The sequence below is a fragment of the Pontibacter sp. MBLB2868 genome (assembly GCF_051904785.1).
Lineage (GTDB): Bacteria > Bacteroidota > Bacteroidia > Cytophagales > Hymenobacteraceae > Pontibacter.
Genome location: NZ_CP196710.1, coordinates 4,608,857 through 4,666,527 on the forward strand (window position 1 = coordinate 4,608,857; position 57,671 = coordinate 4,666,527).

A 57,671-nucleotide genomic window follows, 5' to 3' on the forward strand; every position below is an offset into this window, starting at 1 on the left:
ATTGTTAATGACAGGGGCGTCGTTATTGCCTGTTGTTCTCGCTTCCTTTTCTTCCTCTGTAAACAGAGATATCAGAATAATGAATTCTTTATCGCCAATTTGATTACCAAACTGCTTTACTAGCTCGGCATGTTTCTCCTCAGATACCCCTTTGTTCATGGATTTGACATAGCCCTGTTTTGCATATGCCTCCAGTTTTTCCATGGAGGCAAGTTCATTGTTTATGAGGATAACATAAGACGGTTTGGGAGCCACATGCGTTTGCCCATACAGGAGATGCACAGAAAACAGTAAAATGAGTAGGAGGTAATTTTTCATGAAGAGTTTATGTTGAGAACTACAGATTTAAATGTCAGTAGAACAAGTTGTTCGTCAATATGAGGAGAGATTTTAGGAATGATTCTATAACTATAGTTTAATTCTGGAAGCTTCTTACTGGCGGTGGTGGAGGTGGTAACTGGGGTAATTGCCCATACTTAGCCTCAGCAGCCGGAATTACTGGATTTTTGCCATAATCGTATACATCTGTTTTGTCAGACTTCAGGTAAATCACGATCGACTCCAAATTCCAGTCTATTCTATCGCTGATCCAGCCAACTTTTTCAACGTTAGGATTACGTTTCAGGAAGTCTTTGTAATCAGCAGGCCAGTTAGCTTGATTCTTATAATAGTCTACTTCGTCAAGTATAAAGATAAATGGCTCGCTCTTGTCTTGTGGTTTTGGTGGAGGCGGTGTTGGCAGCTCGTCTTGCTGGTTAACTTTCACCTGTACCCGAGGTTGAACCGGAAGCTCAGCAGAAATCTTCTTGTTAAATGTTATCACTTCCGGAGAATTTTGTTTTTCCCTGGTTGTAATAGAGATAATGTCTTTGGCTTGAGAGGCATCGCCGAGCAATTTTTTCACGCCTTCCCCTTTAAGCACATTCACGCTATGAATATCGTTTGGATTTAGCTGTTTGGAAGCATTTTCAGTAGATTTTACCCCATCAATATAGTATACAACTGCGCTTGGTACTGGCGGCGGCGGAGCTGGCAAATTCTCAGCGTCATGTGCAACTGGTGCAGGTGGCGGAGGCAGTTCAGGTAATTTACCATACTTGCTTTCAAGGGCGGCTATGCTGTTAGCATCATCCAGGTAATAGACTTCTGTACCGCCTTTTCTTAAATGTACAACAAGTGAGTTTCTGTTATCAATAACTTTCATCCTTGCATTTTTGATGGCAGGATGGCGCTCCAGGTACTCCTTTAGTTCTTTTGGAATATCTTTTCCTCCATCTTGCAGCGTTGTTTGCGTGGCAGCTTGTTCTGCGTTGGCTACAAGCTCAGAACTGCTTGAGGCACTCCTGAAAGCAAACAACAGCACAGTTACAAGTGGCAGCACAATCAGCAGCTTTAGCTGATTCGCTTTAGTACTTGGCATTTTGTTCATCATGGCTATTCTTGTTTTAAGCGGTGAGAAGTTAAATTGATTGGCGATCTGAGGCTCTGAAATACCGGTTACTTTCAGCAGCAGGTACTGGTAATCTTTCCGGTCCACGCCGGCAGTAAGTACATTTTGATCAGCAATAAACTCCAGGTTCTCTTTTATGGCTTTTTTCATAAGCCACCCACCTGGGTTAAACCAACTCAATAGCGTGCAAAACTCAGCTAAAAGCACATCCAATGTATGCCAGCCTTTTACATGCACCAGCTCGTGGTTTAGTATGGCGTCAAGTTCCTGCTGCCTGTGCTGTTCAGGGTTAAGGTAGATTGACTGCCAGAACGAAAAAGCATGTTTTATACTTTGCACCTTTCTGTACCCAATGCTTTTATAAGCTGCAGGTTCAGAACGAATGTGAATTTTATAGAGTGAGATAAACTGCATTAACAAGCGTATGGCTACCACAAATGCCCCAGCCAATACCAAACCTATTGGTATCAGCCAGTAATCGAATGCCTGAGTTTCCGGAGTTGTTGTTGGAGCTGCTTGCCAAGTGGCAGGCATGGCTATAGCATAGCTATGCACAATTGCCAAGGGCTCGTGTTGCTCAAAAAATACAGACAGGTCCAGGAAAGGGTACAGGAAAGAAAATAGCAAACCAAACAGCAGGAACACCCGGTTTAAAGTATAAAAGGTGATCCGCCGCAGCACGAAATGGTAAGCCAGGTAAAACAGGGCCAGGGCTACGTTCGCTTTCAGGAGGTATAAGAGTAAGGCCGGCATATTATTCTGCTTTTTTGTTCTCGATCATGTTAATAATCTCTTTCAGTTCTTCAGCACTGATCTTCTGGTCTTTGGCAAAAAATGCTACCAATTCTTTGTAAGAGTTCTTGAAGTAATCTCCTACAAACCCATTCATAAATCGCTTCTTATAATCCTCAGCCTTTATCTGGGGCAGATAACGGTAGGTGTTTCCGAGCTTTTCGCTTTTCAGGAAGCCTTTTTTCTCAAGGTTCTTAACCGTGGATGCCAGGGTAGTATAAGGAGGTTTCGGCTCAGGGAACTTCTCCAGGAATTCCTTTATAAAACCGCCATCGGTTTCCCAGATCACCTGCATGGCTTCTTCTTCTTGTTGGGTTAACTTTTCCATAGTACTACGATGTTTTCGTATAGTTACGAATGTTTCGTAATAAAAGCTACGAAAGTTTCGTAAATATTTTTGATCTGGTTAATTGTTCCTCACAGTGATTTTTTTCAGGTTAAATGGGTAGATAATAGTAGTTGTGTTTGAGACTGTCATCCTTCTCACCCTACAAGATTAGTTCACAGGTAGGGCAGTTTCATCCTGTGTTTTGAATCAAAAATACACGCTCATTCTATAGGATCTAAATCCCGTATCAAGCCCAGGAAATACCACTTTCAGGCGCACTTTCATAACAGTAGAATTGCTGAAGTATAAATCCTATATTTATACCTGTGCTTCTTAAATTATACTATGCTAAAGAAACTATTCATATCCTTTTCGCTGGCGCAGCAGAACATCCGTTCCAGGCTCTTCCATACTTTGTTATCTATACTTGGTATTGTTATAGGGGTGGCGGCACTGGTTACAGTATTGTCGTTAATTGATGGTTTGGAAGAATTTGCGCAGGAGCAGATCACAAAAACTACCGACCTTAAAGCTGTCGTGATTACCAGCAGCACCTACAAGCGGGTTGATGATGTGATGTTGCGCAAAAACAAGTATAGTTACCTTGACTACAAAACATTTAAGGACCTGGAGGCATCGTCGCCGAAACCTTCGCGGGGTTTTATTCAGGCAAAAGGTGAAAGCGAAGTTTGGGTAGCAGGCAGGCAGAAGTCATTGGGTACTTCCCTGATGGCCACTAATATTTATTATCCCACAGATGCCGAAATTGAGTATGGCCGTTTTTTTAGCGAAGCCGATGTGGAGCAGCAAAAGCCAGTTGCCATAGTAAACCATAGCTTCGCGGTAAATGCGTTCGGTAAAGACTCTGCTGCATATCTCCTGGGGAAAATAGTTGCCTTTGATAGTTTACAGGTAAAGGTAGTGGGTGTATTGCCTGCAGACGATGATAAATCTGCACGCCTTTATTTCCCGGTTACTTTGCTCACAGAAGAGCAGATCAAGGCAGATCCTCCGGTAGCAGTACTCGAGGCAAATAAAATAGAGGATGTGCCCGCCATTAAAAGTTATGCAGAGGGCTGGCTTAAAACCAGGTTTCCGGCAGATACGACAGACTTTAACGTAGCGACAAACGAAGGTAGAGTAGAGCAGGCGGCCAAAGGCTTTCTGCTGTTCAGGGTAGTAATGGGCCTGATCGTGGGTATATCAGTAATTGTTGGTGGTATCGGGGTGATGAATGTGCTGCTGATATCAGTAACTGAACGCACCGTAGAGATAGGTGTACGCAAAGCGATGGGTGCCAAAAAGCGCGATATCCTGATGCAGTTCCTGGCAGAGTCGGTTTCTGTGTCGTTGTTCGGGAGTATGCTTGGCTTGCTTTTAGGTATACTTGCCACCCTTGCCATTGTACCCATAGTTAAGGCTTTTGTTGATGTGCCGTTCAGGGCAGTATATACAATGGATACCTTTATGGTTATTGCGGTCGTGGCAGTAATTGTGGGTATTGTTTTTGGCACTTACCCCGCCACGCGTGCCGCCAAACTCGATCCGGTTGATGCAATCCGGAGAGAGTAGCGGCAAATATTTTGCTACAGCCCGGTTTTAGAAATACCCCTGTGCTTCAGCAGCTTTTCTGAAATCGATATTGCCGTCTGTAAATCCTTCTGATGTAAACTTCCGTCTATTAAAACAGCCAAATAAAGAACTATGAAAGCCATACTTGTAAAAGAACCGGGAGGACCTGAGCAACTGACGCTTGGGGAATACGAACAGCCATTGCCTATGCCTTACGAGCTACTGGTGAAGGTGCATGCCACTGCACTGAATCGTGCTGATACGCTGCAAAGGCAGGGCAAGTATCCGCCACCAAAGGGGGCAAGTCCTTTGCTGGGTTTAGAGATAGCCGGAGAAGTAGTTGAAGCGGGCGTTAACTGCAAGCGTTTCAAGAAAGGTGATAAAGTTTTCGGACTACTGCCAGGCGGTGGCTACGCAGCGTATGCTGTTATCGACGAGGACATGGCTATGCCTGTGCCGGATAACTTATCCATGGAAGAGGCTGCAGCTATACCTGAAGTGTTTATGACAGCCTACCAGGCCCTTGCCTGGCTGGGGAAGTTAAAGTCCGGTGAGCGGGCGCTAATACATGCAGGGGCAAGTGGTGTTGGTACGGCTGCCATACAGTTGGCCCGGAAAATGGATGCAGAAGTTATCGTGACCGCATCAGAATTTAAGCTGCATGCCTGCAAAGAGCTGGGCGCTCATAAAACAATTAATTATCAGCAGGTAGCTTTTGAGGATGAAGTGCTGGCTTACACCAATGGAGAGGGAGTGGACGTGATCGTGGATTTTATCTCCGGCCCCTATTTTAAGCAGAACATTGAATGCCTGCGCCTCGATGGCCGGCTTGTTATACTTGCCAGCCTTGGCGGCGGAATAGTGAACGAGTTCGACCTGCGTAAAATTTTAGTGAAGCGTCTGCAGGTGATGGGTTCCACGTTACGCACCAGGCCAAAGGATTACCAGGTTAAATTAACTCAGGATATGATCTCTTTTGCCATGCCGCATTTTAAATCCGGTGCGATCAAACCTGTTGTTGATTCTGTATATGACTGGCAGGATGTAGCAGAGGCGCACCGGTATATGGAGCAAAACAAGAATATCGGCAAGATCGTGCTTCGGGTGAGCTAAGTATTAAAATACCTCCCTATATAGGATACAAACAAGTCCTGTATAGGGAGGTATTTTGTTTATTTTTAATGAGCGCGCAGCTGCTTTACCAATACTGCGAAGTCTTTAGGATATGGAGCTTCGATCTTAACTGGTTCACCGTTCAGTAAGGTAAAGCCAATATTGAAGGAATGCAGTGCAAAGCGCTTGATCAGCGGAAGTTCTTCCGTATGCTGCTTTAAATTATACCCGCGTTTTAGGTTGCTCAGGTACAGGTTCTCTCCACCATAAAGCTCATCGCCTACAATGTTTGCTCCTAAATATGCTAAATGTACCCTAATCTGGTGCAACCGGCCAGTTACAGGCATACACTCAATTAAGGTATGGCGGCTATAACTCTCCAGGGTGGTAAAATATGTATCAGCTGGCTTGCCTTTTGGGCTTAGATGCGCTACTCCTTTTGCATTGGGCTGAATTGCCCTGCTCACCAATTCATCCTCAAACTTATGCACGCCCCAGGCTACCGCATGGTATACCTTGTAAACCTGCCGGTGTTCAAACTGCATTGACAGGTGGCGGTAAGCCTCCGGGTTCTTTGCAAAAACCAAACATCCTGACGTATCCTTATCCAGGCGGTGGCATGCCTGAAGCTCGGGATTATATTGCCGGGCTATCTTTAACAGGTTTGTGGTGTTAGGGGTGCGGTCTTCGAGTGTTGAGAGAAAAGGAGGCTTATTTACAACAATGTAATCCTCGTTCTCAAATATGATAAGGTCTTTAAAAACCGGGTACTTCATCTGCTTTTAAACTTTAAGACACAGGTCTTTCTAATACTGTGTGTCCTGCAAAGATACGCAATATTAATTGTTGGTGGATGCTTGTAGGTTGGCAGAAGATAAATTGTTGAGGTAAAGCTGCAAGCAGTAAAGCATCTGTGGGTGCCTGTCAGATGATTTTGGAGTGTTAAATGGTGCCTACGCTGCTTTTGCTTTCTGTAGTTTAAAGCGCAGGGTAGTACCCTTGCCAACTTCGCTCTTAACGGCAATGAAAGAACGGTGGGCTTCTACGATATGCTTACAGATCGCAAGTCCGAGGCCAGTGCTGCTTGTATCGCGGGCCCTGCTTTTATCGATGCGGTAGAAGCGCTCAAAGATTCTGTTGATATGCTCAAGGGCAATTCCTTTACCGTCGTCTTTTACTGTAACTGTAAACTTCTTTTTGCCTTCTTCAAACATTACCCAAATATTTCCACCCTTACGTCCATACTTAATGGCGTTATCGATCAGGTTAATAAAAACCTGACGCATACGGTTAGGGTCGGCAAAAAGTATGATCTGTTCCTTTGGATCAACAGCCAGGTGTAGGTTGATCTTGTTCTTCTCTGCTTTTTGCTCCAGCTGTTCAAATACCTCGCGCACCAGTTGGGCCGCATCGAAGTTACGCTTGGCCATCTTTACCACGCCTTTCTCAAACTGCGATATGCTGATCAGATCCTGTACCAGTGCATCTAACCCATCCAGACTTTTAGCAGCTTTTTCAAGGAAACGCTCCCGCACGTTTGGGTCATCCATGGCGCCATCCAATAAAGTATGGATAAAGCCCTGGGCCGCAAAAATGGGGGTCTTAAGTTCATGCGACACATCCGCTAAAAACTCGCGCCGCATAGCTTGCAGGCTTTTCAACTCATCAATTTCCTGCTGCTTGCGCTCGGCGATCAGGTAGATCTCATCCTTTATTTTAGTAAGCGGGTCAGTGTTGAAAGTAGATTTACTTTCTATTTTCTTAAAATCCTGCTTCTTTACTTTCTCCAGACTTGAGTACACATTCTTAATCTCGCGGAGTACCAGTGCCTCATAGGAAAAGTATACCAGTAAAAAGCAGCTGATGAACACTATTACCAGTGCCACCTTGAAACCTTCTGAAGAGAAGTAGCTGGCTAAAGCAAGAAAGGCGGTAAGCACTAATGCCACCGCCAATGATATTATAAGAGTAAGCGTACGGGAGTTGAAGTTCATGTATTAGTCGGTGTTAAACTTGTAACCGACACCTTTTATAGTTTTGATATTCTCTTCGCCAATCTTTTCGCGCACCTTCCGGATGTGCACATCCACGGTGCGGGCAATTACATACACATCGTTGCCCCACACGTTGTTTAACAGCTCCTCGCGGGTAAATACTTTGTTTGGTGTTGCTGCCAAAAAAGCCAGCAGTTCAAACTCTTTCTTTGGGAGCGTAATTTTCTGGTCTCCTTTATACACAGCAAAACTGGTGCGGTCTATCCGCAAGTTGCCGATCTCAATTACCGCATCCTGTTCTTCCTGCTGCGATTCGCGGCGGGCAAAAGCTGCAAGCCTGCTAAGCAAAGCACGTGGCTTAATAGGCTTAGTTATAAAGTCGTCGGCTCCGGCCTCAAAAGCCGCTACTTCTGAGAACTCCTCTGAGCGTGCCGTCAGGAAAATAATATGTGTGTGCTTGAATTCGCTCATCTCGCGAAGCTGGCGACATGCAGCTATTCCATCAAGTATGGGCATCATCACATCCATCAGGATAACATCCGGCTTTACCGCCTGCGCCACCTCAATTGCCTTTTTGCCATTATCGGCTACAGAAACGTCATAACCTTCCTTAGTCAGGTTGTATTGTAGCAGTTCCACGATATCCTGATCGTCGTCTACTACTAGGACTTTATAGCTTGATGCAGTTTGCAAAATGTATGGATTAGTGTTCTTAAGAATTATAATTCCATAACAAAGATACAATTCGTTACCTAATATAAACCTTTGAACTTAAATCATAACGTTTTCTTAACATTCTGATGAGGTACAGTGTTCAGGGGAGGTGCAAAAAAAAAGGCCGGAGCAATACCGGCCTTTTTTACTTAATTCTTAGCTAATGTTATTTTATGTTTCAAGTTCTTGTATTCATAGAGGTTTACTTTTACCGAACCTACAAACATTTCGGCCTGGATCATTACCGGAATTTTGTTTTTGTCATCGGACAAGTAAACCACAATCGAGTTTTCTCCTTTGAACATGTCATTGTTCGGCATTTTAGGAGTTAACTTAATGGCTTTTATGTCGCCGGCTTTGGTACTCACTACTTCTTTGCCTTTATAAGTTACTTCCATGTTAAAGGTTTCTTCATCAAAAAAGCCTTGCACATTTACCTTTTCGCCTATGCGCATGTTGTCATAGTTAATGGTGCGGAGGTAGTAAAACCCACTCACAACATCCTGCACGTTATCCGGAATTTTATAATTGCTGGTCTCTTTATCTTTGTGCTTTTTCTTTTTCTCTACGAGGGCCGTATTTTTGAAATGGTTAAAGTCCACGGTTTCGCGTTTACGGTAATCACCCTCTTCAATATTCCTGAATGATCGGTGAGGTACTATGGCCGCGGTATCAATATAGGACTGCCAGGTGTCACGGATCCTTATAAAAAGATCGAAAGAGCTGGTTGTTTTGCCATACACGGTTGCGCTGTAGCAGGGTCTTCCATTAACATATTGTATGGTAGGAGCCACGTTTATCACGGCTTCTGCTGCTGTTATAGGTCCATAGTGAACTTTATACTTCAAAATTTCTCCGGAGGAGAAGCTTTCGTTGGGTATAGTGCGTAATCGATCTTTAGTGACAAAGCCAAATGTAGCGGCTAGTACTATAAGTATAATTGGCAAAGTTTTTTTCATATGCTCTCTTAGCTCAGTTGTGTTCATCTATTAATCAAGTTTTATACCAACTGCGGCGTTTGTGCTAAGTTAAACAGATATTTATAGCTAATCAATTCATTATGAAGTAAAAAAGGAGCTATAATATATAGCTCCTTTATATTTACTTATAGTTTGGGAAAAGAGTTCATTCGCTTGCAGCGGCTGCATCATCAAGTGCGGCAGCCACTTTTTCAGGCTCTCCTTTTACAATAGCCCTGATCTTTCCTTCTATTTCTTCCATCAGTTCCGGGTTGTCCAGCAGGATCTGCTTCACGCCATCACGACCCTGACCAAGTTTATCTCCATTGTAAGAGAACCATGAGCCAGACTTCTGTACGATGTTCAGTTCAACGCCAAGGTCAAGTATTTCGCCTACCTTAGAGATGCCTTCACCATACATAATATCAAACTCAACTACTTTAAACGGAGGAGCTACCTTATTCTTCACTACCTTCACACGGGTACGGTTACCGGTAATGTTATCTGCACTCTCTTTGATCTGGCCGATACGACGGATATCCAAGCGTACTGAAGCATAGAATTTAAGGGCGTTACCACCGGTAGTTGTCTCAGGGTTACCGAACATCACACCGATCTTCTCGCGCAGCTGGTTGATAAAGATACAGGTACAGCCGGTTTTGTTGATCGTACCGGTTAGCTTACGAAGTGCCTGTGACATCAAACGAGCCTGCAGACCCATTTTGCTGTCACCCATGTCGCCTTCCAGTTCACCTTTAGGCACCAGGGCAGCAACAGAGTCAATTACAATAATGTCAATAGCGCCTGAACGGATCAGGTGATCAGCGATCTCAAGTGCCTGCTCACCGTTGTCAGGCTGCGATATTAATAAGTTTTCAGTATCAATGCCAAGCTTCTGGGCGTACACTCTGTCAAATGCGTGTTCTGCATCTATAAATGCTGCCAAGCCTCCTTTTTTCTGTGCTTCAGCAATGCAATGCAGGGTAAGCGTGGTTTTACCTGAAGATTCCGGTCCGTAGATCTCTACGACACGGCCACGTGGTAGGCCGCCTATACCCAAAGCAATATCCAGCCCCAGCGAGCCAGTAGAAATAGCAGGTATGTCTTCTACCTTGTTATCACTCAACTTCATTACGGTGCCTTTACCGTATGTTTTGTCGAGCTTATCCATGGTTAGCTGCAAGGCTTTAAGTTTTTCGTTGCTTACGCTCATGTGTGTTTAATTATTTGAATTATATTGAAGGTGAAATTACTACATTCGATAGCTATTTGCAAGAAAGCAAAAAACTATTTTACTAAAAATTTTAGTTGTTTACTGCCGACTGATTACAACACAGGATGCACCTGTTTTGTCCCATTTTTGAAATAAATTTATGCGTATTTTTTCGCTTTTTGCATTAATTATAGCCTTGTTTTGTAGTAGATTAGCTTCGGCACAATTGCACAACGATGCATTGCTGCAAACGATGCCTGTTAAACCCGAAAATGCTAATGAAATTAGATTTGGGCTGTATGCATTAGGCTTCTCCAAGAACAATGAGTATTTCAACAAAATTGCCGATGGCTATACCCTATTTGGTTATCAGCTCAACCCGAAACTGATCTACCAACCTGCTCCATTTGTGCGCATCGATGCAGGTGTTTTCCTTTGGAAGGACTTTGGTAGCTCGGGGTATCAGGACATTGCGCCCACTTTCTCGGCCATCATCGCAAAAGAGAACTGGAAGCTGATATTTGGAACACTGGAAGGTAGCCTGAGCCATGGGTACATTGAACCGCTCTATGACTTTGAGCGGGTAATAAACAACAGGCTCGAAAACGGACTTCAATACAGGTTGCAAACTCACGCTGTAAACCTTGACACCTGGCTTGACTGGGCACACATGCTGTACCGGGGAGAGGATGACCAGGAGCGAATTAACGGAGGTGCCGTAGTGGCAATTAAACTGCTGGAGCAGGAGGGACGCGGCAACTTAAACGATAGCCTGCGCCTGACACTGCCAGTGCAGTTTACGGCACAACACCGTGGGGGGCAGATTGATGCTTCAGAGTTGCCTTTACTGACAGTGGTTAACATGGCTGTTGGCCTTGAACTTGAGAAGAAGTATGACCGGAAGGTGCTGCACCGCCTGTATACCAAAAATTATCTTGTCGGTTTTAAAGACTTCTCAAATGAGTATTTGCTGCCTTTTCAGCAAGGGCACGGCATCTACCTTAACGCGGGTATTGATACAAAGTACCAGGATGTGATGCTAAGTTACTGGCAGGGGGATGGCTATATAGCAGAACTTGGCGGTAAGCTTTATCAGTCGGCTTCCACCACATTCAAAAATCCGGATTTCCTCCAGGAGGACCGACGTATACTTATACTCAGGTTCATGAAAGACATTGAGATACTGGATAACCTATACCTGTCAATCAGGCTGGAACCAGTTGTAGACCTTAATGACCCGAAGCTGGAGTTCTCAAATGCCTTCTACCTCACCTTCGATACAGATTTCTTTGTAGCTAAACCACGTAGGTAGTCAACAGTTTCTTTTAAGACAAGCCTACACCACCGCTGTAGCGCTGTTCTGTTCCTCCTGCAGGGTTGTTTCGTAGTCTTCCCGCGTCATGCCGTAAAAGCTCAGGTCTAGCAGCTCTTGAGATTCGTCATTCTTGTAGTCGCTTCTGTGTACACCTTCTTTTAAGAAACCACAGCGCTCGGCCAGTTCGCCAAAGTCTGCGTTAAAAGCCGTACATCGCAGGTATAGCCTGTTCAGTTCAAGGGTTTCAAAAGCGAAACGGATAACGGCTTTCATGCCTTCAATGGCAAGGTCACGTGTTTCAGGCCAGCTGGTGAAATACAACCCCAGTTCCGCCTTTGGTATGCGCCTGTCAATGTTCTTTAATGCAATGTCTCCGATGTAAACATTATCCTCTTTCAGCCATACTCCAAAATCAAAGATCTTACGATTGTCCCACTCAGTACGCAGCTGCTTCACTTGCGTACGGGCATCATCCAGGGCACGTACCCGCGCCAGTCGCCCTCCAAAGGCAGGGTTAAGTATGGAAGGGTTTTCTTGCAACAGGCGCATAAAATCACTCGCATCGCCTTCCTGGTAGGGCCTTAACAGTAAGTGCTCTGTTTCTAATTGTTCTTTAAAAGAATCGGAGAGGGTTTGGTATAAAATACTCATGTTGGTTGTAACTAAGTTTGGGTGTTTAAGCACAGGGTGCCTAAATTATGTCTTACGCTAACCATTGAAAAACGTGCGCTCTCAGCGAATAATATTAGCCTGCTTTAACTGCTAAACTGTTTCTCCGTTAAACTGGAATAATAGTTTAACATTTAAAGTACAATATAACCTAATGGGAAACAGACTTAAAGACAAAGTAGCCATCATAACTGGTGGCGGAACAGGTATTGGTGAAGCAATATGTAAAAAGTTTGCGGCGGAAGGCGCAAGTGTAGTGGTTGCAGGGTTTCCTGAAGACCCTGTAGAAGACGTAGCAAAATCCATACAGGATAATGGCGGCAATGCCATTGCTTTCACCGGAGATCTTTCGGTAATGGCTAATGCAAAAAGTTGCGTAGAACTTGCCGTTAAGCAGTTTGGTAAACTGAATGTCCTGGTAAACAATGCAGGGGTGTTTCCGGAGGTAAACCTGTTGCAGGATTATTCAGAAGAGGCCTTCGATTATATGATACGCAATAACCTGCGCTCTGCCTTTTGCATGAGTAGATCGGCCCTGCCGGAGCTGCACAAAACCAAAGGGAATATCGTTTCTGCAGGATCTGAGGCAGGAATGATAGGTATTGCACAGAATACTCCATACGGAGGTACAAAAGGCTTTATGCATGCCTTTATGCGGGGACTGGCCGTGGAGCAGGCACAGTTCGGGGTTCGCTGCAACTTAGTTGGGCCAGGGCCTATTGATACTGCCTGGACGCATGATGATACGGGCCCAATGGATAGCAAGATGGTAAAAACCATGAAAGAAGCTACGCCAATGGGGCGCCGTGGCACGCCGGAAGAAGTGGCCAATGTGTATCTCTTCCTTGCCTCAGATGAAGCATCTTATGTAACAGGTGCACTTTATATGGTTGATGGTGGCATAACGGTTGCCAAAGGTGGGGTGGGAGACCAGGCCGATGCCAGTATGAAAAAACAACCGGAAGGTGAGCTGAAGTTAAATCATTCCAAGGACGGGCATACTTCCATAAGAAAGTAAAGCATTCAAGGAGGCCCCAAAAATAAAGCCGCCGCTCTGATCTTAGAGCGGCGGCTTTATTATATCTATGGCTATTTTAAGCGTTCAGGTATGGGTAGTTGAAATGCTTAGGGCTATGTAACTGCTGCTGAATCATCATTACATCCAGCGTATGCGCTGATTCTTTAAAGAATTCCAGGCGGCGGTACAGCATTTCTTTTTGCAGCACGGTGCCTGTTGCAGTTTTTATATAAGCTCTTTTATCTTCTAAAATATGGTGCATTACCTCATTTACCTTCTCTTCGTTTAGTGCATACCACTGCTGAAAATCAAAAAGGCGGGCAGCTCCGGGAGTGTCAGAAGAAAACTCCAGACCGTGCAGGCGGAGCAGGTCAGCAAGCAGGTTTATCTCCAGCGGAATAGAAGTATTGTAGGGCAATGTGCCTACTTCCAGTTTGCTGTTGAGGGCGCCGGCTATAGTTGCCAGGTTATCTTTAAAGCGAAAGTATAAAGCAGCCGCTTCCATAAGCTTATAGGTAATGTTGAAAAAAGATTAGATGCAAAATTACACCAATTTGGTTTACATCCAACGGGTGCTGATCCTGATTGCGAGAATGAGTGGCTTATAGTGCAGCTTTTGAATCCTGCACAGAGTTAGAATTTTACAGTAACTCCTTGATGATACGCTCTACAGTAACGCCTTCTGCTTCCGCTTTAAAGTTGCGTACGATCCGGTGACGAAGTATCGGGAGGGCTACAACCTGTACATCTTCAATATCGGGGCTATACTTGCCGTTTAGAATGGCATTGCATTTAGCACCTACAATTAAATGCTGGGAGGCTCTTGGGCCTGCGCCCCACTCCAGGTACTGGTTTGCCTGTTGCGAAGCCATGGGCATGTTAGGGCGGGTTTTATGCACTAATTGCACGGCATACTCCACTACATTATCTACAACCGGCACGCGACGCACCAATTGCTGGAAAGCAAGGATGTCGTCAGAGTGAAGAATCTTGTTCAGCTGTGTCATAACTGCTCCGGTCGTGTTTTTAACGATCTGCAATTCTGACTCATAGCTGGGATAGCCTAGCGTGATGTTGAACATGAACCGGTCCAGCTGGGCTTCAGGCAGGGGGTAGGTTCCTTCTTGTTCAATGGGGTTCTGAGTGGCCAGTACAAAGAATGGCTTTGGCAGATCGTACCGGCGGCCGGCAACAGTAACGGAATGTTCCTGCATGGCTTCCAGCAAGGCTGCCTGTGTTTTAGGAGGGGTTCTGTTTATCTCATCGGCCAGTACGATGTTGGCAAACACCGGGCCTGTTACAAACTTAAAATTGCGGTCTTTGTCCAGGGTTTCTGCGCCAACAATATCGGAGGGCATCAGGTCTGGGGTGAACTGCACCCTGCTAAACGACATGTCCAGGGATGAGGCAATGGTTTGGATCAGGAGGGTTTTGGCTAAGCCTGGCACGCCCACCAAAAGGCAGTGACCCTGACAAAAAACAGCTGTGAGTACTAATTTTACGACTTCTTCCTGGCCTACAATTACTTTCGATATTTCTGAAGTTAATGTCCGGTAGGCATCGTATAGTGCGTCGGCTGCTTCTTTGTCAGAGGAGTACTGCGTCATAGTTTCTTATTGCGTTAGCTCGAGCACCTTACAATCCTGGTACTCTGGATCAATTTCAATGAAAACAGTTTCTATGTTCTTGCGGAACCAACTGTCAATGGCTTTCCCTTTTTTCTCGTTCAACGCTGCGGTGGCTATCTTCTGATAGTCATCCTGCAAATTAGCCAGGTGCGGCTTAGACTTAGACTTCAGGTAAAGTATACGCACTGCTTCCTGGCCATCATCAGTACGGAAGGGAACTGGTTTTGATATTTCGCCTACCTGCATGGTGTCAATCACAAAGAACATAGCCGGGTCAACCTGGTCCATTGGGATGTACATGCTGCCTGTGGAACGGCTCGTGATCATACCACCTGTATCTTTTGTATTCTTATCGTCAGAGAATTCCTTGGCCGCTTTGGCAAAAGTAAGGCTGTCGTTTAATATCAGCGTACGAATGCTGTCTAATGCAACGGATGCCTCTTTCACATCTACAGTGGCCGTTGCCGGCTTGATAAGAATGTGACGTGTGTTAAACTCCTGGCCTTTACGCTCAATCAACTGGATCAGGTGAAACCCGAATTGTGATTCGATCACATTGGATATCTGACCTGGTTCAAGGCGTAAAGCAGCTGCCTCATACTCCGGCACCAGCTCCTTCTTTTTAAAGAAGCCCAACTCGCCACCTGCCTGTGCTGACCCCGGATCCTGGGAGTATTTCTTTGCGAGTGTAGCAAAGTCTTCGCCGGCAAGTATACGCTGTCTGATAGCTTCCAGTTGCTCGCGCGCAGCCTGTTTCTGTTGCTTGCTTACCTGGGCGTATTTCACGATCTGGCCTAACTCCACTTCACTTGAGAAATAGGGCAAGCTGTCTGTTGGAATCGTGTTAAAATATTTTTTGATCTCTTTAGGAGTCACTTTTACCTTACCGGCAATCTGCTGCTGCATCCGCTCCATGATCATCTGCTCTCTGACAGTAGTGCGCAGTTCTTCTTTTAACTGGCGAATGCTTTTGTTGTAATACTGTTCCAGGCGCTCCACACCACCCACCTGAGCAGTAAGATACTCTACGCGGCGGTTAAGCTGATCTGTTACCATAGCATCTTCTACCGTTACAGAGTCAATTTCGGCACGGGCAAGTAAAAGCTTATCCTGTACCAGAGAACGGAAAATATCACATTTGATCGCCTCGTTTGGCTGTTGCTTTGACTGGGCCAGGTATTGCAGGTAGTTAAACTCCAGCTCAGACTTAAGGATAACGTGGTTGTCTATTTTGGCGATAATGCCATCCACCTTACGCTGAACCGGTACCTGTGCAAATGCCGTAACGGAAGTAACGATGAAGCAAATTGCAACAAAGGTAAGCCTGGCAAATTTGATTGTCTTTCTCAATGTTATTCTTCTTTTTAAAACACGCTGCTTAATCAACGTGCAAGATACTGCTTTATTCTTAGTTTCGAATTCTGCCTGGTTGTACAGCAAAAAAAGGACCAGCCTCAGGTGAAACTACTGTTTAATGATTTTCTCTACTTCTGTTGCGTTCACGCTTACCGGATACTTGCCACGCAGTTGTTCTACCCACTGTTTCTCGAGGTAATTCTGGTAATCTGAAATGGCAAGTCCGCGTGTTTCATTCAACTGCTTGTATGCAGGTTCCAACACCTCTGAAATGATGATCAGGTACTCACGTCCATTTTGTTGAACGGTATAAGTGCCTTTCTCCCACTTAACAGTATCCAGTACTTTGTTATCTCCCTTCTGAAATTTCTTATCTGTTATCTGAACACCAAGCGGGTTGTTTTCATTTAGATTATCCGCAAGCGCACTAAGTTCGGATGTGTAAAGGGTAAAGGAAACGCGGCGGTTGCGGCGGCGGCCAGTCTCAGTATTGTCCGGACCTGCCTGCTTTGCTTTGCCAAGTACATTCATCGATAGCTGTGAAGCCGGAACACCTTCTTCCTGCAGGTATTTAACGATACGTTGTGCCCGTGCGGCGGCAACATTGTCTTTAGAAGCTGCTTCGCGGGCATCGGCATGGCCATTCACATCCAGGGAGAGGGAAGGGTTGTTCTTCAGAATCTCCGCAAACTCATTTAACCTGATGGTCGCTTCTTTGCTAAGATCAGCTTTGTTCTGCTCAAACATCACATCTGTCAGGTTTGCAGATTTTACCGGGTAATGACGGTTGTTTAGCTGAGCTGCTGCTTTGTTCAGCAGGTCTTTGTTAGCGGCACTAATGATGGTGGCCTGCACACGCGGTCCCCATTTATATTTCTCCTTGTTCTGCTCGTAATATGCTTTCAGGCCAACGGAGTCTTCCACAGCTTTAGACCATACTTTTTCGTCCATTAACTGGAAAAGCAGGATGCCATCATGGTACTCCTGCACCAGCATGCGGTAATCCTGGTACTTATTGGCCAAATTAGCTTTCTCGTATTCCATCAGGCTCTTATCAGCAAAGGCATCATATAACTGGCCCATAGCATACGCTGGCGTGCCAGAGGTGCGGGGGCGCTGCTGCTCTTTTACATAAGTATAAAAGTCGCCAATAGTATAAGGCTTGCCCTGAATAGTAAAGAGTGTCTGCCCCAGGGTTTTGTCGTTGGCGTCAAAATCCCAGGCTGCCTTCAGTAATTCATCAGATGCTTTGGCAAGGGCGGCAGTTTTAGCTGTGGCATTCTCAGTGAAGTTGTTCTCTGCTTTAATGCGCTTCAGGAAAGCTGTTTTGTTTAGTTCTGATCGTGAATCCTTGGCTATTTTGTTGCGCAGGTTTTGCTCCATGTCTTCAAACGGAGGCAAGCCTCGCTTGTCGATCAACTTAATAATGTGCCAGCCATATGGGGTTAGTACCGGCTTGGCTATGGCGCCTTCTTTTTGCAGGTCGAAAGCGGCATCTTCAAAATTAGGGATCATGCGGCCCGTGCCAAACCATGGCAGTTCGCCACCGTTGCTGGCAGAGTTAGCATCTTCCGAAAACTCAGCGGCCAGCTTATCCCAGCTCTCATTTCGTTGCAAGCGCTTGTAAATAGCGTCAATGCGCTGCTTGGCTACCAACGAGTCTGCTTTAGGCATGCCAGGCGTTGCGCGAACCATAATATGCGCTACCTTAACCTCACCTCGTGCCGGGCGTTTGTTGTGCACTTTAATCAGGTGATAACCAAAACGGGTGCGAACAGGGGCAGAGACCTCTCCTTCCGGAGTTTTATAAGCGGCATCTTCAAAAGGGTAAACCATTTGCATGGCTGTAAAGTAGCCCAGGTTTCCTTTGTTCTCAGCCGCCGAAGGATCTTGAGAGAACTCCTGTGCTAATTTACCAAAGTCTTCCCCGTTTTGTACGCGCTGGCGTATAGCCAACACTTTATTGTAAGCGGCCAGGGTATCCTCAGGTGCTGCATCCGGTAGTAGCGTGATCAGGATATGAGAGGCGTTAACCTCCTGCTGCAGGCGATCATAAGCCTGTTTTACCAGCTGATCTGTTACGCTCTTTTCGGTCAGGTAAGGCTGTGCAAGCTGCTCCTTATAGCCTTCCAACTCACGCTTAAAAGCCATTGTTGTATCCAGACCACGGTTCTCAGCCTCCTTAACTTTTAATTTAAAGTTAGTATAAAGGTTAAGGTAGTCGGTTATACTCTCGCGTGTATAAGCATCGTCGTTGCCAGCGTTGTTTTTTTCGTAAACGTAGCGAAACTCTGATGTAGAAATTGGCTCGAAGCCGAGTGTCGCGATGGCTGGTTCTTTGGAATCGTTCTTCTTGGTTGCAGTACATCCGGCCACAAACAGGGCGGCTGCAACAAGTAAGTGGTTGCTGCGCATAGGTTGATTATAAACAAGAATTTGTTTAGCTGATCGGGATCAGATCATGCAATTTTAATTAAATTTTCTGACAGATTAGTCAAAAATTACCACTATAATACTATTGCATTCGGTTTTGTTCCGAATAACGGGAAAAGGTGTATAAAAGTGTGCTTGAGTGGCTTATTTAATTTTTTTGTAGAGGATACAAACATTTTTGCTGCCATTGGAGGTAAACTCCACTTTATCCATGATCCGGTTAACGAGCGCTATGCCTACCCCGCCTTTTTTTCCGATACGGATATGCTCTTCAATATTGGGCTCCTGGTATTCTGAGCGGCTGAAAGGTACTCCCTGGTCAGCTATCTCAAAACTTATCATTTCCTGCTTTTTCTGAATAGTCAGGGAAATAAATTTATTCGGGTCTTCCTGGTTGGCGTGGATGATGAGGTTTGCACATATCTCATCCACAGCTAATACGATCTGGTTCATCAGGATATCTGAAAGCGTAAGGGCATGCAGATATTCCGTGACAAAGTCCCGTATCAGCTTTAAATTCTTTTTAGTACAATTTACCCGAATGGAATTATTCATCTGCAATGGTCATGGCTTCGTCGTAATCCGACACAATGGTCATCAGTAGATCCAAGCCCAGGATTTCGAAAACATTACGAACCTTATCCTGCATGTTAAAGAAAATTAACTTTATCTGCGCATCTTCAAAACGCTGCAAGTGTGAGATAAACACACCAAGGCCGGCAGAGGATATGTAGTTCAGGTTTTCACAGTCTACCAGGATCTTGTGGTATTTCATGATCTCCGGGTCAGATAGTTCCTCATCCAGTATTACAGAAGAGCTGGCGTCCAGTTCACCATCAAGGGTTATGATGATGGTGTTGTCTTTGATTTCGTGTGTAATTTTCATCGGCATATGTACGGCTCTTTTAGTCGTTTGTTTGTAGAGGTTTAAATTTTATAACAAGCAACGTTTGGTCATCATATAAGTTACCTGGTCCGGTAAAATCTTCCAGGTCATTTATTATCGCGCATTTTATGTCTTCTGCTTCCAGGTGATACGTTTGAGTCAGCATGTATTTTAAGCGGTCTTCACCATATTCTTCATTTTCCGGACTACGTGCCTCTACAATACCGTCGGTGTAAATAACCATTACATCGCTAGGGTTATAGTCGTAGTACATCTCACGCACGTGGTTGTTGTAGCTTTTGTCGCGGATAATACCTAACCCTAACCCATCCGTCTGAAAGTAAAACACGTCTTCCATCATAGAGTTATAATACAAGGTATGGCAGTGGCCCGCCCTTGCAAACATAAAGCCTTTCATTCTATAATCTATGATATATAGCGCGGAAGTAATGAAAGAAGTTTTCTCGAGGCAACGGCTAAGGGCACTGTTAGCCTGTTTCATAAATTCGCTTGGAGGCATATCCTGTTGCATCAGGCCATGAAAAATCCCTTTCATCTGGGCCATGTGGAACGCAGCGGAAATACCTTTGCCTGATACGTCGCCTATTATAATGGCAATACGCGACTCGCTAAGCTGCAGGAAATCATAAAAATCGCCTCCTACTTCCTTGGCTGCTACAGCATGTGTGGCCACTTCAAACCAGCTGTCGGTAGGAAAGGTTTTAGGTATAAGGCTTTCCTGTACCTGTGTTGCAATCTTAAGTTCCTCCTTGTAACGCTCATTTTGCAACGACTCGTTTACGAGGCGCAGGTTCTCGATAGTTAGTATCGTTTGGCTGGTGAAGGTACGGAGCACATTAACTGTTTCGCGGTCAAAGCCCTGTTCAATATCCTTTAAAAGGTATAGCACACCGAACAAGTGTTTTTTGGATTTGATTGGAAGTATGATCAGTGATTTCCAGGGCAGCGTAAGGTCTCTGAAGCCGGGGTTACGATCCAGGTTATTGTTAATGTAATCGATGTTCTGGATGTTGTATGCCAGTAACAAATGGCGGATGCGGGTAATTTGCTCTGCATTAATATTAAGTATCTGTGATACCTGTGGCTCACTGTTCCGGATCAGTTCAAACCAAGCGGCGCTGGCATCAGAAGCTTTAATGGTGCTCCCGAAGAGCATTTCGTATACCTGAACATCACTTTGGCCCTGCTGTATGGATTGGCTGAGACGTTGGAAGTTAAGGAGATCTTCGCTTTTTTGCTCAAACACACTGGATGTGGGCAGGCTAAACAAAGACACTAAGAAAGCTGCGCAAGTGTACAAGCCAACAAACAGCATTGCCAACAGCAGGAAACCAACATTAGTATAATCTATAACCAACTCCTCACTATCTGCTAACTGATAGAAAAAGCGTGTGAAAATGTAGCAGCTGAGCAGAATGGCTCCCAATAGTACAAGCGATCTGCTTTTGTTGTTGAAAGTCAGATATGCCACCCACTTCAGGTTGGTGCACAAAAAAAGGATGTAAAAGCTGAGCAGCGCCAGCAGTGGTAAAAATATGTAGCTTGTATAATTAAAATTGAGCAGTGTGAGCAGCAACGTTCCGAATACGAGCAGCTCAAACCAGTCCCAAGCTATCTGCAGGAACTTGTTTTTGTGGTAGAGCAGCAACTGTCGCCAGATATAAAACGCCTTTGCCAGGAATACAACCAGCAATGCGAAGTTTATCTGGTACACGAAATGCAGCAGCAAAGGAGAGCTAACATTGTAATAGCTGGTAACAATCCTGTAACCCAGGAACAAGGCAACACTGACATAGGCGGCCACGCCAGCCTTTGAAAAGAGATTCCAGAGGTAGCCAATAAAGTCGATGCCTTTCAGGCTTTCGGAACTAATGCGCTGGAAAAGGAAAACCGACACAATGAATACAACAATCAGCAGGTTGTTGACAAGCGGTATCGCCAGCTTGGCAGAGCCAGGCTGCTTGATTGCTTCTGCGCTAAGCAAAACATTCAGCAACAGCAAAGCCCAGCTAATAATAGCTGTCGTAACAAACAAAGATTTTGCGTTCGTTTTGTATAGCATAAAACGGAAAACCGAGTGTAACTTTTGCTGCGTTAGAATTTGTATATCCTGAAAGATTTTATTAGTGAAAGGTAAGAAATTTTTTGCTCTTAGGTCAAAGTGCATGAATTTGTTTGTAAAACAACCTGCATAACGTAAAAAGATAGTGTTTGGTTAATATTAAATGAGCTAGGGCTATAAAAGAGCACCCCTGCATTCCGGTAGCCGAAATGCAGGGGTGCAAATAATTTTATTAAACGAGGTTTATTAGCGACTGTAGTTTGGTGCTTCGCGCATGATCTGTACATCGTGCGGATGGCTCTCACGCAGGCCGGCTCCAGTGATCTTCACCATTTTGGCTCCCTGCAGATCTTCTATGCCAGGGGTGCCGCAGTAGCCCATACCTGCTCTGATACCACCAACCAGCTGGTAGATCACTTCATTTACAAAACCTTTGTAAGGTACACGACCTACAATACCTTCCGGAACCAGTTTTTTGGAGTCTTTTTCGTTGCCCTGGAAATAACGGTCCTTCGATCCTTCTTCCATTGCTTCTACAGAACCCATGCCCCGGTACGTTTTAAACTTGCGGCCTTCGTAAATGATCATCTCGCCGGGAGCCTCTTCGGTGCCAGCCAGAATAGAGCCAACCATTACGGTACTGGCTCCGCCTGCCAGAGCTTTTACTATATCACCTGAAAATTTAATACCACCATCGGCAATCACCGGTACGCCTGTACCTTTCAGGCCTCTGGCAGCTTCCATAACTGCAGACAGCTGCGGTACGCCTATACCTGCTATCACACGTGTTGTGCAAATACTACCCGGGCCTACCCCTACTTTTACAGCATCAGCTCCAGCATCGGCAAGTGCCTTGGCACCTTCAGCGGTGGCAATATTGCCTGCTATAAGTTCCAGCTCCGGGAATTTGTCCTTTATCATTCTAACAGCATCCAGTACGCCTCTGGAATGGCCGTGGGCTGTGTCTACGCTGATCACGTCTACGCCAGCATCTACCAACGCTTTTACGCGGTCCAGTACATCGGGCGTAACCCCAACGGCAGCGCCAACGCGTAAGCGCCCAAATTCATCTTTACAGGCAAACGGGCGGTCTTTCTTCTTCAGAATATCTTTATATGTGATCAGTCCGGCCAGTTTGCCGTCTTCATCCACAACAGGTAATTTTTCAATCTTAAACTCCTGCAGGATATCTTCCGCTTTAGCCAGATCAGTGCCTTTTTTGGCAGTTATCAGGTTTTCACTGGTCATTACTTCAGCGATGTTAAGGGTAAGATCCTTCTGGAAGCGAAGATCACGGTTGGTGATGATGCCTGTTAACTTGCCTTCATCGTTTACTATAGGTATGCCGCCTATCTTGTTCTCCGTCATGATCTGAACAGCATCCCCTAAGGTAGCATTCTGATTCAGCGTGATAGGGTCCAGGATCATTCCGCTTTCCGAACGCTTCACCTTTCGCACTTGTTGCGCCTGTTTTTTAATCGACATGTTCTTGTGGATAATACCAAGACCGCCTTCCTGTGCCATTGCAATAGCAAGGTCAGCTTCTGTAACGGTATCCATAGCGGCCGAAACAAGCGGAATATTTATGCGAATGTTGCGCGTTAGCTGTGACGAAGTATCGGTTTGATGGGGTAATACCTCGGAGTAAGCCGGGAGAAGAAGCACATCGTCGTATGTGAGTGCCTCAAATAAAATGCTTGACTGTTCAGAGAGCATGGCAAATAAATTAGGGGTCCTTATTTGCCGCGTAAAACTACAGAAAATAGTTGAGATTATAACGCTAGCAATGGTAGAATTTTTTTTATAAGCCTGTCTGGGTCAGTATCTACACTTTTCAGGGAAGCTAAAATTTTAATATTTTGCCATCTCCGGATCTACTTGTGTGGCCCAGGCATGGATGCCCCCCTTTAAGTTAAGCAGGTTGTCGAAGCCCAGGCGCTGCGTAAGGTAATTAATGGCCTGTGCGCTTCTGAAGCCGTGGTGGCAGATAACTACCACGGGTATGTCGCGGCGAATCCGGTTAGCCTGCTTTGGGAGGTCGCCTAACGGGATTAATTCACCACCTAAGTTGCAGATCTCGAATTCGGATGGCTCCCGCACATCCACCAATTGTATTCTATTGTTATGTGCCAATCGCTCTTTTAGCTCAACAGCTGTGATCTCGTCCATACTTCTCGTTGCCAAATTGCCTTGATTATAGCGTATCTTTGGCAGTTATGTTTTGATTTACAAACTTAGCAACGATTATCCATTTTCGATATCTTTACCCTGTAGTTTTGCCCTATGGAAATTTCTAATATCGTAAATAATGTACTGGAGGCATGGCATGCCATGAGCCTGATCGAACTGATCGGGGTACTAACCGGTGTTGCAGGTGTATGGCTTGCAGCCCGTCAGAACATCTGGACCTGGCCTGTAAGCCTGGTTAGCGTTGCAATGTATGTTGTGGTATTTTATGAAGCGCGCCTTTACGCCGACATGGGGCTGAATGCTTTTTATGTGATCACTAGTTTCTATGGCTGGTACATCTGGTTGTATGGGGGCAAAGGGCATGCGGAACGTAAAGTAAGCCGCATTAGCAGAAAAGAGCTGGCGGTGCTGCTTGTACTAGGGCTGATGTTTACCTTGGGGCTTGGATACTTTTTAGAGAACTATACCGATGCGGACCTATCTTATACAGATTCGGCAACTACTGCGATTAGCCTGATCGGCTATTGGATGATGGCTAAAAAACAACTTGAGAACTGGCTTGTATGGCTTGTGGTGGATGTATTGTATGTTGGTGTTTACTTATATAAAGAGTTATACCTGACCAGCGGTCTATTCTTTGTTTTCTTTATACTGTCAGTAAAAGGCTACCTTGATTGGAAGAAGGACCTGGAAAAGATACCTGCTTTAAATGCCGTTTAATAATTTAGTTTATTAAGTCCAATTTATACTACTGATAGGTATAATCCGGGTAAAGAGCGACTACGTACATGTAGGTAAGCTTAAAAAATTTAAGCACCCTGATTTTGAGGGAAGTATGTGTAACGCTTAACCTGAAGGAAATGAAGCAAAAGAAGTTACTATTACCCGAAGAATTGAAGTATTCCAATCGTTTAAGATGGGGCTATGAGTCGCCAGATGAGCATCCTAAAAAAATGTACCTCAAGCAGTATGGCGATAAAGTGGAGAAGGAGTTAGAGGTGTACAACTTTTATGACTACAGCTTCTCCGGAAACTAAACTTAATCCGGTCTGGTGTTGGTCTGGACTTTTCTTTTCAGAACGATAACATCCGTATTCCCTGTCTTTTTTACACCGTTTACTTTAAAAATTTATTTACCTTATCTAAGGTCAGATAGCTTTCGTTAGAAAAATGTAAAGCTGTCTGACCTTAATTTTTAACCTGACATTGCAAGGTAACAGGTTAGTATGTAGTATGTTGTAAATGTTAGTATTGATTTTAAACGGTTTATGCTAAACGATAATAATTTGTGATGCTCTCACAGTAAGTAATATGATACAAATAAGATTAAAGTCACTTAAGAAATAAGCAGTAAGGAGGCTGTTTAGAAAGGCGGGGTGCCGGGAGCTTGCTCTCAGGCACCCCGTTGTTTTTTAGGGTAACTGAACCCGGAGGGTCAGCTATTTTTGTTTAAGCTGTTTTTAATCTCTGGCGTAAATTCCTGTCTTCTTTTTTGCGCTTTATAAAAGTAAAATATTATACATAAATAATACTTTACTACTTTCTTAACCACATTTACCACGTAAATATTTACGCTCACATAAGAATGGTTAGATCAGTATACTTTATGATTAAATATGAAAATATTATTATTTAATATTACGTAAGCAGTTTGTGGTTGCGCATGAACCCATATGGGCTTTATATTAAATCCGCGGTGGTACAGGTGTAGACCTGAACAAAATTTATTAGTGTATAAGATATACCACTAGCAAAGCTGGTGCACAATTTACTACAGCTCTATAACCCTTAATAGAGTTTAGCCTCCTTTAAATAACATAACTGCTTATGAAAAAAATCTGCCTTACAAAAAAGGTAGGCTATGAGAGTATTGCCTCCGGTTTTGCTCAGCCTCCCTAAAGCAATCATGTAAAATAGCACTGGTTCCTGACCAGGTGCATGCCTCCTTAATCCTTAGCCGTGAGATGTTTCTCTTTCCCGGGCAGGAACAGCTATGCCTCAAATTTGGGGCACATGCATAATCAGAATGCAATTTAACACAAACCAATATGATAAACATTTATGAAAAGTTTGCAAAATCGAAAAGGTAGAATGGATCGCCCTTTGGTTAAGAAGTTTTGGTATTTAGGGCTTCTCGTTTGTTGCTTTATGCTGCTTAGTAATTGGGGATATTCACAAGTCCCAACAAAATGTGGAACAGTTAATTGTACATCAAACGATGTGCAGGTTGTAAGAGCTAAAATCGCAGATGTTAACGGTGAATTATTTAAATGTTCTGGCTCTGAAGTGGTGAGCGAAGCTTATTTATTCTTAACCCTATCAACAAAGACCTCAAGAGTTGGAGTATATCTGGCCGCAACTCTTTCAGTTGATAATGTAAATTACTCAATTTCAAACTGTTTTAGTGATGTATTAAATGGTAACAATAATGTTCTGAAAGTTAAGTTACCTACGGGGGCCTTTAATTGCGGAGGTAAGGCCACATTAAAAGACATCTTTACTGCCTGGGGTACTGGTAATACGAGCTTTTGTCTGAGTGAAACAGATGTAAATTGTCCAGAGACTAAATCAAAATGTAGCTTTATAAGCGGAGATGCAATCATAGTACAAACGACACCTTGTGAAGCACCTTCTATACGCCAAAGTCCTATAGCAGATACTAAATGTATAAATGGTGCAGCCTCATTTACTGCAAAATATGTAGTGAGCAATGTGGCTAAAATTACTACAAACCATGTTTGGCAAGTTTGTACAGATGGAAGTTGTACAACTGAGTCTTCCTGGAGTAACTTGACTGTCGCTGCACCTTATACAGAATCAATATCTTTATTGGATGGTATTAGAACAACTACATTAGGGATTAGTCCTGTTGTAGCCAGTTTAAATGGGAATAAGTACCGAGTTCTGGTTACGAATACAACAAACGATAGCAACATCCCGGTTGAGGAGAGAGTATGTCCGGCTAGTACGAGTGCAGCTTTATTAACCATTAGTCCGAATCTTCCTGCTAGTGTTAGTATTAGTTCTAACGCGACTGCTAACACTATCTGTCCGGGCACAAGTGTAACCTTTACAGCTACGCCTACTAACGGCGGCGGCTCTCCAACTTATCAGTGGAAAGTCAATAGTACCAACGCAGGTACCAACAGCGCTATCTTCACCAGTTCTACGCTTGTCAATGGAGACAAGGTGAGTGTGGTAATGACCTCCAATGCCACGCCTTGCCTGACCGGGTCCCCGGCTACGTCAAGCGAAGTGACAATGACTGTGAACGCTTTGACGGGAGCAACCTCCTTCACCTCTGGCCCGACAACAGTTTGCCAAGATGCAGCTAACTCCACCTTCGCGGCCACGGCAGCGAATGCGACCAGCATAAGCTACAGCGTCCTTCCTGCTACGGCCGGCACGATCAACGCCTCGTCAGGGGTGATGGACTGGGCAGCAGACTTCAGCGGCAAGGCCACCATCAAGGCGACGGCCACCGGGCTCTGCGGTAGCACGTACGCCGAGCGGGAGGTGACGGTGAGCCCCACTACTGTAGGTGGTAGCTTGGGCTCTGCTCAGACAATATGTAGTGGAAGTCAACCTACCAATGACCTTACCCTTAGCAACTATGTAGGTAACGTGGTTAAATGGCAGAGATCAACAACTGAAGGTTTTGAAGTGAATACAGTTGCAGATATTACTAATACAACAAACACGTTGACAGCTGCAGCTATAGGGGCTCTAAGCCAGGACACATGGTTTAGAGCGGTAGTAAAGAGTGGCGTTTGTAACGAAGTAACGTCTGGCATATTAAAAATAACGGTAAATCAACCTCCAACCACGGCTACTGTAGGTAACATGCAAAATCTTTGCGGTACTTTAACCTCTAATGCGTTAGGAGGCAATACGCCAAGTACAGGCACTGGTTCCTGGAGCAAAGTAAGTGGGCCAGGTAATGTTGTTTTTAGCGCTGTGAATAGTGGAAGCTCAACAGCAACGGTTACTGTTGCAGGTGCCTATGAACTAAAATGGACTATTGTAAATGGAGTGTGTAGTTCAAGTTCAGCTACCATTACAGTGAATTTCTATACGACACCACTAACTCCGTCCGTGAGTGCAGTTCCTCCGACCTGTACAAGCGCAAATGGCACAGTTACAGTTACAGCGCCACTAGATGGAGGTGGTATTGATTATGAATACAGCAATAATGGTGGTACATATCAGGATGGTGTAAACTTTACTGTAGCTGCAGGTGCAAGCTACAGTATTACGGCAAGAAGAAAGGTAAATGAAGCTTTTGGGTGTGTGTCTGTCGCAAAGACTGGCACCATGGCTGCACAGCCACCAACACCAGCAGCGCCAACTGCCAGTGCAACGCAACAACCTACATGCGCTGCACCTACTGGAACAATAACAGTTAGCAATCCAAACTCAAACTATACCTATACCTTAAGTCCTAACCCGTTAAATATAGCCTACAATAGTGGCAGTTTTAGTGGCTTAAGCGCTGGCAATTATACAGTCACAGCTACGCTTAACGGCTGTTCGTCAGCATCTAGTTCAACTGTTACTATAAATGCAAACCCATCAGCACCGGCTAGCCCTGTAGTAAGTATAACTTCACAGCCAGGCATTTGCGGACCAACTACCGGCTCGGTAACAGTTACTTGTCCAAGTAATCCGGTAACTGGGGATCCTGTTTATCAGTATCAGAATGGAAATGGAAATTGGCAAACAAGTCCTGTATTCTCGAACATTGCTGCAGGTGCAGGTTTTAGTATCAGAGTTAGGAGAATAAGCGATATTAGCTGTGTGTCTGAGGCAACAACCTGTACAAGTCCAGGTGCTGCTACATGTGAGGCTGGGATAACGTCACTAACTTCCCAATCCACCAGCTCTCTCCAAGCTACAGAAGCCAAGACAGCCAAAGATCAATTAACTGCTTATCCGGTTCCATTCTCGGAAAACGTGACGCTGGAGTTTAAAGCAGAGCGTGATGGGAACTATGTGATAAACCTCTACGACATGAAAGGCTCACTTCTGAAGCAGCTCAAATCAGGTACTGCTAAAGCAGGAGAAGTGACCCAAATACAAGTAGACGGCAGAATGATGGCTGAAGGAATGTACCTGGCCCGTATGGTAAGCAGCTCAGGGGCAAAAACTATTAAACTATTGAAGAAAAACAAATAAGCAGTAAGGAGGCTGTTTAGAAAGACGGGGTGCCGGGAGCTTGCTCTCAGGCACCCCGTTGTTTTTATGCTACCCTGGCTGCGGTGTTTTTATGAAGCTATGGCCCCTTTAATATGCTGCGACTGCATGTTAACCTTTGATATTTACAATCCATTTATATTAAAAATACACGATATTTTATATAAGTAAATTTTTAAAAAATTATACTTTATGTATATCAAAAATAAATTTATGACGTACCAATGCTGGTAAAGCTATATAGAAGTACACGAGTATGAAAATATAGCTATTCCATCATAACTCCGGCAGTGGAGGTGTAGCTATTGGGAAAGTGCAGAAGATGGTTTACTACTGCGAACGGATAAAAGATTGAATTTATTTCTTATGGTGCAAATATAAAACATGGGGAAATTATACATGCGAAACTTTTCAAAAACTACCTGCTTGCCAGAGTGCCTGCTGCTCAGGCCTACTTAAGACCCTGCTGCTTCTTATAAGCCGCAAAAACTAAAAAGCCTCCTTAATTGCGCAAATCACTTCTGCAGATGAGAAATCAAATTTCATCAGCACGGAATCGCTTTGCCAGTTTCCTGGGACATAATTAAAGAAATCATAACCAGAAAATTTAAATAAATGATGAACATCGACAAAAGTACGGCATGTTCGTCTGGTGTAATGGCAAAAGTGCTCTCCCTCTGGCGAAGCCTCTCCATGTACCTGGCGACAATCATGCTATGTAGTACGGCCTCACTTGCACAGACAGGGCAAGTGCCGGTAAACCCGCCTGCCGTGGGCTTTAATATTGATGGCGGCCTTAAAGTGAATTCAGCCTTAGGCGACTGGGTGGCTGGCTCTACAGGTACGGGGGGGCATATTTTCGAATCCAACGGAACAGTAGTGCCAGGATTAAATGCCAGGTTAATCAAAGAACCTTATAGCAGCAATTCAGATATCATATTTACAGAAGGAAGCAAGTTTAGCAGTAGTCCTACAGAATGGGCCTGGACTACAGGGAGTGCACTGGATAAAAATGATATAAATAACGCCATGTACCTGGTTACAAGAGACCCAAACACCGGGGACATGTGGATCATAGTCGGTGGTGACAGGCTTTCTACTAACGGAACCAGCTACATTGATTTTGAATTGCTTCAGAAGTCTGTTACCCGCAATACCAAAAGCAACAATTTTACATCGTTGGGTACGGATGGTGGCAGAACTGTGAATGACATCACAATTTCTGTAGGATATAGTGGGGGAGGCACTACGCCAACTGTAACAGCTTATATATGGCAGCCAAAAGCAGGAGGAGGATTTGAATATAGCACTATTCCGGCTGCGTCGTTACAGGGGAAAGTTTTTGCCGCTACCAATGCAGAGGTTACAGATGTGCCCTTCATGGCGTTTGGTAGTTCACAATATCAGCCTTCCGCCTTTGTAGAAGCAGCTATCAATATCACAGCCTTGATCGGGACAGTTAATCCTTGTATGGGGCTGAATGTTGACAATATCATTATAAAGACGAAAGCATCTGATGTACAGACTGCAGCCCTGAAAGATTTTGTGGAGCCGATTCCGGTTGAACTGAGTTTCGGTACAGCTGAATTTAGTTATGTAGAACCTTTATGTAAAAGAGGTACTGCGGACGTGAAATTTACAACAGGAAGTGTGCAGGGGGGTACGTTTAGTGCCTCGCCATCAGGCTTAAGTATCGACTCAAGAACAGGTCAGATCAACCTTGATGCCAGCACATCGGGTGTCTACACAGTAAAATACGACTTTTTAACCAACGGTTGCCCAAGGTCGGTTACAGCCACTGTTACAGTGGCAGACGTGCCGGCCGTTCCGGAAGCCACCGTAAAGCAGCCTACTTGTGGCGTGAGTACAGGAACGATTGAGGTAACTGCTCCAATAGGGCAGGGGCTGATGTATAGTATAGATGGTGTACAATTTCAGACGGGCACAACTTTTAGCAGCCTGGAAGCAAAAACTTATACGCTTACAGTGCGGAATAGTGCTGGTTGCACAGCTTCCGTAACAAAGGTTATTAACCCTCAGCCTGCCACCCCCGCCTTGCCCACTGCAAGCGGAGAACGTTGCGGACCTGGGGCTGTAACATTGACAGGCGGTGACGCCGGTGCAGGAAATATTTACCGCTGGTGGGCAACTGCTACTGCAGAAGAACCTCTGTCTACAGGTGCTACTTATACAACACCTGCACTCGAGGCAACTACATCCTACTGGGTATCTAACTATAACAGTACTACAACCTGCGAGAGCGCGAGAGTGGAGGTGCAAGCAGTACTTAACCCACAACCATCGGTTTCTGTGAGTATTCCTGCTGTTTGTGCCGGAACTTCAGCCATGGTTACGGCCAATGTTACAAGCGGTACCGGTCCTTTTACCTACACTTGGTCAGTGCCAGACGGCGTAACCAAGCCGGCAAATAATGTGGCCAGCTTCACGACAACCGTGCCAGGCAATTACAGTGTAATAGTGAAGGATAGTAAGGGCTGTTCGGCTGAGAGTGAGGTTGCTTCCCCAACCTTCAACCCGAACCCTGTAGCCAACGCAGGAGCAGACCAGGCCAAGTGTTCAGCCGGTGAAACAACTTCCTTTACAATGTCAGGGGCAGCCGGTAACGGTACTTACCGCTGGGCGATTGTGAGCGGAAATGCGGTTATCGCTGATCCTGCTGATCTGAATACTGGTGTAACAGTAACGGGTACTGGTGATGTAGTGCTAAAGCTAACCACTACCAGCAATGCGGATCCGGCTTGCGAAACAAAAGCGGATGAAGTGAAGCTATCTGTGAATCCTCCTGCCGCATTAACAGCTCCAACTGCACTTATAAAATGTGCAGGAGAAGAAGCCGTGTTCATGACCACAGTATCAGGCACTGGCGCTTCCGCTGGTAATGTAAAATGGTATAAAGGCACAACCTTACTTTCAGATGACGCTAAATGCAAGATCACCGTTGACGGTGATAAATGCATCATGACTATAACAGGTGTGGCAGTGTCGGATGCGGGTATGTATAAAGCCATACTGACAGAAGCAACATGTGACTCTCCTGTACAGACAGTTAGCTTAACGGTAAACGAAGGAGCGCAACTTTCGGCCCTGACACCTGTTTCAGTCTGCGTAAATGAAGTGGATAAGGTGCAGTTTTCAACTACCGTAGCAGGCACTGGCGCATCTGCCGCCAATGTGAAATGGTACAAAGGTGCGGTCATGCTATCAGACGATGCTAAGTGCAAGATCACGGTAGACGGACTAAAGAGTACAATGACACTTACGGGAGTAGAAATGACAGATGCGGATACGTATAAGGCTGTTTTAGCAGATGCAAGTTGTGGTTCGCCTGAAACGTCTGCTTTGTTAACCGTTTATGCCGCCCCAGCTACTCCAGCGTTAAGTGAGCAGGTATTCTGCAGCTCGGCTAACGCCACTGTAAATAGCCTGCCTCAGAACGGAGGCGTTTATACGTATTATATGGCTGCGGAAGGTGGTGAAGCCCTTGCACTTACAACACCATTAACTACTGGTACATACTATGTGATGGCAACTGGGGTGAACTGCTCAAGTGCAAAGAGTGCGGTAAAAGTAACCATCGTTGATAAACCTGATGCGGATGCCGGGGAAGGCAAAGTACTTACTTGTGCTGTGAAGCAAGTGCAGCTTTCTGGTAGCAGCTCTGCTACTGCGGGCATAGCGTATGCCTGGGAAGCTACCAATGGCGGGCACATTGTATCTGGTGCCGACACACCTACTCCAACCGTTGATGCCGCAGGCACTTATACCTTAACTATAACCACTTTGAAAGGTGGCTGCGTTGCCACCGACAAAGTGATCGTTACCCAGGATGAGTCTGTGCCTGTTGTGACAATAAGTGCTGCAGCCGATCCAGTGCTTACCTGTAATGTCAGCGCCATAGAGCTTACTGGATCTACCAACATTAGGAACGCCATGTTCAGCTGGACCGGGCCAAATGAATTTACTTCTGATAAAGAGATAATTACTGCTACAGTGGCAGGAACATACAAACTGATAGTTACAAACAAGGACAACGGATGCGCTGCTAGTAAAGAATTTAGTGTGCGTGAAAACAAAGGAGTGGATGCAGAAGCCGGTGAGGCCAAACTGTTAAACTGTTCTGTAACTACTGTTACTTTGAAGGGTTCTACATCGGTTCCAGAGCAGTACGCGAGTATTGTATGGACGGCTACCAATGGCGGACACATTGTATCCGATGCCAACACCCTTACTCCTACAGTAGATGCGGCAGGTACTTATACGTTATCGGTTAAAAACTTAAGTAATGGCTGTGTGAAAACAGATGCGGTAATGGTGGTGGAAGATATCCGTACACCTGACGTGCAGGCACAGGGCGGTACATTAAGCTGTTCAACGGGAACTGTACAGTTGATGGGGTCTTCCTCTAAAGGTGGAGTTTCATATCGTTGGGTTGGCCCGGGTAACTTCTCATCAGATGTTCAGAATCCGGTTGTGTCAATGGCAGGTGATTATACCTTATTCGTAACACACCCGCTAAGCGGCTGCTCAGCCAGTGCGGTTGCAACAGTAAACCCTGCGCCAGTAGTAAATATCGCTAACCCGGTTCAGGTGTGCCATAGTATGGGCTTTGACCTGGAGCAGAAAGGTTTGATCACTACCTTTAAAACAGGAGCTGGGCCTGTAGCTATCATGGGCAGAAAACGCAATGCCGATGGTACGTGGGAAACAGCAAATTACGCAGCCATGTTCGATTCGCAGGCACCAACCGGAAATGACCACGACCTTTACACCACGAACTGGGGCAAGGTGCTGATCATCAACCAGGACCTGAGTAGCGTGCCGAACGACAACCAGTGGGGTGGCGAGCTTATCCTCGACTTCTCCGCTTTCGGCCCCGTAACGATGAACTCCCTGAAGGCACTGGATATTGACAGCTACGAAGGCAACTCGTGGGTGTACCTGTACGACAAAGATGGCAATGAGCTCAACAAAGTACAGCTGCAGAACTTAGGCGATAATTCGAAGCAGGATGTAGCTCTTGGCAATACAAAGGGTGTCATGAAGATGAAGGTGGTACTTGATGGGCGGGATGCTTCCGGCGGGTTTGCCGGTTCAGGTGCCATTGACGAGATCCAATTCTGTGTGGAGGCCGATGCAAAGCCAGCCTGCGATGAGATGAGCTTCAACTACGAACCGAACGGACTGATCACTACCTTTAAAACAGGTGCAGGCACCGTAGGTATCTTTGGTAAGAAACGTAATCCGGATGGCTCGTATGCCATAGAAAATCATGCAGCCATGTTCGATTCGCAGGCGCCAACCGGCGATGATGCTGACCTGTATACTGTGGATTGGGGCAAGGTGCTGATCATCAACCAGGACCTGAGTAGCGTGCCGAACGACAACCAGTGGGGTGGCGAGCTTATCCTCGACTTCTCCGCTTTCGGCCCTGTGACGATGAACTCCCTGAGGGCACTGGATATTGATAGCTACGAAGGCGACTCGTGGGTGTATCTGTACGACAAAGAAGACCAGGAGCTTTACAAGGTGCAGCTGCAGAACCTGGGCAATAACAGCAGGCAGGTAGTGGACCTTGGCAATACTAAGGGTGTCATGAAGGTGCGCATTGTACTTGATGGCCGCAACGAGATGAATAGCCTGGCTGGCTCAGGGGCCTTCGACGATATACGTTTCTGCCTGGAGCCGGTGGTAGTGGAAGAGTGCAAGGATGAGGTACCGCCACAGCAGGAAGAGCCAGTCCTGACCGAGACAGAGAAACCGACTGTATTCCCGATGCCTTTTGCCGATAGAACGACCATCGAGTTTAAGACGCAGAGAGCAGAGAACTACGAGGTGAACCTGTATGCTGCAAACGGAGCACTGGTCAGACATCTGACAAAAGGCACTTCCAGAGCTAAGGAGGTAAACAGCGTGGAAGTAGATGGCCGAGGTCTTCCTAACGGTTTATACTTTGCCCGCATCCTGAGCGGTTCTGAGGTTAAAACAGTTAAGCTCATTCTCAAGAGATAATTAAGAGATAATAGTTTTTTGAGCTTTTTGAGATTGCCTCGGTACTAACGTGCCGGGGCAATCTTGTTTTATGTGTAATTGCCTTCTTTTTTCACGACATTTGCCTTATGCTTAAAATTGCGATTACAGGGCCGGAATCAACGGGCAAATCAACTTTATCTGAACAGCTGGCACAGCACTACAATACGGTATGGGTGCCAGAGTACGCCCGGAGCTATGTTGGCAACCTGAATGACGCTTATACCCTGCAGGACATTGAGGCAATTGCGTCAGGGCAGTTGGAGCTGGAGCAAAAACTTTTAAAACAGGCCGACACCCTCCTTTTTTCTGATACCGATATGCTGGTACTGAAGATATGGAGCGAGCATACCTTTGGTTATTGCCCGGATTGGATTCTTGATAAACTAAAGCAGCAGGATTACAACCTTTGCCTGCTTATGGGCGTTGATTTGCCCTGGGAGCCTGATCCTTTGCGGGAGCATCCTCACCTGCGCCAGTTTTTCTACGAGTGGTATAAACGTGAACTACAGGCGCTGAATGTTCCTTTTGTGGAAATATTCGGACTGCAGGATGAGCGATTGAAGCTGGCAAAAAAACATGTGGATGAGCTCCTTCAACAACATCAAAAACTGAAATAAAGGATATGCTACACTTCCTCGAAAATGAAACGCATAAAATAGGTGTTGAAAGCCACGGTGCCGAACTGCAGCACTTTATTAAAAAGGATGAAAACCTGGAGTTTATCTGGTTGGCCGACCCTGCTGTCTGGAATAAACATGCGCCCAATCTTTTCCCGATTGTGGGTGAACTGCCTAACCAGCACTATAAGTATAACGACGAAACGTATCAGATGAAGCGCCACGGGTTTGCCCGTGATAAAGAGTTTGACCTGGTAGAGGAGCATCATAATAAGTTAGTCTTCGAACTTAAGTACGACGAGGAGACGCTAGAGCAGTACCCTTTTAAATTCAGGCTTCTAATTGCCTACAAGCTGGAATATAACAAATTAGAAGTAACCTACCTGGTCCGGAACGAAGGCGATGAACTGATGTGGTTTTCTGTTGGTGGCCATCCGGGTTTTAACGTGCCACTTTATCAGAACGAGCAGTACACGGATTATTTTATAGAGTTTGAGGAAGAAGAAACGCTGAGCCGTTATTTGTTGAATGATGATGGCTTACTCAACGGCGATACAGAACGTGTGCTGCAAAACAGCAGGTTATTACCATTAAATCATCAGTATTTTCACAAAGATGCCTTGGTTTTCAAAGATCTGAACTCTACAAAACTAGTGCTTGCCAATCATGTAAACCCACGTCGGGTAGAGCTAAACTTTGAAGGCTTTCCGTTTCTGGGTATCTGGTCTAAGCCAGGGCCGTCTCCATACATTTGTATTGAGCCCTGGTGCGGTATTGCCAGCAGAGTTGGGGAGTCAGGAGAGTTGCAGGATAAGGAGGGGATCAATGAGCTGGGGCCTGAGCAAGCTTTTGAACGAACATTTACAATTGCAGTTTATTAACCATTAGAAGATACTTTTTTAAAGCAGAAGCCCCGGCCATACAAGTATGGCCGGGGCTTCTGCTTTAAAACATTTTTTACTGCAAAGAAGGCTCAGGAAACTTGGGCACTTTAATGTTCCTGAAATCATATTTCGGTTCAAAATCATTGATCGGTAAAGAAATACCGGGAGGGAGGTCCAGGTCTGGCAGGTCGTCTCCTAACGGTTCGCCTCCGTCATCGTCGCTGTCAGTGGATGGCGGACGATTGAAATTCTTTCGAGGGGCGAACGCATAATATGCCAGTATCGTCAGGAGTGCCATGGTATACAAAATGCTGATCATCATCACAATTCTACTTTATCATTAAAATCTTCAGCTAGCTGCTGTACCTAGAACAGTATCTTCAGGTGGTGCAGAAGAAAGATGCCATTTACTGTTTTCAACGTACATTTTGCCTATGTGGTTTTTGCATTTCATGAAAAATAACATCCTACTAACCAGCATGTAGTATACGTTTACCAATCACGCAACGGCTAACATTTGATATAACAGAAAAGGGCTTTACCTTTGCAATAGTTTAGGGGGTGCCTTATTATAACGGGCTGAGATCATACCCATTGAACCTGATCCGGGTAATGCCGGCGAAGGGAATAACGCGGGAAACAAAAAGTAACGGGATGCTACCCCTGGCATATCCGTATGTTTCACCTATTTTATATTTACACTTTAAATGAAAAAGTTGTTAGTAGCGCTGGCAGTGTTTGTATTGCCATTGCAGTTACTTGCCCAGTATAAACTGAGCGGGCAAGTGTCTGATGCTGCCACAGGTAACGCATTGGCGGGTGCCAATGTAGTGCTGGAGAGCACCAGTACAGGAGTATCTACCACACAGAATGGTAGTTTTGAGTTTGACAGTTTGCCAGCCGGCAGTTATACTTTAAAAGTAAGCTACCTGGGCTTCGAGCAGAAAAAAGTAACTATAAACCTGCAGCAGGATGAGTATGTGCAGCTTGCATTGCGCCCACAGGCATTGCAGGCAAGCGAGGTAGTGGTACAGGCCACACGTGCCGATGCGCGCACAGGTACTACGTTTACCAACGTTAGCCGCGAGCAGATCGAAGAGCGCAACTTTGGGCAGGATATGCCTTACCTGCTGGAGCAAGTGCCATCAGTGGTAGTTAACTCAGACGCAGGCGCAGGTGTAGGCTATACTGGCATCCGCATTCGTGGCTCCGACATCACCCGGATCAATGTAACGGTAAATGGTATCCCGATAAATGACTCGGAAAGCCACGGTACGTTCTTCGTGAATATGCCTGACTTTGCCACTTCGGTGCAGGATATACAGGTGCAGCGCGGGGTAGGTACTTCTACAAACGGAGCAGGAGCCTTTGGAGCAAGTATAAATATCCAGACGCAGCAAGTGCGGCGCGACGCTTACGCTGAAACCGACAACAGCTACGGCTCCTTTGATACCTGGAAGAACAACGTGCGCTTCGGCACAGGACTTATTAATGGTAAGTTTGCCTTTGACGGACGCTTGTCACGAATCAAATCTGATGGCTACATTGACCGGGCTTCTTCTGATCTGAAGTCATTCTACTTTTCGGGAGGCTACTACGGAGATAAAACGACGCTGAAGTTTGTGACCTTCTCCGGTAAAGAGAAGACCTACCAGGCATGGTATGGCACACCGGAAGCTTTGGTATATGGTAATGCCGCCGATCTTCAGGATTACATAGACCGTAACTGGATTGAAGGCTCAGACAAGGAAAACCTGCTCGCATCAGGGCGAAAGTATAACTATTATACCTACGATAACGAAACTGATAATTATCAGCAGGATCATTACCAGTTACACCTGTCGCATGATATTTTGCCGGGCCTAACTTTTTCAGGTGCCCTGCACTATACGTATGGCCGTGGCTATTACGAGCAGTTTAAAACGGATGATGACCTGGCGGATTATGGCTTGCCAAACGTAGAAATTGGAGGAGAAACGATCATTACCTCAGACATTATCCGTCGTCGCTGGCTCGATAATGATTTTTACGGTGCTACCTATGCGCTACAATTCCGCCCCAATACGCGCCTTAACGCTACTTTAGGGGGAGCCTGGAACAAGTATGAAGGCCGCCACTTCGGAGAAGTGATCTGGGCACGCTTTGCTTCTACTTCAAATATCCGGGATAAATATTATGATAATAATGCCGGGAAAACCGATTTCAACATTTTTGCAAAAGCCACTTATGGCTTAACTGATAAACTGAGTGTGTTCGGGGATTTACAAATGCGGACCATAAATTATTCATTTGTAGGTTTTGATAACGACCTTACCAGTTTAGCGCAGGATGTAGATTATACGTTTTTTAACCCTAAAGCAGGAATCACCTATCAATTACAGCCCGAGCACCAGCTTTATGCTTCCTATGCTGTAGGTAACCGGGAACCGGTAAGAGATGATTTTACAGATTCTACCCCAAGCAGCCGTCCGAAGCATGAGACCTTGCGCAACGTAGAAGCCGGTTACCGCGGCATGTTTGGCCTGACCGAGATAGCAGGTAAGGCACTTACTGCTAACGTGGAGACGAACTTCTATTACATGAATTATAAGAACCAGTTGGTGTTAACCGGGCAGATAAATGATGTGGGGGCTTATACAAGAACTAATATCGACGATAGCTACCGCCAGGGTATAGAATTAGTTGCTGCTTTAAATTTAGGTTCTGTTGCCAGGTTGAGTTCAAACGTAAGCTACAGCCAGAACAAGATCGCTGATTTCAGTGAATTCATTGATAATTATGACAATGATGATCAGGCTGTGAACCAGTACAAAGAAACCACCATTGCATTCTCTCCGGATTTTGTCTCGGCAAGCCAGCTGGAAATAGAGGTGCTGAAAGGTTTAAAAGCGGCTTTCATTTACAAAACAGTGAGCAAGCAATACCTGGATAATACCGAGAACGAGAGCCGCATTATTCCTGCTTACCAGGTTGGCGATCTGCGTTTGCGCTACAACATCGGTTTCAAAAATATGCTGAAGGAGCTGGAACTGGGACTTTTGGTAAACAACGTGTTTAGCGAGAAGTATGCAGCCAACGGGTATACTTTCAGCTATATCTACGGAGGTACGCAAACTACTGAAAATTTCTACTACCCGCAGGCTACACGCAACTTCCTGTTATCTGTCGGGCTTAAATTTTAAAATTTTACTAACTATTAACTAACTTTTAAGAGCCCTGCCATCTGGTAGGGCTCTTTTTGTCAGAATGTCACGTCCTAAAAAAAGTTGACTAAAAAACAGTCAACAGCATGAGTTACAAAGTAATCAAAGTAAAAGGCGAAGCCCCGCAGTTTAAGTACAGTGAGGCCTTCAGGCGATCTGTAGTGGCCGAGTATGAGCAAGGGCTTTTGAACAAAGACCAAATCCAGGCCAAGTATGGCATCAAAGGCAACTCGCGGGTATTGGAATGGTGCCGCAGGTATGGTAAATTGCACTACCCAAAAGCAGGTGCCTTGGGCCGCCCGATGAAAGACCCGCAAAAGCAACGAATCAAAGACCTGGAGAAACAGCTGGCAGACGCCAAGCTGAAGCTGGTTGCCTATGAAAAGCTGATCGAGATTGCCGAACAAGAAGAAGGGATCAGTATCTTAAAAAAAGACGGAGCCAAACAATCCGGGAGCTTGCCAGAACCTACCCAAGAAAAGTAAACACGTTCTGTGCGTTGTTTGGCTATAGCAAACAAGCTTATTATAAAGTGCAAGCCCAGCATTCTTCAGTAATGAACAAGCAGCAACGAGCCAGGGAGCTAGTGCTTGGCCTGCGCCGGCAGATGCCACGGCTGGGAACCCGAAAGCTGCATTTTCTGCTGAAAAATGAGATTGGCATCGGTAGAGATAAGTTGTTTGACCTGCTCAGGGTGGAAGGACTGCTCGTCTGCCAAAGAAGGCGCTATACGGTCACCACCAACTCAAAGCATTGGATGCGCAAGTACCCCAATCTCATCAAAGACATTGAGCTTGTCCGGCCTGAACAGGTATGGGTCGCTGACATAACTTATATCGACACTAGTGAAGACGGCCATGGGTATCTGCACCTGATAACAGATGCATATTCCAAGCAGATCATGGGGTATGAACTATGCGGAAACATGGAGGCTGCCTCTACGTTGAAAGCGCTACAAATGGCCATTATGAACAGGAGATACAATGACCAGGCACTTATACATCATTCCGACAGAGGGCTACAGTACTGCAGTAAGCTGTACACGGACCACCTGAAGGATAACCACATCACCATTAGCATGACCGAGAACGGCGATCCGTACGAGAACGCGATTGCAGAACGCGTAAATGGCATCCTCAAAGATGAGTTCGGCTTATCACAGCAACTTAACAACATCAGCGAAGCAATGCAGCAAGCTGCTCAAAGCATTAGTGTCTATAACAATAGCAGACCTCACCTGAGCTGCCACATGCTAACACCGGTCCAAATGCATCAGCAAAAGGAAATCAAACTTAAGTCCTACAACAAAAAAGCTCAAACACCTTTGGTGGATGTTTGAGCTTTTTTAACAATGTTTGTGCAATCAATAAATAGTCAACCTATTTCAGGACTACTCAGAATCAGGATTTGCAGGATATACTAGGATGTATACTTTAAACTAACCTATGGATGAGTTGCAAACTCGAGGCAGCAAAAGAAATGTCTCCCTTTGAAGAGTAGGGGGATGATAAGCTGACGAATTTTAACTATAAAACTATGGCAACCCAATTATGCCGCAAGTTTAGCGATAGCGTAACTTGTGGCTGCACATATTGCCAGTTTGTAACTGGCGCAAGTTGTAACTTGTTATAATCTTTACCACAAGTTACTGCTAGTCTCAAACCTGCGGTATTAAGACGCTCGTAGGAGCTGCACACGCTACGACTTCTTATAAAATCCTGCTGATCATTATTAATCCTCAGAATCCTGGTTTGGATTATACTTAAAATTTTAACTTTGTGTATTACCCTTCTCAAAACCTTAAAACAAAACTATGGCTTACGAATCATCAGGAGCTCCTGACTACTATAACATAGATGACCTTTTAACCGAGGAGCACATTCTTATTCGCCAGACCATGCGCGATTTTGTAAAGCGTGAAATATCGCCTTATATCGAGCAATGGGCACAGGATGCGCATTTTCCATCAGAAATTGTGAAGAAATTCGGAGACGTGGGTGCTTTTGGTCCTACCATCCCGACAGAGTATGGCGGTGGCGGCCTCGACTACATCAGCTACGGCATTATTATGCAGGAGATTGAGCGTGGTGATTCCGGTATGCGTTCCACGGCTTCTGTGCAGGGTTCGCTGGTGATGTACCCGATCTACAAGTATGGTTCTGAAGAGCAGCGCAAAAAATACCTTCCTAAGCTGGCAAGCGGCGAATGGCTAGGGTGCTTTGGTCTAACAGAACCAGACTATGGCTCAAACCCGGGAGGTATGGTAACCAACATCAAAGATATGGGGGACCATTACCTGCTGAATGGTTCTAAAATGTGGATATCAAACTCGCCTGAATGCCAGGTAGCAGTGGTTTGGGCAAAGAATGAAGAAGGCCGTATCAAAGGTTTGATCGTGGAGCGTGGCATGGAAGGATTCTCTACACCTGAAATCCACAACAAATGGAGCCTGCGTGCCAGCTGCACCGGTGAGTTGGTTTTTGATAATGTTAAAATTCCGAAGGAGAATATATTGCCTAACGTTGATGGATTAAAAGGGCCGCTTGGCTGCCTGGATTCTGCCCGCTATGGTATATCCTGGGGAGCGATTGGGGCAGCCATTGACTGCTACGAGTCTGCCAAAAAGTATAGTATGGAGCGTATTCAGTTCGATAAGCCCATCGGAGGTTTTCAGCTGACGCAGAAAAAGCTTGCCGAAATGCTGACCGAGATCACTAAAGCGCAGCTGCTTGCCTGGAGGTTAGGTACGCTGATGAACGAAGGCAAAGCTACAACGCAGCAGATATCCATGGCAAAGCGCAATAACGTGGACATGGCGCTGCATATAGCCCGCGAAGCACGTCAGATACATGGCGGCATGGGTATTACAGGCGAATACCCGATCATGCGCCACATGATGAACCTGGAGTCTGTGATCACCTACGAGGGTACGCATGATATACACCTGCTCATTACAGGTATGGACATTACGGGTATTCAAGCATTTAAATAAACCTTTTATCAATTGAGAGGAGGTCATTTTAAGAAAGGCAGCTACTTTTACAGCTGCCTTTTTTATATTACAAACTATCCGGATTGAGTTGAAATAGTTTGCTGTTTGCTAATTATGTTAGATTTATGGGTAGAAACTATAAAATAATTAGCAAAATTCAGTAAATTCGTAAGCTGAAATGGAGCGATTTAACAGCCCTTACTGTTACTTATTGGAACAGCAAAAGCAGAGATTTTAGAAGAAAGATTATAGCATGAGAGAAGATTATCTCACTGGCGATAGTGACTATATGACGCCAGCCGAACGCGACATAGACAAAGCCCTCCGCCCCTTAAGCTTCCGCGACTTTACAGGTCAGGCAAAGGTGGTGGAAAACCTTAAAATTTTTGTGCAGGCAGCTAAACGTAGGGGAGAGGCACTGGACCATGTGCTGTTGCACGGGCCTCCGGGTCTTGGTAAAACTACGCTGTCGCATATTATTGCTTCTGAACTGGACGCAGGTATCAAGATGACATCAGGGCCGGTGCTCGATAAACCAAGTGATCTGGCTGGCCTTCTCACAAACCTTGACCCGAATGATGTCTTGTTTATTGATGAGATCCACCGCTTAAATCCGATCGTGGAAGAGTACTTGTATTCTGCTATGGAGGATTACAAGATCGACATTATGCTGGATTCTGGTCCTAATGCCCGCTCTGTGCAGATCAGTCTGAATCCCTTTACATTGATAGGGGCTACTACCCGTTCCGGACTTTTGACTTCGCCATTGCGTGCCCGTTTTAGCATTAATTCGCGGCTGGAGTATTACGATGCAGGGTTGCTTACTTCCATTGTAAAGCGTTCTTCGGCTTTATTAGGTGCGCCAATTCATGAAGATGCCGCCTTTGAAATTGCCCGCAGGAGCCGTGGTACGCCACGTATTGCTAACAACCTGCTGCGCCGCACCCGCGATTTTGCCCAGGTAAAAGGTGATGGCACCATTACCGTTGATATTGCCAAATTTGCCCTGAATGCGCTGGATGTTGATCATAATGGCCTGGATGATATGGACAACCGTATCTTGTTAACCATTATTGATAAATTTAAAGGTGGCCCGGTTGGCCTGACCACCATTGCAACAGCATGTGGAGAGGAGTCTGAGACAATAGAAGAAGTATATGAGCCATTCCTGATTCAGGAAGGATATATAAAACGCACTGCCCGTGGCCGGGAAGCTACAGAGCTGGCTTACAGGCATCTGGGTAAAATACCGCCCCAGGAGGTTATCTCTACAGGCCTGTTTAATCAGCCAGGTTAATTTATAAGTTTGTGTAATAAAAAGAGAAGCAACCCGGCAGGGTTGCTTTTTTTGTGGCTTGGTAAAGGCAAACGATGTGAAGTAATTACTAAGACGATCCACCTTCACTGCATAACAGTTGCTCATAAAGCTGCACATGGATTTATTTTAACCTAATTTTGTTGAAGCAAAGTAAAGCAGCCAAAGTATAGGCGGCAGAAAACATCGATTTGAGCAAAGAAAAAAACACATACCTCATCAAGCAGAAGGCGCAGGAGCTGGGCTTCATGTACTGTGGCGTGTCGAAGGCAGACTTTTTAGAGGAAGAGGCCCCTCGGCTGGAGCGTTGGCTAAACCAGAACATGCACGGGCAAATGCGCTACATGGAAAATCACTTTGATAAGCGCCTGGACCCGCGCCTGCTGGTTGACGGGGCAAAGTCTGTAGTGTCTTTGCTGCTCAACTATTTCCCGGAAGAGAAGCAGCCGGAAGAGGGCACGTATAAGATATCAAAGTATGCCTATGGCACAGATTATCATTTTGTGATAAAGGATAAGCTGAAGGAGCTGCTGGCTTATGTGAATGAAGAAATAGGGGAAGTAGGTGGCCGCTGCTTTGTAGACTCGGCACCGGTATTGGATAAGGCCTGGGCCAAGAAAAGTGGTTTAGGGTGGGTTGGTAAAAACAGCAATCTCATTACTCCACAAGTGGGGAGCTTCTATTTTATTGCCGAGCTCATAGTTGATCTGGAACTGGAGTTTGACGGGCCGATAAAGGATTACTGTGGCTCCTGTACCCGTTGCATTGACGCATGCCCTACAAATGCTATTGTAGAGCCATACGTGGTGGATGGCAGCAAATGTATTTCCTACTTTACCATTGAGCTGAAGGACCAGCTTCCGGATGAGATGAATGGAAAGTTTGGCAATTGGGTATTTGGCTGCGATATCTGTCAGGATGTGTGCCCCTGGAACCGCTTCAGTAAACCGCATAAGGAGCCTGCCTTTGCACCACACCCCCAATTAATGGGGCTAAATCAAAGTGACTGGGCAGAGCTAACGCACGAAGTATTTTCGCAGTTGTTTAAAAAGTCTGCCGTTAAACGCACAGGCTATAATGGGTTAATGCGAAATATCCATTTCGTGCAAAAAGGGACTTCAGAAGAAGGAAATAAAGACTAGTTATACCTGGGCTTTTGAGAAGACGCTATTCAAAATCCGAAGGTAAACCCCCGAAAATTGATCATAGCACCATTGTTTTAGTTGCTGAAGTTCTTCTTTTACTAGAACCTTAAAAGCTTTTCGAAGCTCTTTTTCAAACAACATTTTGTCGAAGCTAACCTTCAACAGAATCGTCTTAATGTATTCCAACATTTTGGTAAGCAGAAAAATTGGTTAATCTGCTCTAAAGTACGTGAGTACTTGAAAAAGGTGATTCAATAGAATAATAATGCAATTATATATGCTAATTTGCATAATATTTATTGATAAAGTATAAAAAGGAAAGAGCCACATCGCTGCGGCTCTTTATCACTCTTAAACAAACAAGTTCTTTTGTTACGCTAAAAAAAGACCTGCAATATCAAGTACAGCTTGCTTAGAAAGCGGTTCATCAAATGCCTCGCTAACGTTTTCTGCTGAGATACTGGAAACTGAAGGCACGTTTACTCCTAACTGCATAGTTTCAGCTTCGCCGTTATATACTGCCTGTGTCGCAGCAGGCATGCCAGCACCGCGTTCGTCCAGCGTTATCCACCCTTTCAGGCCTCTAATTCGGCGTACAACAGCTGCGTGTCTGGCTTCTACAGCATGTATTTTAAGTGCTGCCGTTAATACATCGCTATTACTCACTAAATTACCTGCCTGCCCTTTGTATGCTCTTACACCAGTGTCTTCAAAGGCTTGTGATAGTGCCAGAAACGTCTGAAAGTTTGTATTCCAGTCCGGGAAGTTTCCACCTGCAGTAAAGTCAAAGTTTGGTTTGGATACGGGAGTTGCACCAAGGCTTTGAAGAGCTGTTTTCAGGAAGTTGACGTGAGCCACCTCATTATCGCGTACTTGTGTGAAAAAAGTTCTGGTGTCGCCAAAGTTAAGGCCACTGGCATTTAAGCCTTGCATGTAAAACTCTGATTCCAGGTACTCCAGTGTGAGTGCGAAATTTAGTACATCGGCAATGCTGCCACTGGACTGGCCATAGGCCTTTTTAAACATAGTACCCATGGCAATAGGCACAGCAGCCATGGCTACTTTTTTACCAAACTTACCAAAGTCACCAAATGCCTTACGTCGGCTAGACAATCGATCATATACTTCGTTGTCTACCTTTTCTATATCTTGTATTATTCTGAAAATATTCATGTGTGTTTCTCCTCTTGCTTATTTTGGTAAATTGCTGAAGTCAATCTCTGTTTCGATAAATGGTGCGGCAGCTGCCAGCACATCAGCAGGCATCATTGCTCTGTCCAGGCCATTACTGTCGATCAACTCTTCCCCAAACTCTCTGGCATTGTTGCTGATCATGTCGTGAATAGCAGCGGCATGGCGTGCTTCAACAGAAACAATTTTTCCTGCGGCTAACAAATAATCAAGTCCAGCACCGGAATCAGTCAAAAGTTTTCCGGCTCCGTTATAAGCGGCTACACCTAAATCTTCAAAGGTCTTGGCAGTTTGCAGTACACTGCTCTTATCATTAAAATTGATGGAGCTGAAGTCTACCTCCAGAGCAGGTATTGCGTTAGTTCCTAAGGCAGTTTTGAAGAATTCGCGGTGTGCAATCTCATGTGCTTTGATGTCCATCATCACCTGCATCTCATTAGCAGATAGTGCGCTGCCGGATTTGGCTACTACTTCTGTGTAAAAAGCAGCTTCAAGTTGTTCCAGGGCATAGGCATAGTTTAGAATACCGACATCTCCTGATCCGAGGTTTACAGCTCCAACCGGAGGGTTTACATCATTGTCATCATCATCACAGGATGTGGTTAAAATTAATGTGGTGACGGCAGCTGTTGCACCAGCGTACCGAAAGAAGTTGCGTCGCTGCATTGGGACTGTTAGTGCCTTCAATAGCCCACCCTCATTCTCTTCAGGCTTCGTAAGTTTTGTCATAATTTTACTTTTAAAAGGATTACATACTTATAATACTACACCTGCAGTTTGCTTCAGCGGGTACAGGATTTATATTAATATGACTATCTACGGGGCAGGAGAAAGATCGGATTTGTACTGTTTTTTCTGATTTTAAAGCTTCGAAGGGGAATTGCAATGGAAGCCATTAAATTCTCTAAGGGCATAAAGTAGTAATTACTTCGTTCTTTTATCAGAATAGCCTGTTTTATGGGGCTGCAGCAATACAGAGGTAAATATGATTGAAGCTATATAGTAGCGCCTGTTAAACAAAAATATAACAAAAGATACTTATGATATTTATACGTTATTTGTATTGTATCTGCAGATAATGTACTGTGTGTGAGCTTAAATCCATGCAGGATAAGCACAGGTTAATGTTGGAATTTAGTTAAATTTGTAAAGTTATAACCAACCTGCCACTTCAGGTGTGATCAGATGATGCGCTTACCATTACTTTTTATACTTCTTTTCATCATGCTTACTGTACCTGGTTTGGCGCAGCAGGTGAGCATTGAATTAGGGAAGAGTCCGTTGCCCATTAATCAGTATTTTACAGTTTCCATAAAGCTGCAAGATCAGCAACTGAAAGATTATACCGCTTTCCCGGAAATAGATGGTTTTAAAAAAAGCACCAAGTTCTCGTCGGAGAAAACCATTACTGCTGGCGGTAACACGAACGTTATACGCACCTATACCCAAAACTATGCTGCCCTGGAAGAAGGAGAGTATGTCCTGAAGCCTTTCACAATGAAAGTTAACGGGCAGACAGTTCAGTCGCAGGGTATAACGATCCGGGTAACTCCGATGCAGGCAAACGTGGCACAAAGCCCTGCCTTGCCTGATCTGTTAGCACCTGAAGAGGACAAGACTGCAGCGGAAGAACAGCCTGAGTTTGTGGATGAGGATGATAATGCTTTTCTTACCCTCTATACAAACAAGAAGAAAGTATTTGTAGGTGAGGGGGTAACAGTTGCCCTGTATTTCTACCTCGCCGAAGAAGACCAGCGGCTACTGGAGTTTTACGATTTTGCCAACCAGATGACAACCATACTTCGCCAGGTAAAGCAGCCGAACGCCTGGGAAGAGACTTTTGACTTTTCAGAGATCGCCTCTGAAAATGTAACGGTACAGGGTAAGCCTTACCTGCGTTTCAGACTTTACGAAACTGTTTTATACCCGATAAATTTGCAGCCGCTTAAGTTTCCGCAGCTACAGCTTAAAATGCTGAAGTATAAAGTGGCCAAAAACCCGAACCTGTTAACCGAAGACCGGCAGGAGGGTTATAAAGTATTTTACTCACGCGAAAGAACAGTGGAGGTGGAGGAATTGCCGCCTCACCCATTGCGTAACATAGTGCCTGTTGGCGACTACAGGTTACACGAAAGTCTATCGAGAAAGCGGGTGCCTGTGAACAAGAGTTTCAACTACCTGTTTGAGGTGGAGGGTGAGGGAAACTTATCAGCAATCATGCCGCCATCACCAACGCCTCCTCCTGGTCTGGAGTTTTATCCGCCTGATGTGAGGCAGGATGTGGTAAGGCGAGCCGGAAGGGTAACCGGTGCTAAAACGTTCGCATTTACAGTACTTCCCCGTGAGCCCGGCACTTATGATTTAAGAAATGCGCTTGAGTGGATTTATTTTAACCCGGTAACGGCCACTTACGATACCCTCCGGCCAACGCTACAGGTGCAGGTAACCGGTAACCGGGATAGCGATGCGCTTGTGCTGTCAAGAGATCTGGGTTCGTTCTACAATATCATTACAAACGAAAATAATACATTAGTAAGCCTGCACCTTTTCGAGAGAATAAAGCGCTATACAAATATCATATTGCTGCTGCTGCTTGCCGTGTCAGCATTTGTATTTTTAAAAAAATAAGACATGAGTAATTCTTACGGAAAGCTTTTCCGGATTACCACATTTGGTGAGTCACATGGCCCTGCAGTGGGTGTGATACTGGATGGCTGCCCGGCCGGCCTGGAGATCGGTGTAGAGGAGATACAGCATGCCCTTGACCGCAGGCGGCCCGGGCAATCTGATATCACCACACCACGCAAGGAAGAAGACAAGGTTAATATCCTATCCGGTATTTTCGAAGGAAAAACGACAGGTACTCCTATTGCGCTGGTGGTTAACAACAAAGATCAACACAGTACCGATTACAGCCATATAGAGCATGCATACCGCCCCTCGCACGCAGATTATACTTATACTGCAAAATATGGTACCCGCGATTACCGTGGCGGTGGCCGCAGCTCTGCCCGCGAAACAGTGGCGCGCGTGGCTGCAGGCGCAGTGGCAGCCAAGTTGCTGCACAAATATGGCATCAGTGTAAATGCTTATGTGTCGCAGGTGGGCAAGGTGAAGCTGCGTAAAGATTACAGTAAACTTGACCTGAATAAGATCGATTCTAACAAAGTGCGCTGCCCCGATGGCAAGACCGCTGCCCGCATGATAGGTGTGATAGAGGAAGCCCGGGACACGCTGGATACAATTGGCGGCGTGGTAAGTTGTGTGATAAAGGGCGTACCCGCTGGCCTGGGAGAGCCAGTGTTCGATAAGTTACACGCTGAGTTAGGTAAAGCCATGCTAAGTATAAATGCTGTGAAAGGTTTTGAGTACGGCAGCGGTTTTGAGGGGGTAAAAATGCATGGCTCAGAGCATAACGACCAGTTTTACACAGATGATGACGGTAATATCAGAACCCGGACCAACAATTCAGGTGGCATACAGGGCGGCATAAGCAATGGTCAGGATATTTATTTTAATGTTGCTTTCAAGCCTGTGGCTACTATTCTGCAGCCACAGCAAACTATAAACGATGCCGGTGAAGAGATTACCTTAAAAGGAAAAGGCCGGCATGACCCCTGCGTGCTGCCTCGTGCTGTACCCATTGTTGATGCCATGGCCGCACTGGTACTAGCTGATTTCCTGATGCGGCAGCAGGCAAGTAAAGTATAGCCTCCTTACTGAGGTATAATTTACTTCTTCTTCTTCCGCCGCCTGATCGGGATAGACAAAAACTTTACATCGCTGGGTACAAAATAGCGGCCCTGCTGCTGGCGCATCTGTTGCTGTATACCATATCCAGCGTTCTTTGTGCCATCCATGGGGTATGCTGGTGTGCCGTATTTTTTAATGAGCATCTCTATGTCGTTCTCCTCCGCGTCTTGTTGCGTAGGGAGCTTTACGTTTTTGATCGCTTCCCTCAGGTCCCGCTCCGTAGCCCAGGGCATAACATCTACTGTAGGGAGTTCATGAAGACTCTCTGCCAAGCTTATATTTACTGAATAGCTGTTTTTGCTGTAGCCTTTGGGGATAATGATAGCCTGTTTCTGATAACCCAACGCGGCAATAACGATGCTGTCTGCGGCCAGCACGGGCAGTGAAAAGAATCCTTGTTGGTTTGAAACGGTGCCTCTTTGAGAGTCAGGTACATAAACCACAACCCCGGCTAAGGCTGTGGCGCTGTCAGTGGCTGTTATCAGTCCGGAAAATTGTATAACCTGTTGGTGCTGCTGCGCCTCTGCCGAATACAAAAGGATCAGGCAACGCAATAGAGTTATCCCAAAGGTTGTGGTCCTTAGGAGGTGTCTTTTCATAGTATAGAGGTAGGTAGGGGGAGAGGAGCTAATAGCTCGTTACTTATAGCAAAATTTTAATATGTAAATGTTGCTATAAGTAACGAGCTGGTGAATTGCTTATTTTATTGGCTGATAAATAATTAGGGCTACCTCTAAATCTTATGGAGGAGAAAAAGCAATTAAATGTACTTAGTCTTATATTCCTTCGGGAATATAACCCCAAGTCATTAGATCTTCCTGATTCCTTATATGCTTACAGGAACCATTGATCAGGAGTACAATTCTGTTGCTGGCCCGAAGAACAGTTCTATAGTCGTGGTCGGTTAGAATAAAGCCTTTGTCGGGAAGGTGCATCTGAAGCAGTTCTTCGATGTGCTCTATATAAAGTGGCTCCACACCAGAGAAAGGCTCATCTAAAAGGAGGAATTTTACATCAAGGTGTAGTAAAATCATCAACTCAAAATAACGTCGCTCGCCCTTAGATAATTCATCGGCAAATTTGTTTAAGTGCTGCCGTATCCTCTTATCCTGCTTTATTAGTTTTTGCTTTAATGGGGCATGATGGTAAAAGTTGATGATCTGTTTTAGCTTGATATTTTTTGGCAGAAAATCATGCTGGGGCAGGTAAGCTAGAAGTCCTTTTTGACGGAATGGCTCCTGGTATACTTCCCCATCTAGCCGGATGTGTTTGTGATCAGGAGCTTTAGTACCAAATATGATTTTCAGCAGAGTTGTTTTCCCACACCCGTTTCTGCCAAGCAAGCCAACTATTTCCCCTGTTTGGCAAGACAGGTAAACATCGGTCAGGAGTTGATTATCGCCAATGTTAAACAAGATACTATCCGCCTCGAGTATATGCTTAGCCATACAAGTATAGTTTTAGGAAGAACAGAAGTATAACTACGGCCAGATTCATCAACAAAGAGCCTATGATTAACCTGATTTTACTAAGTCCGAAGTTATGATAGAAATAGTACTGTCCACTGTATCGCTGCTCGAAGAAGTATAGGGAAAGCAGAAAACCACCGGTCATTAGACAGAGACTGAAGTTGTTGATCACCCGGATCAGAACATGCTGGCTGAAAAAGAAGCCGGTTAAGCTTGCTGCTAATGAGAAGGGCAGGTTAAAGCTCATCAGGGTTCTGTGGTACAGGAAATATAGCCTTAACTTACTCATCAATTTGCTTTGGAATAATGAATATAGCTTTTTACCAGTAAAAACAAAAGAGCCGCTTCTAAAGTTAGAAGCGGCTCTTTTTATATAGGTTCTGCTAAATTAGAATAAATGCAGGTGCACTACCAGGTACCATACCAGTATCAGAACCGGCAGCAGGAAAGGAATAGAGAAACGCACGATGTATGCGAAGAAAGAAGGCATTTTAATTCCTGCGCTTTCTGCTATCGCTTTTACCATAAAGTTAGGTCCGTTACCAATGTATGTGAAGGCGCCAAATAACACGGCTGCCAATGAGATGGCTTCCAGAAGTACAAGTGTGATCGGATCTGCACCGGTTCCGGTAGCAAACTGCCTGACTTCTACCACGCTGTTTTGAGCCATGTCATACTTGGCCATACCCAACGACAGGAAGTTGGCGTATGTAGGTGCATTATCCAGGAAACCAGACAATGAACCGGTTGCCCAATACAGGAAGTTAGGGGTTATGTATTTTGAGAACTGTGGTGAAGAAGCAATTTCAGCAGACAGCTGCAAAGCTGGCATCATGGTAAAAAAGATACCGAAGAACAGGAATACCACTTCCAGGATAGGGTGGAAGTTAAATTGGTTACCTGCCAATGCTGTTTTGCTTGAAAAACGGTAACAGGCAAATGCAGCCCCTAATTGTATGATTTCGCGTAGGAAAGAGAACTTGCTGCCATCATACGAAATATGCGGTAGGCCCTCCACCACGTTAGGATCCAGGAAAATAGCCCCAATGATAATAGCCAACCAAAACAGGTTACGCTTGCCACTGATATAGAACTCTGTTTTTTCTTTGTTCTTTTCAACCACTTCAGGTCGTGGTGTATATTCCACTTCCTTATTTCTTCTGTCAATCAGGAAGAAAACAAGGCATAGCAACGCAATAGACAGGACCCATGGCGTGAAAAGATGCTTCAGCGTCCAGAAGAATGGCACCCCTTTCAGGAAACCTATGAACAAAGGCGGATCACCAAGAGGTGTTAACAAACCACCTGCATTACTTACTATAAAGATGAAGAATATGATCTGGTAAGGCTTTATCCGGTGCACGTTCAGGCGGATGAACGGACGAATCAAAAGCAAAGATGCCCCTGTTGTACCCACAAAATTAGCTAACACCGCTCCAAGAGCAACCATAGCCACGTTCATGGCTGGCGTGGCATTTGCATTTATATTAATGTATATACCTCCTGCAGCAATGTATAAAGAGCTTAAGAGTATAGCAAAAGAGGCATATTCGAAGAAGGTGTGAACAGGCATGTGATAATCGCCTAGGGCAAAAATATAATAGCCCAGTACAGCCAAGCCAAGGGTAACAGCTATTGTTTTATAGTTGTGCTCCCAAAAGTGACCAAAGAAAATAGGGCCAGCTGCAATCATTCCTATCAGAAGCAGAAAAGGAATAATCAGGAATCCTGGTGCTGTATGCTGCGCTTGCACCAGTAAGATGTAATTGTTTAGCATGATCAGATAAGTGCGGTGTGTTCCGGTCGAAATTAACTTGCAGCACAAAGATACATTTTCTGACCAAATTAGCTAACTGAGCATGGCTGGGAGAGGTGTTTAATGTACGTACCTCAAGCTGTTGAACGGACTGGGTTTACTTCGTCGGAAATAATGACTAATTTTGGAAACTTTAAGACAAGCGTACTAGTTTTAAATTTAAACATTGAATTTACATGACAGAAAATAAAGAAAAAATGGTTTCGGTATATGCTGAGGCAAACCCGAACCCTGAATCAATGAAGTTTGTGATGAACGTGCAATTACTGCCTGAAGGGCAGAGTGTTGACTATCCAAACTTAGAAAGTGCAGTAGAGTCACCGCTGGCGCAGGAGTTGTTCAACTTCGATTACGTTTCACGTGTGTTCATTGCCAGCAATTTTGTAACTGTAACTAAAAGCGCTGATCTGGACTGGGTAAAGCTTATTCCTGAACTGCGTACTTTCCTAAAGTCTTATGTAGAAGCGGGAGGCCCGATATTTAACGAAGGTTTTTCTGCAAAGAGAGTAGAGACTGCCGCAACAAATGGCGATGCATCTGCAGAAGACACTGAAATTGCCAAGAAAGTAATTGATTTGCTCGATAATTACGTACGTCCGGCCGTAGAGCAGGATGGTGGTAACATTACTTTTAAATCTTATAATGATGGTGTTGTAACTGTACACTTGCAGGGTTCTTGCAGTGGCTGCCCATCTGCAACGGTTACTCTTAAAGCCGGAATTGAAAACCTGCTGAAGCGTATGGTGCCCGAAGTGAAGGAAGTGGTAGCAGACGGCATAACGGTTTAAAAAATCATAGCTGTACATAAAAAGCAGAGGCCGGTTTCGAAAGAAACCGGCCTCTGCTTTTTTGCTTCTACTGCAATATAGAAAAGGATAACTGATACAAACAAAAAGCCCGGTGCTAAGACAGCACCGGGCTTTTTGTTTGTATCAGTTAGTTGAGTTTAGCGAGCTTTTTGTGCTACCGGAGCAGCTGTCGCTTTTTTGTCATCTTTAACTGTGTCTACTACAATTGGTGTAGCGATAAACAGGGATGAGTATGTACCAAATACAACACCGATAATCATAGCCAGTGAGAAGCCGCGTAGCACTTCACCACCAAAGATGAAGAGAATCACAACTACCAGGAACAATGTCAGGGAAGTGATGATAGTACGGCTAAACGTGCTGATCAAAGCAGGATTAACTACCTCTCTGATAGTCAGACGCGGGTTATCGTTGATGTACTCACGTACACGGTCAAAAATTACCACTGTGTCATTGATAGAGAAACCGATAATGGTCAGAACCGCTGCGATAAACACCTGGTCCATCTCATAAGAAATTCCGAACAGATCCAGGATAGAGAATATGGCGATGATCATCAGGGCATCGTGCAGCAAGGCGATAACACCACCAAGGCTAAACTGCCACTTGTTGAAACGAATCATTACATACAGGAAGATACCCACTAGAGCCAATACCATGGCGATCAGGGCGGTGTTCTGGATGTCGTCGGCCATTGTAGCACCAACCTTAGAAGAACTCAGCACTTCTGGGTTCAGGTTATTGTATTGCTGCAAACCTGTCATCAATGCTGTTTTTACCTGCTCATCAGCTTCGATGCTTTCATCGTCTGCCAACCAGCTGGTAATTACTTTAACACGGTTTGATGCGCCAAAAGTTTTAACTTCAGTACCCTGGTTCTGGAAGTCGTCTACAAGCGCAGTACGCACATCGGAAGCAGGAACAGCCTGATCAAACTCTACAACATAAGAACGTCCACCTCTGAAGTCTACACCCAGGTTAGGACCGCCGTTGATGTACATGGCAACAAAACCGAATACGATCAGGCCAAGTGAGAAAATATAAGCAGCCTTTCTATACTTCATTACATCAAAAGTGATGTTTCTGAACATCTTACCTGCAAGCAATGTAGAGAACGAAAGTTTTCCACCTTTCTTAAAGGCATTCTCAACAAATAGCCTTGAGATAAATACAGAGGAGAAGAATGAAGTAACGATACCGATCATCAGTGTAATGGCAAAGCCTTTTACCGGACCAGAACCGAAGAAATAAAGAATGAAACCTACCAGGAAGGTAGTAACGTTCGCATCCAAAATAGTGCTGAATGCTTTCTCATAACCTTTGTTGATCACTTCACGCATCGAAAGCCCTTTCATGGACTCTTCCCGCATACGCTCAAAGATAAGTACGTTCGCATCTACGGCCATACCTAGTGTAAGTACGATACCGGCAATACCAGGAAGTGTAAGGGCAGCATTAAACTGTGCCAGTACACCAAGTATGAAGAACACGTTGAAAAGCAGGGCTAAGTCAGCGATGAATCCACCACGGCTATAGTAGGCGATCATGAAAATTACCACGATCACGAAACCAGCCAAAGTAGATATCAGACCTTGCTGAATTGCTTCCTGACCAAGTGACGGTCCTACAACAGCTTCTTCTACGATACGCGTTGGAGCTGGCATCTTACCTGCTTTCAGGATGTTTGCTAAGTCTTGCGCTTCTTCTACAGTAAAGTTACCAGAGATAGAAGAGCTACCACCAGTGATCTCGCCCTGAACTACCGGAGCAGAGTATACATAGTTGTCAAGTACAATTGCAACCTGGCGACCTACGTTATCACCTGTCAGGCGAGCCCATTTCTTAGCGCCAGTTGGGTTCATGGTCATGTTGATCTCCGGACGACCAGTCTGGTCAAAGTCCTGGCGGGCATCGTTGATAGCATCACCTGCCAGAGGGGCCTTTCCATCACGACCTTTTTTGATAGCATAAAACTCTACAAATTCCTGGCGGTTATCGCCGGCAATTGGCTTAACACCCCAAAGGAACTTCATATTAGAAGGGAATATTGCACGTACTTCAGGACGGCTGAAGATGTCGTTGATCTTAGCAGTGTCGCGTACGTTTGCACCCAGGCCACCTGGCATTTGAGTGAAAAGGCTAGCCAGAACACCTGCCTGAGAGTCGTTAGCTAAAGAGTCAAGCTGAGAAGCTGCTGTATCTGTTTTGGCTGAAGCGATAGCAGTAGAGTCAGAAGCGGTAGAGTCAGTAACAGCGGCCTGAGCCAGAACGTCTGCAGAAGCATTTTCTACAGTAGCTGCGTTACCGGTAGCTTTACCGGCATCAGTTGAAGTAGCGGCAAGGTTTAAGTTACCAGCTTTTTTCTGCTGTTCGAGGTACTGACCAAGTTGCATGAAATAAGGGCCGAACTCCTGAGGAGACCATACTTCCCAGAATTCCAGGTTAGCCATGCCTTGTAAAAGCTTACGAACTCTATCCGGGTTATCAATACCCGGTAGCTCAATTTGGATACGGCCAGTACCCTTCAGGCGCTGAATGTTTGGCTGGTTTACACCGAACTTATCGATACGGGTACGCAGGATGTTGAATGAACGACCGATGGCATCCTCAACTTCCTTTTCAATCACATCAATTACCTCAGCGTTAGTTGACTCGTAGCTTATTTTGCCACGGTTAGCAGTGTTTGAGAAAATGCGGCTCAGTCGTCCGTTTGGTTCAACTTCGCGGTAAGCCTGCTCAAACAGGGTAGTAAAACGCTCCTGGCTGTTTTTCTGTAGTTCCTGGGCGCGATCTAAGGCTTTTAAGAAGCCAGGGTCTTTGCTGTTACCAGACATAGACTTGATGATCTCAACAGGAGAAACCTCCAGAACCACGTGCATACCACCTTTAAGGTCAAGGCCCAGCCCCAGTTCATTTTCTTTTACCTCCTGGTAAGTCATGCCTAAAAACACAGGTTCTTTCCAGATAGAATCCAGGTAAACCTGCTGCTTAGCCATATTTACATTGCCTTGTGCATCAGTAGCGTATAGTTCCGCTTTGTTCTGCACACTGCGGGCAATAAAAGAGAATGACAGATAGTAAAGGCAAAGTGCCGATACGATCAATGTCAATACGATTATTAACGATTTGTTCCGCATTGTTTAATTAGTGAAAAGTATAGAAAAAAATAATTTTGATCAGGTTTAATGGTTGTCAGCCAATGCTTTATCATAACTTATGTAAAAGCCGACTCGTTCCTGCGAAATCGTATTTATGCCAAAGCAGGCTACAAATACAGCTACATGAAACGTAAATAGAAAAAGGAAAAAGCCCCTAGGGAGCGTTGGGTTGAATAGTGGTAGGTAGGATTTGGGCTACAAATCTGATTCCGGGAGGAATAGTAGTGTAAGCTGGCAAAAGAATATCGGCAGGCTTGGCAAACGTAGGCTGCTGGAGTGGCTCCACAGCTTGCTGAAGGTTTAGGGCTACAAATGAAGTGGTAGCCTCTAAAGATACTTTTTGCTTAACTACTGCTTTGTGC

General features: G+C 45.1%; 46 protein-coding genes and 1 riboswitch (2 of these 47 running past the window's edge). Of the genes, 18 read left to right on the forward strand and 28 right to left on the reverse strand.

Features of this window, described 5'->3' with window-relative positions:
• From ACSX1A_RS19910 to ACSX1A_RS19920, 3 genes are all read right to left on the reverse strand, one after another.
• On the reverse strand, nt 1-318 hold the start of the coding sequence (locus ACSX1A_RS19910) for a TlpA family protein disulfide reductase (protein ID WP_439881382.1). 561 nt of this gene lie to the left of the window's left edge; 318 of the gene's 879 nt are visible here — the first part of the coding sequence; it begins with the start codon at nt 316-318; its stop codon lies beyond the left edge, outside the window.
• Between the two features lie 97 nt (nt 319-415).
• Nucleotides 416-2,203, reverse strand: a complete 1,788-nt coding sequence (locus tag ACSX1A_RS19915; protein ID WP_439881383.1) for a M56 family metallopeptidase — start codon at nt 2,201-2,203, stop codon at nt 416-418.
• Nucleotide 2,204: 1 nt separating this feature from the next.
• Nucleotides 2,205-2,570: a BlaI/MecI/CopY family transcriptional regulator gene (locus ACSX1A_RS19920; RefSeq protein WP_439881384.1), complete on the reverse strand. Its 366-nt coding sequence runs from the start codon at nt 2,568-2,570 to the stop codon at nt 2,205-2,207.
• Between the two features lie 345 nt (nt 2,571-2,915).
• Between ACSX1A_RS19920 and ACSX1A_RS19925 the strand changes: the two genes are divergently transcribed.
• Together ACSX1A_RS19925 and ACSX1A_RS19930 are read left to right on the forward strand one after the other, a co-directional pair.
• Complete coding sequence (locus ACSX1A_RS19925) at nt 2,916-4,142, forward strand: ABC transporter permease (protein WP_439881385.1); 1,227 nt, start codon at nt 2,916-2,918, stop codon at nt 4,140-4,142.
• A gap of 132 nt (nt 4,143-4,274) precedes the next feature.
• Nucleotides 4,275-5,255 (forward strand): NAD(P)H-quinone oxidoreductase, encoded by a 981-nt coding sequence (locus ACSX1A_RS19930; protein WP_439881386.1) that lies wholly within the window; start codon nt 4,275-4,277, stop codon nt 5,253-5,255.
• 65 nt (nt 5,256-5,320) lie between these two features.
• On the opposite strand, the gene ACSX1A_RS19935 is transcribed toward ACSX1A_RS19930, so the two are convergent.
• From ACSX1A_RS19935 to recA, 5 genes are all read right to left on the reverse strand, one after another.
• On the reverse strand, nt 5,321-6,031 hold the full coding sequence (locus ACSX1A_RS19935) for an RluA family pseudouridine synthase (RefSeq protein ID WP_439881387.1): 711 nt from the start codon (nt 6,029-6,031) through the stop codon (nt 5,321-5,323).
• Between the two features lie 177 nt (nt 6,032-6,208).
• Nucleotides 6,209-7,249: a sensor histidine kinase gene (locus ACSX1A_RS19940; protein WP_439881388.1), complete on the reverse strand. Its 1,041-nt coding sequence runs from the start codon at nt 7,247-7,249 to the stop codon at nt 6,209-6,211.
• Between the two features lie 3 nt (nt 7,250-7,252).
• On the reverse strand, nt 7,253-7,942 hold the full coding sequence (locus ACSX1A_RS19945; RefSeq protein ID WP_439881389.1) for a response regulator transcription factor: 690 nt from the start codon (nt 7,940-7,942) through the stop codon (nt 7,253-7,255).
• Between the two features lie 170 nt (nt 7,943-8,112).
• Nucleotides 8,113-8,922, reverse strand: a complete 810-nt coding sequence (locus ACSX1A_RS19950; protein ID WP_439881390.1) for a DUF3108 domain-containing protein — start codon at nt 8,920-8,922, stop codon at nt 8,113-8,115.
• A 166-nt stretch (nt 8,923-9,088) separates the two neighbouring features.
• Nucleotides 9,089-10,135 (reverse strand): recombinase RecA, encoded by a 1,047-nt coding sequence (gene recA, locus ACSX1A_RS19955; protein ID WP_439881391.1) that lies wholly within the window; start codon nt 10,133-10,135, stop codon nt 9,089-9,091.
• Between the two features lie 160 nt (nt 10,136-10,295).
• On the opposite strand from recA, the gene ACSX1A_RS19960 reads away from it, so the two are divergent.
• Nucleotides 10,296-11,447: a hypothetical protein gene (locus ACSX1A_RS19960; RefSeq protein WP_439881392.1), complete on the forward strand. Its 1,152-nt coding sequence runs from the start codon at nt 10,296-10,298 to the stop codon at nt 11,445-11,447.
• 24 nt (nt 11,448-11,471) lie between these two features.
• On the opposite strand, the gene ACSX1A_RS19965 is transcribed toward ACSX1A_RS19960, so the two are convergent.
• Nucleotides 11,472-12,101 carry a GNAT family N-acetyltransferase gene (locus tag ACSX1A_RS19965; RefSeq protein ID WP_439881393.1) on the reverse strand — a complete coding sequence of 210 codons (630 nt, stop codon included), beginning with the start codon at nt 12,099-12,101 and terminating at the stop codon, nt 11,472-11,474.
• A 172-nt stretch (nt 12,102-12,273) separates the two neighbouring features.
• On the opposite strand from ACSX1A_RS19965, the gene ACSX1A_RS19970 reads away from it, so the two are divergent.
• Nucleotides 12,274-13,137, forward strand: coding sequence for an SDR family NAD(P)-dependent oxidoreductase (locus tag ACSX1A_RS19970; RefSeq protein WP_439881394.1), 864 nt, complete (start codon nt 12,274-12,276; stop codon nt 13,135-13,137).
• Between the two features lie 76 nt (nt 13,138-13,213).
• On the opposite strand, the gene ACSX1A_RS19975 is transcribed toward ACSX1A_RS19970, so the two are convergent.
• The 9 genes from ACSX1A_RS19975 to ACSX1A_RS20015 all read right to left on the reverse strand — a co-directional run bounded on the left by ACSX1A_RS19975 (nt 13,214) and on the right by ACSX1A_RS20015 (nt 23,707).
• Nucleotides 13,214-13,642, reverse strand: a complete 429-nt coding sequence (locus ACSX1A_RS19975; RefSeq protein ID WP_439881395.1) for a hypothetical protein — start codon at nt 13,640-13,642, stop codon at nt 13,214-13,216.
• A 136-nt stretch (nt 13,643-13,778) separates the two neighbouring features.
• Nucleotides 13,779-14,744 (reverse strand): AAA family ATPase, encoded by a 966-nt coding sequence (locus tag ACSX1A_RS19980; protein ID WP_439881396.1) that lies wholly within the window; start codon nt 14,742-14,744, stop codon nt 13,779-13,781.
• Nucleotides 14,745-14,750: 6 nt separating this feature from the next.
• Nucleotides 14,751-16,115 (reverse strand): foldase protein PrsA, encoded by a 1,365-nt coding sequence (locus ACSX1A_RS19985; protein ID WP_439881397.1) that lies wholly within the window; start codon nt 16,113-16,115, stop codon nt 14,751-14,753.
• A 114-nt stretch (nt 16,116-16,229) separates the two neighbouring features.
• Nucleotides 16,230-18,536: a peptidylprolyl isomerase gene (locus ACSX1A_RS19990; RefSeq protein ID WP_439881398.1), complete on the reverse strand. Its 2,307-nt coding sequence runs from the start codon at nt 18,534-18,536 to the stop codon at nt 16,230-16,232.
• A 162-nt stretch (nt 18,537-18,698) separates the two neighbouring features.
• Nucleotides 18,699-19,109 (reverse strand): ATP-binding protein, encoded by a 411-nt coding sequence (locus tag ACSX1A_RS19995; RefSeq protein ID WP_439881399.1) that lies wholly within the window; start codon nt 19,107-19,109, stop codon nt 18,699-18,701.
• Nucleotides 19,102-19,440 (reverse strand): STAS domain-containing protein, encoded by a 339-nt coding sequence (locus ACSX1A_RS20000; RefSeq protein ID WP_439881400.1) that lies wholly within the window; start codon nt 19,438-19,440, stop codon nt 19,102-19,104. The genes ACSX1A_RS19995 and ACSX1A_RS20000 overlap by 8 nt, the downstream gene beginning before the upstream one ends.
• 19 nt (nt 19,441-19,459) lie before the next feature.
• Nucleotides 19,460-21,523 carry a GAF domain-containing SpoIIE family protein phosphatase gene (locus ACSX1A_RS20005; protein WP_439881401.1) on the reverse strand — a complete coding sequence of 688 codons (2,064 nt, stop codon included), beginning with the start codon at nt 21,521-21,523 and terminating at the stop codon, nt 19,460-19,462.
• 246 nt (nt 21,524-21,769) lie between these two features.
• Nucleotides 21,770-23,239 carry an IMP dehydrogenase gene (guaB, locus tag ACSX1A_RS20010; protein WP_439881402.1) on the reverse strand — a complete coding sequence of 490 codons (1,470 nt, stop codon included), beginning with the start codon at nt 23,237-23,239 and terminating at the stop codon, nt 21,770-21,772.
• Nucleotides 23,240-23,374: 135 nt separating this feature from the next.
• Nucleotides 23,375-23,707 carry a rhodanese-like domain-containing protein gene (locus tag ACSX1A_RS20015; RefSeq protein ID WP_439881403.1) on the reverse strand — a complete coding sequence of 111 codons (333 nt, stop codon included), beginning with the start codon at nt 23,705-23,707 and terminating at the stop codon, nt 23,375-23,377.
• A 99-nt stretch (nt 23,708-23,806) separates the two neighbouring features.
• Between ACSX1A_RS20015 and pnuC the strand changes: the two genes are divergently transcribed.
• The 6 genes from pnuC to ACSX1A_RS20045 all read left to right on the forward strand — a co-directional run bounded on the left by pnuC (nt 23,807) and on the right by ACSX1A_RS20045 (nt 36,455).
• Nucleotides 23,807-24,433, forward strand: coding sequence for a nicotinamide riboside transporter PnuC (gene pnuC / locus ACSX1A_RS20020; RefSeq protein WP_439881404.1), 627 nt, complete (start codon nt 23,807-23,809; stop codon nt 24,431-24,433).
• Between the two features lie 104 nt (nt 24,434-24,537).
• Nucleotides 24,538-24,750, forward strand: coding sequence for a hypothetical protein (locus ACSX1A_RS20025; protein ID WP_439881405.1), 213 nt, complete (start codon nt 24,538-24,540; stop codon nt 24,748-24,750).
• A gap of 1,792 nt (nt 24,751-26,542) precedes the next feature.
• Complete coding sequence (locus tag ACSX1A_RS20030) at nt 26,543-28,888, forward strand: T9SS type A sorting domain-containing protein (RefSeq protein ID WP_439881406.1); 2,346 nt, start codon at nt 26,543-26,545, stop codon at nt 28,886-28,888.
• 633 nt (nt 28,889-29,521) lie between these two features.
• A complete protein-coding gene (locus ACSX1A_RS20035; RefSeq protein ID WP_439881407.1) occupies nt 29,522-34,936 on the forward strand; it encodes a T9SS type A sorting domain-containing protein in 5,415 nt (1,804 codons plus the stop codon).
• Nucleotides 34,937-35,043: 107 nt separating this feature from the next.
• A complete protein-coding gene (locus ACSX1A_RS20040) occupies nt 35,044-35,574 on the forward strand; it encodes an AAA family ATPase (protein WP_439881408.1) in 531 nt (176 codons plus the stop codon).
• Between the two features lie 5 nt (nt 35,575-35,579).
• Nucleotides 35,580-36,455 (forward strand): aldose 1-epimerase family protein, encoded by an 876-nt coding sequence (locus ACSX1A_RS20045; RefSeq protein ID WP_439881409.1) that lies wholly within the window; start codon nt 35,580-35,582, stop codon nt 36,453-36,455.
• A 76-nt stretch (nt 36,456-36,531) separates the two neighbouring features.
• Here the strand turns inward: ACSX1A_RS20045 and ACSX1A_RS20050 are convergent, their stop codons facing one another.
• A complete protein-coding gene (locus ACSX1A_RS20050; protein WP_439881410.1) occupies nt 36,532-36,780 on the reverse strand; it encodes a hypothetical protein in 249 nt (82 codons plus the stop codon).
• Nucleotides 36,781-37,005: 225 nt separating this feature from the next.
• A riboswitch (TPP riboswitch) is annotated at nt 37,006-37,102 on the forward strand.
• A 63-nt stretch (nt 37,103-37,165) separates the two neighbouring features.
• On the opposite strand from ACSX1A_RS20050, the gene ACSX1A_RS20055 reads away from it, so the two are divergent.
• From ACSX1A_RS20055 to queG, 5 genes are all read left to right on the forward strand, one after another.
• Entirely contained in the window at nt 37,166-39,640 is a 2,475-nt protein-coding gene (locus ACSX1A_RS20055; RefSeq protein ID WP_439881411.1) for a TonB-dependent receptor, read from the forward strand.
• A gap of 107 nt (nt 39,641-39,747) precedes the next feature.
• Nucleotides 39,748-41,000, forward strand: a protein-coding gene (locus ACSX1A_RS20060; protein WP_439881412.1) for an IS3 family transposase whose coding sequence is annotated in 2 segments (ribosomal slippage) — nt 39,748-40,096 and nt 40,096-41,000 — 1,254 coding nt in all. Because the reading frame shifts where the segments join, the coding sequence is not laid out codon by codon here.
• 474 nt (nt 41,001-41,474) lie between these two features.
• Nucleotides 41,475-42,653, forward strand: a complete 1,179-nt coding sequence (locus tag ACSX1A_RS20065; RefSeq protein WP_439881413.1) for an acyl-CoA dehydrogenase family protein — start codon at nt 41,475-41,477, stop codon at nt 42,651-42,653.
• A gap of 253 nt (nt 42,654-42,906) precedes the next feature.
• Nucleotides 42,907-43,950, forward strand: coding sequence for a Holliday junction branch migration DNA helicase RuvB (gene ruvB, locus ACSX1A_RS20070; RefSeq protein WP_439881414.1), 1,044 nt, complete (start codon nt 42,907-42,909; stop codon nt 43,948-43,950).
• Between the two features lie 209 nt (nt 43,951-44,159).
• The gene (gene queG, locus ACSX1A_RS20075; RefSeq protein WP_439881415.1) at nt 44,160-45,110 is read left to right on the forward strand and encodes a tRNA epoxyqueuosine(34) reductase QueG; all 951 of its coding nucleotides are present in this window, start codon (nt 44,160-44,162) and stop codon (nt 45,108-45,110) included.
• Here the strand turns inward: queG and ACSX1A_RS20080 are convergent, their stop codons facing one another.
• The 3 genes from ACSX1A_RS20080 to ACSX1A_RS20090 all read right to left on the reverse strand — a co-directional run bounded on the left by ACSX1A_RS20080 (nt 45,111) and on the right by ACSX1A_RS20090 (nt 47,033).
• Nucleotides 45,111-45,302: a hypothetical protein gene (locus ACSX1A_RS20080; protein WP_439881416.1), complete on the reverse strand. Its 192-nt coding sequence runs from the start codon at nt 45,300-45,302 to the stop codon at nt 45,111-45,113. It lies immediately after the preceding gene.
• A gap of 183 nt (nt 45,303-45,485) precedes the next feature.
• The gene (locus tag ACSX1A_RS20085; protein ID WP_439881417.1) at nt 45,486-46,286 is read right to left on the reverse strand and encodes a ferritin-like domain-containing protein; all 801 of its coding nucleotides are present in this window, start codon (nt 46,284-46,286) and stop codon (nt 45,486-45,488) included.
• A gap of 18 nt (nt 46,287-46,304) precedes the next feature.
• A complete protein-coding gene (locus ACSX1A_RS20090) occupies nt 46,305-47,033 on the reverse strand; it encodes a ferritin-like domain-containing protein (RefSeq protein WP_439881418.1) in 729 nt (242 codons plus the stop codon).
• Between the two features lie 456 nt (nt 47,034-47,489).
• Between ACSX1A_RS20090 and ACSX1A_RS20095 the strand changes: the two genes are divergently transcribed.
• Entirely contained in the window at nt 47,490-48,932 is a 1,443-nt protein-coding gene (locus ACSX1A_RS20095) for a BatD family protein (RefSeq protein WP_439881419.1), read from the forward strand.
• Nucleotides 48,933-48,935: 3 nt separating this feature from the next.
• On the forward strand, nt 48,936-50,015 hold the full coding sequence (gene aroC, locus ACSX1A_RS20100) for a chorismate synthase (RefSeq protein WP_439881420.1): 1,080 nt from the start codon (nt 48,936-48,938) through the stop codon (nt 50,013-50,015).
• Nucleotides 50,016-50,035: 20 nt separating this feature from the next.
• On the opposite strand, the gene ACSX1A_RS20105 is transcribed toward aroC, so the two are convergent.
• The 4 genes from ACSX1A_RS20105 to ACSX1A_RS20120 form a co-directional block, all read right to left on the reverse strand.
• Nucleotides 50,036-50,656, reverse strand: coding sequence for a carboxypeptidase-like regulatory domain-containing protein (locus ACSX1A_RS20105; RefSeq protein WP_439881421.1), 621 nt, complete (start codon nt 50,654-50,656; stop codon nt 50,036-50,038).
• 177 nt (nt 50,657-50,833) lie between these two features.
• Complete coding sequence (locus ACSX1A_RS20110) at nt 50,834-51,505, reverse strand: ATP-binding cassette domain-containing protein (RefSeq protein WP_439881422.1); 672 nt, start codon at nt 51,503-51,505, stop codon at nt 50,834-50,836.
• Nucleotides 51,498-51,815 (reverse strand): hypothetical protein, encoded by a 318-nt coding sequence (locus tag ACSX1A_RS20115; protein ID WP_439881423.1) that lies wholly within the window; start codon nt 51,813-51,815, stop codon nt 51,498-51,500. The genes ACSX1A_RS20110 and ACSX1A_RS20115 overlap by 8 nt, the downstream gene beginning before the upstream one ends.
• A gap of 99 nt (nt 51,816-51,914) precedes the next feature.
• Nucleotides 51,915-53,303, reverse strand: a complete 1,389-nt coding sequence (locus ACSX1A_RS20120) for a sodium:proton antiporter (protein WP_439881424.1) — start codon at nt 53,301-53,303, stop codon at nt 51,915-51,917.
• A 215-nt stretch (nt 53,304-53,518) separates the two neighbouring features.
• On the opposite strand from ACSX1A_RS20120, the gene ACSX1A_RS20125 reads away from it, so the two are divergent.
• Nucleotides 53,519-54,130: a NifU family protein gene (locus ACSX1A_RS20125; RefSeq protein ID WP_439881425.1), complete on the forward strand. Its 612-nt coding sequence runs from the start codon at nt 53,519-53,521 to the stop codon at nt 54,128-54,130.
• A gap of 158 nt (nt 54,131-54,288) precedes the next feature.
• Here ACSX1A_RS20125 and secDF read toward each other — a convergent pair whose 3' ends face one another.
• Nucleotides 54,289-57,288, reverse strand: coding sequence for a protein translocase subunit SecDF (secDF, locus tag ACSX1A_RS20130; RefSeq protein WP_439881426.1), 3,000 nt, complete (start codon nt 57,286-57,288; stop codon nt 54,289-54,291).
• Nucleotides 57,289-57,463: 175 nt separating this feature from the next.
• A protein-coding gene (locus ACSX1A_RS20135) for an RNA methyltransferase (protein ID WP_439881427.1) crosses the window boundary here: on the reverse strand, nt 57,464-57,671 show its 3' portion. Its footprint extends 122 nt past the window's final position; 208 of the gene's 330 nt are visible here — the last part of the coding sequence; its start codon lies off the right edge, out of view; it ends in the stop codon at nt 57,464-57,466.

Excerpts from the sequence above, each read along its gene's own strand:
- ACSX1A_RS19915 (WP_439881383.1), bottom strand. The coding sequence starts at position 2,203 with ATGCCGGCCTTACTCTTATACCTCCTGAAAGCGAACGTAGCCCTGGCC.
- ACSX1A_RS19920 (WP_439881384.1), bottom strand. The coding sequence starts at position 2,570 with ATGGAAAAGTTAACCCAACAAGAAGAAGAAGCCATGCAGGTGATCTGG.
- ACSX1A_RS19925 (WP_439881385.1), top strand. The coding sequence starts at position 2,916 with ATGCTAAAGAAACTATTCATATCCTTTTCGCTGGCGCAGCAGAACATC.
- ACSX1A_RS19930 (WP_439881386.1), top strand. The coding sequence starts at position 4,275 with ATGAAAGCCATACTTGTAAAAGAACCGGGAGGACCTGAGCAACTGACG.
- ACSX1A_RS19935 (WP_439881387.1), bottom strand. The coding sequence starts at position 6,031 with ATGAAGTACCCGGTTTTTAAAGACCTTATCATATTTGAGAACGAGGAT.
- ACSX1A_RS19940 (WP_439881388.1), bottom strand. The coding sequence starts at position 7,249 with ATGAACTTCAACTCCCGTACGCTTACTCTTATAATATCATTGGCGGTG.
- ACSX1A_RS19950 (WP_439881390.1), bottom strand. The coding sequence starts at position 8,922 with ATGAAAAAAACTTTGCCAATTATACTTATAGTACTAGCCGCTACATTT.
- recA (WP_439881391.1), bottom strand. The coding sequence starts at position 10,135 with ATGAGCGTAAGCAACGAAAAACTTAAAGCCTTGCAGCTAACCATGGAT.
- ACSX1A_RS19960 (WP_439881392.1), top strand. The coding sequence starts at position 10,296 with ATGCGTATTTTTTCGCTTTTTGCATTAATTATAGCCTTGTTTTGTAGT.
- ACSX1A_RS19965 (WP_439881393.1), bottom strand. The coding sequence starts at position 12,101 with ATGAGTATTTTATACCAAACCCTCTCCGATTCTTTTAAAGAACAATTA.
- ACSX1A_RS19970 (WP_439881394.1), top strand. The coding sequence starts at position 12,274 with ATGGGAAACAGACTTAAAGACAAAGTAGCCATCATAACTGGTGGCGGA.
- ACSX1A_RS19975 (WP_439881395.1), bottom strand. The coding sequence starts at position 13,642 with ATGGAAGCGGCTGCTTTATACTTTCGCTTTAAAGATAACCTGGCAACT.
- ACSX1A_RS19980 (WP_439881396.1), bottom strand. The coding sequence starts at position 14,744 with ATGACGCAGTACTCCTCTGACAAAGAAGCAGCCGACGCACTATACGAT.
- ACSX1A_RS19990 (WP_439881398.1), bottom strand. The coding sequence starts at position 18,536 with ATGCGCAGCAACCACTTACTTGTTGCAGCCGCCCTGTTTGTGGCCGGA.
- ACSX1A_RS19995 (WP_439881399.1), bottom strand. The coding sequence starts at position 19,109 with ATGAATAATTCCATTCGGGTAAATTGTACTAAAAAGAATTTAAAGCTG.
- ACSX1A_RS20000 (WP_439881400.1), bottom strand. The coding sequence starts at position 19,440 with ATGAAAATTACACACGAAATCAAAGACAACACCATCATCATAACCCTT.
- ACSX1A_RS20005 (WP_439881401.1), bottom strand. The coding sequence starts at position 21,523 with ATGCTATACAAAACGAACGCAAAATCTTTGTTTGTTACGACAGCTATT.
- guaB (WP_439881402.1), bottom strand. The coding sequence starts at position 23,239 with ATGCTCTCTGAACAGTCAAGCATTTTATTTGAGGCACTCACATACGAC.
- pnuC (WP_439881404.1), top strand. The coding sequence starts at position 23,807 with ATGGAAATTTCTAATATCGTAAATAATGTACTGGAGGCATGGCATGCC.
- ACSX1A_RS20035 (WP_439881407.1), top strand. The coding sequence starts at position 29,522 with ATGATGAACATCGACAAAAGTACGGCATGTTCGTCTGGTGTAATGGCA.
- ACSX1A_RS20040 (WP_439881408.1), top strand. The coding sequence starts at position 35,044 with ATGCTTAAAATTGCGATTACAGGGCCGGAATCAACGGGCAAATCAACT.
- ACSX1A_RS20045 (WP_439881409.1), top strand. The coding sequence starts at position 35,580 with ATGCTACACTTCCTCGAAAATGAAACGCATAAAATAGGTGTTGAAAGC.
- ACSX1A_RS20050 (WP_439881410.1), bottom strand. The coding sequence starts at position 36,780 with ATGATGATCAGCATTTTGTATACCATGGCACTCCTGACGATACTGGCA.
- ACSX1A_RS20055 (WP_439881411.1), top strand. The coding sequence starts at position 37,166 with ATGAAAAAGTTGTTAGTAGCGCTGGCAGTGTTTGTATTGCCATTGCAG.
- ACSX1A_RS20065 (WP_439881413.1), top strand. The coding sequence starts at position 41,475 with ATGGCTTACGAATCATCAGGAGCTCCTGACTACTATAACATAGATGAC.
- ruvB (WP_439881414.1), top strand. The coding sequence starts at position 42,907 with ATGAGAGAAGATTATCTCACTGGCGATAGTGACTATATGACGCCAGCC.
- ACSX1A_RS20080 (WP_439881416.1), bottom strand. The coding sequence starts at position 45,302 with ATGTTGGAATACATTAAGACGATTCTGTTGAAGGTTAGCTTCGACAAA.
- ACSX1A_RS20085 (WP_439881417.1), bottom strand. The coding sequence starts at position 46,286 with ATGAATATTTTCAGAATAATACAAGATATAGAAAAGGTAGACAACGAA.
- ACSX1A_RS20090 (WP_439881418.1), bottom strand. The coding sequence starts at position 47,033 with ATGACAAAACTTACGAAGCCTGAAGAGAATGAGGGTGGGCTATTGAAG.
- ACSX1A_RS20095 (WP_439881419.1), top strand. The coding sequence starts at position 47,490 with ATGATGCGCTTACCATTACTTTTTATACTTCTTTTCATCATGCTTACT.
- aroC (WP_439881420.1), top strand. The coding sequence starts at position 48,936 with ATGAGTAATTCTTACGGAAAGCTTTTCCGGATTACCACATTTGGTGAG.
- ACSX1A_RS20105 (WP_439881421.1), bottom strand. The coding sequence starts at position 50,656 with ATGAAAAGACACCTCCTAAGGACCACAACCTTTGGGATAACTCTATTG.
- ACSX1A_RS20110 (WP_439881422.1), bottom strand. The coding sequence starts at position 51,505 with ATGGCTAAGCATATACTCGAGGCGGATAGTATCTTGTTTAACATTGGC.
- ACSX1A_RS20115 (WP_439881423.1), bottom strand. The coding sequence starts at position 51,815 with ATGAGTAAGTTAAGGCTATATTTCCTGTACCACAGAACCCTGATGAGC.
- ACSX1A_RS20120 (WP_439881424.1), bottom strand. The coding sequence starts at position 53,303 with ATGCTAAACAATTACATCTTACTGGTGCAAGCGCAGCATACAGCACCA.
- ACSX1A_RS20125 (WP_439881425.1), top strand. The coding sequence starts at position 53,519 with ATGACAGAAAATAAAGAAAAAATGGTTTCGGTATATGCTGAGGCAAAC.
- secDF (WP_439881426.1), bottom strand. The coding sequence starts at position 57,288 with ATGCGGAACAAATCGTTAATAATCGTATTGACATTGATCGTATCGGCA.